The following is a 56942-nucleotide window of genomic DNA, read 5'->3' as shown; positions in this document are numbered from 1 at the left end:
GCGGCCCGCGCCACCGTGACGACCTGCCGCCGGGAGCCCGTGGCGGCGCTCCACAGACCGCACCCGGCGGCCATCGTCACGAACGCGACCGCCAGGACCACCGCGGCGGACGCCCCCGACGCCACTCCGAGTCCGCACGCGATCCACGCCCCCACCGCCGACGGCACCAGGCGCAGGTCCGGAACGGTCGAATCCTGCTGTTCCGCAGCGTCGTCGGCCCCGCCGGGGTCGTCCGTCACGGCACCACCAGGTCCGTCAGCTTCTGCAACCGTGCGGGCCCGATGCCGGTCACCTCGGCCAGCTGGTCCACGCTCGCGAACGGCCCGTTCTCCTCCCGCCACGCGACGATCGCGGCCGCGGTGACCGGCCCGACGCCCGGCAGCCCGTCGAGTTCGGCCTCGGTGGCGGAGTTCAGCGAGATCCGTCCCGGCGCGGTGGCACCGGCGCCCACTGCCGTCGGCGTCCCGCCCGCCGGAGGCGTCCCGCCCGCCGGTGTCCCGCCCGCGGTCAGCACCCCACCGACCGGCGCCGCACCGCCGACCCCCACCACCACCTGCTCCCCGTCGGCGACGGGCCTGGCCCAGTTCAGGGTGAGCATGTCGGCCTCGGGCCGATGTCCCCCGGCCGCGGCCACGGCGTCGGCCACGCGGGAGCCGGCCGGCACGGTGACCAGTCCGGGCCGCATCACGGCGCCGACCACGCTGACGACCATCGACGCGGGCGGGTCGGGCTCGGCGGACGGACTTGCCTCCATGGCCGGTCCCGCCACCGGCGGAAGCGGCGGCACGGCCACCACCTCCGGCGCCTCGCGCATCAGCAGCCCGGCCGTTCCGAGGACCAGGACGGCGCTCACCACGATCAGCACCCGCAGGCCCCGGGAGCCGAGGTCCAGGCGCACCGATCGCGGCCGCGGGGCCGGACGGGCCGGGGGTGCGTCGAGGTCCGCGTCCGGCTCGGGTGAGGTCATGCCCGCGACGGTAGGGTCCACCCCCGACGCGACGGCCTCGACGACGCCGACCCGGGGATAACCCGAGCGCTGGGGATGAACGACTCAGGAACCGCTCAAGACCCGCGCAACACTCGCACCATCGCCTCCGCGACCCGCTCGTGCGACGCCCAACCCCAGTGGATGCCATCGGGATTGGTGGTCCCGGCGCGGAAGTCGTCGATCACCGCGGCCTTGAGATCCACCAGGGAAACACCCGTCGAGCGAGCCCACGCGGTGGTCGCGCGCACGGCGGGTTCCCGGCCCACGTGCACCCGACCGTAGGCGTCGCACTCGTGGACGGACGGCAGGGTCGCCACCATCGGCAGGTCCGGCCGCACCGCGGCCGTCGCACTGCGGATCTGCTCGAGGTAGTCGACGGACAGCGCGGGCGGCAGCGCCACCGGACGCCCGAGCCGCGACAGCCGGGGTTGCGCCCACCCGTATCCGGCGCGCACCGCACGACGCAACGCCGGCGGGCGGACGTAGCGGATCTGTTCGCGCAGGGCGGTCGGCAGCGGCGAGGGCAACGAGTCCATTCCACCGGTCCCCACCACCAGCGCCGCGGCACGCGGAATCGCCGCCCAGACGCGCGGGTCCTGCGTCAGGGCCCACCACGCGTCGCGGCAGGTCCAGCCGATGCGGGCGACCAACTCGACGTCCCACCCCAGCTCGCGCCCGGCCAGCGACGGCCAGATGCGCGGATGGTCGGCGGGCAACCCGCCCTCGGGCCCGTAGTACGAGAGCGAGTCGGCCAGGACCAGCAACACGGGCCGGTCGGTCACAACACGTCCCCGGCGACGGCCGCGGTGGCGTTCCAGATGTCCAGGCGCCAGGGCGGCTCGGAGTGGTAGCGCGACAACTGAACCCAGCTCGCGTTGCCGAGCCCACCGAGCACGGGCCACGACTCCACCGGCAGCGCGAGCAACGACGCCGTCAGCGCCGCGATGGTGCCGCCGTGCGCGACGAGCACCACCGGGTCGGCGGTCCACGCCGCGTCGGTCAGCAACTCGTCGACGAGCGGGCGGGCGCGGGCAGCGACGTCGAGGCGCGATTCACCGCCGGGCGGCCGGAACTCGGAGTCGCTGCGCCAGGTCTCCCGGATACCGGGGGCCGACGCGTCGATGTCGGTGTGCGAGAGCCCTTGCCAATCCCCGAGATGCGTCTCGCGCAGCCGCGCGTCGGTCTCGACCGACACGGCGGCGTGCGTGCCCAGGGCGCGGGCGGTGTCGTGCGCGCGGCGCAGATCGGAGGTGACGATGCGATGCGGGCGCAGGGTCGCCAGTTCCCGCGCCGCGAGGTCGGCCTGCCGGCGTCCCAGGTCGGTGAGGTCGGTGTCGAGGTGACCCTGCATGCGCCCGGTCGCGTTGTACTCGGTCTGGCCGTGCCGGAGCAGCACCAGCCGACGCACCGGAAGCGGAGCACTCACGCCGTCGGGGCGCTTCCGTTCGGCTCGTCGTGGCCCTCGTCGCTGCCGTAGGTGGTGCGCTCCTCGGCGCGGACGCCCTCGATCTCGAGGACGGGGCAGTCCTTCCACAGCCGCTCGAGGGCGTAGAAGTGGCGCTCGTCGTTGTGGAGGACGTGGACGACGACGTCGACGTAGTCGAGCAGCGCCCAGCGGCCCTCGCGGGTGCCCTCGCGACGCACCGGCTGATGACCGGCCTCACGCAGCTTCTCCTCGATGTTCTCGACGATCGCGTTGACCTGGCGCTCGTTGGGTGCGGAGGCGATGACGAAGCAGTCGGTGATGACGAGCTGCTCGGAGACGTCGATGACCATGACGTCGGCGGCCAACTTGTCGTCGGCGGCGCGGGCGGCGACGGTCGCGATCGCGACGGCGTCGGATGTGGCACTCACTGCGGAACTCCCGGGTGTTCGGTGGACGACGGTGCGGCCGGTTCGGAGACGGTGTCTCGTTCCGCGGCCCCCGCCGAGCGATAGAGGTTGCGTTTGGAGATGTATTGCACGACACCGTCGGGCACGAGGTACCAGACGGGTCGCCCCTCTCCGGACCGCCGACGGCACTCCGTCGACGAGATGGCGAGGGCGGGGATCTCGACGAGCGTGAGCACGTCGCGCGGCAGGCGGGCGAGGTAGTCCGCCAGGTGGTCCGCCTCGAGTTCGTAGCCCGGCCGGGACACCCCGACGAAGCGCGCGAGGCCGAACAGTTCCTGCCAGTCCTGCCAGCCGAGAATGCTGCCCAGCGCGTCGGCCCCGGTGATGAAGTAGAGCTCGTCCCCGGGGTGCTGACGCGCGAGGTCGCGCAGCGTGTCGACGGTGTACGTCGGTTTGCCGCGGTCGATGTCGACGCGGCTGACGGAGAACCGCGGGTTCGACGCCGTGGCGACGACGGTCATGAGATACCGGTCCTCCGGCGGACTCACGCTGCGGTCGTTCTTCTGCCACGGCCGACCCGTGGGCACGAAGATCACCTCGTCGAGGTCGAACCGATCCGCCACTTCACTGGCCGCCACGAGGTGGCCGTGGTGGATCGGATCGAACGTGCCGCCCATGACGCCGAGCCGCCGCGGCTCGGATGCGGACGGCCCGTCCGACGGGTTCGGCGCTGGGTGCACGAGCGTCGACTCTACGTGGCCGGGAGCAGGCGTCCGACCACGTCCGCCAACTGCGACGCCGACCGGCACTCGTGCATGGGGATCACCCGGCGGTAGACCTCGGCCGCCGAATCGCCCGTCCCCCACTGGGCCCGCGGCTCCGGGTTGAGCCAGTGCGCGTGCCGGGCGACGGCGACCGCACGGGCGAGGGACTCGACCCGAGGGTCCCGGAAGTTGGTGCGCGCGTCGCCCAGGACGAGCAGCGACGACCGCGGCGTCACGACGGACAGATGTCGCATCGCGAACGACTCGAACGAGTGCCCGTAGTCGGAATGCCCGTCGTAGGAGACGAGGTCGGCCTCGGCGATCATGCGGCTCACCGCGTCGGTCACCCCCGCCGAGGCCGGCCCGGAGAAGAACCGGGTGACCTCGTCGACGGTGTCGACGAACGCGAACACCCGGACGCGCGAGAACTGCTCCCGCAGCGTGTGCACCAGCGACAACGTGAACTGACTGAAACCGGCGACGGACCCGGACACGTCGCAGAGGACGACCAGGTCGGGCCGGGCGCGGCGCGGCGCCTTGGTCACCAGCGTCACCGGCACCCCACCGGTCGACATGGACCGTCGCAGCGTGCGTCGCAGGTCGATCGACCCGGCGCGGGACCGGCGACGACGCACGGCCAGCCGTCCGGCGAGGATGCGGGCGAGCGGGACCATCTGGCGTCGCAACGCGGCGAGTTCCGCTTCCGACGCGCGGAGGAAGTCGACGTCCTCGGCGGCGCGGGGTACGCCGTACGACGCCACCCGCTCCCGGCCGAGCACCTCGGCCGTCCGGCGTCGGACCTCCTTCTCGATCATCGATCGGAACTCCGCGACCCGCACGGCGGCGGTGCGGCGGACGAGTTCGCTCTCGAAGTCGCCGGACGTGGGTGCGCCGGGGTCGCGGCTGCGGCCGCGAAGCCCTTCGACTATGCGGGCGAGCAGCGTGTCCGGGGCGACCTCGCGGAGCGTCTGGTACTCGGAGAACGAGTCGCCGCGTGCGGTCGAGTACTTACCGTACGTCTCGACGACGTCGCCGACCAGGCGTCGCACCTCGGCCATCGCCTCGTCGGACCCGTCCGCGAGCAGGTCGGCCAGCACGTGCTTGAGGGCGTCGAGGTCGACGCTGCCGTCGTCGCGTCGCGGCGGCGTGACGACGGCGTCCTCGTCGGCCGTGCGGGCCCCGATCGCGGCGGGGAACCACAGGTCGAAGAGGGCGTCGAACGCCGGCCGGTGCGACGGCCGCCGCACCAGGGAGCAGGCCAGTCCTTCGCGGACGGCCTCGCGGTCGAGCAGATCGAGCACCGAGAGCACGGCGCCGGCGTCGACCGTCTCGGACGGGCCGACCGCGATGCCGCGGCGGCGCAGGGCCTCGACGAAGCCGACCAGGTGCGCCGGAATCCCGGCGACGTCGGCGGCGGCCGTCATCAGCCCAGGCGCAGTTCGGCGACGGCCCGCTCGGTGTCGGAGCGGTGCTTGAGCACCACGCCCAACGTCGACTTCACGACGGCGTCGTCGACCGAGTCGGCGCCCAGCGCGAGCAACGTCCGACCCCAGTCGATGGTCTCGGCAACCGACGGCACCTTCTGCAGCTGCATGTCCCGGAGCACCTGGACGATGCGGACGATCTGCTCGGCCATCGCGTCGGGCAGCTCGGGGACGCGGCTCGCCAGGATGCGGCGTTCGAGTGCGGCGTCCGGGAAGTCGAGGTGGAGGAACAGGCACCGGCGCTTGAGCGCCTCGGTGAGCTCGCGGGTCGCGTTGGAGGTGAGGACGGTGAACGGCCGGCGGGTCGCGGTGACGGTGCCGAGCTCGGGAACGGTGACGGCGAAGTCGCTGAGCACCTCGAGCAGCAGACCCTCGATCTCGACGTCCGCCTTGTCGGTCTCGTCGATCAGCAGGACCGTCGGGTCGCTGCGGCGGATCGCGGTCAGCAGCGGCCGCGGCAGCAGGAACTCCTCGGAGAACACGTCGTGCCGCGTGGCGTCCCAGCCCGAGCCCTGGTCGGCCTGGATGCGCAGGATCTGCTTGGCGTGGTTCCACTCGTAGAGCGCGCGGGCCTCGTCGACGCCCTCGTAGCACTGCAGCCGCACCAGTTCCGCGCCGGTGGCCTGCGCGACGGCCCGCGCCAGCTCGGTCTTGCCGACACCCGCCGGCCCCTCGACCAGCAGCGGCTTGCCCAGCCGATCGGCCAGGAAGACCGCGGTGGCCGTGGCCTTGTCGGCGAGGTAGCCGGTGGTCGCGAGCCGGGCGACGACGTCGTCGACGTCGGTGAAGACGGGGACGATGTTCGCGGTACCGGCGGGGGTCTGGAGCGCAGGGGTCACGAGGAGCCTTCGGGTGAGTGGCGAGTCGGGGTCAGGCCGGGCGGACGTGTCCGTCGCCCCACACGATCCACTTGGACGAGGTGAGCTCGCGGAGTCCCATCGGGCCGCGGGCGTGGAGCTTCTGCGTGGAGATGCCGATCTCGGCGCCGAAGCCGAACTGCTCGCCGTCGGTGAAGGCGGTCGAGGCGTTGACCATGACGGCGGCGGCGTCGACGCGCGCGGTGAAGGTCCGGGCGGCCGCGACGTCGCGCGCGACGATGGCCTCGGTGTGGCCGGTGCCGTAGCGGTCGATGTGCCCGATCGCCCCGTCCACCCCGTCCACCACGGCGAGCGCGATGTCGTGCGAGAGGTACTCCTGTTCCCAGTCCGCGTCGGTGGCCGGGATCAGGCCGGGCAGATCGCCGTGCACGCGCACGTCGTGCGCCTGCAGCGCCGCCGTCAGCCGCGGCACCGCCGTCTCGGCGACCGCGCGGTCGATCAGGACGGTCTCGGCGGCGTTGCACACGCTGACGCGACGGGTCTTGGCGTTGAGGACGATGCGCTCGGCGACGTCGAGGTCCGCCGAGGCGTCGACGTACACGTGGCAGTTGCCGACGCCGGTCTCGATGGTCGGCACCGTCGCGTCCCGCACGACGGCGGCGATGAGGCCCGCTCCCCCGCGCGGCACGACGACGTCGACCAGCCCGCGCGCCCGGATGAGGTGCGTGACGGTCGCGCGGTCCTCCGACGAGAGCAACTGCACGGCGTCGGCGGGCAGGCCCTCCGCGGCGAGCGACGCCCGCAGCACGTCGACCAGCGCCGCGTTGGTGCGCGCGGCGGACGACGAGCCGCGCAGCAGCACGGCGTTGCCGGACTTCAGCGTGAGACCGAAGGCGTCGACCGTGACGTTGGGCCGCGCCTCGTAGATCATCCCGACGACGCCCAGGGGCACGCTCACCCGACGGGTCTCGAGTCCGTTGGGCAGGGTGGTGCCCTCCAGGGTCACGCCGACCGGGTCCGGCAGACCGGCCACCTGCCGCAGACCGGAGGCGATGCCGTCGATCCGGTCGGGCGTCAGACGCAGCCGATCGAGCACCGAGTCCGGGGTGCCGTCCGCCGCGGCGGTCACGACGTCCTCGGCGTTGGCCGTGAGCACGGTGTCCGCCGCGGCGAGCAGGGCGTCGGCCGCGGCGTGGAGCGCCCGGTCCTTGTCCGCCGTGGTGGTCTGCGCGAGGACGCGCGCCGCGAGCCGGGCGCGTCGGGCCGCGGCGTGGACGGCCTCCCCGAGAGAGACGGATGCGGGAGAGACAGCGGTCACGAACCCAGGGTAAACGCCGGGAATAGTTCGCCGCCGAGCCGGTTGGCCACGAACGAGAGAGGGAGTCGAGACGAGGAGTGAATCGATGAGCGTGCTGTTCGAGCCCCTGACCCTGCGGGAGCTGACCGTCCCCAACCGCATCTGGATGTCGCCGATGTGCCAGTACTCGGCCGACGCGGACGGGCCGCAGGTCGGGGCGATGAACGCCTGGCACCGGACGCATCTGATCTCGCGCGCGGTCGGCGGCGCCGGGCTGATCGTGACCGAGGCGACGTCGGTGTCGCCCGAGGGGCGGATCAGCCCGTGGGACCTGGGTCTGTGGACCGACGAGCAGGAGCGGGCGCTCACCGACGTGGTCGCCGAGATCGTCGCGCACGGCAGCGTGCCGGCCGTCCAGCTCGCACACGCCGGCCGCAAGGCGTCCACCGACGCCCCGTGGCGCGGCGGCAAGCCCCTGCCGGCGGAGAACCCGCTGCACTGGGAGACGCTCGGCCCCAGCGCCGTCCCGTTCGGGCACTACCCGGCGCCGCGGGAGATGTCCGTCGAGGACATCGACACCGTCGTCGACGATTTCCGGGCGGCGGCGACGCGTGCTCTCCGGGCGGGCGTCGAGATCGTCGAGATCCACGCCGCGCACGGGTACCTGCTGCACCAGTTCCTCTCCCCCGCGAGCAACCTCCGCACCGACGAGTACGGCGGCAGCTGCGACGGCCGGGCCCGATTCCTCCTGCGCGTGGTCGACGCCGTGCGCGAGGTCTGGCCGGCCGAGCGCCCCGTCTTCGTGCGCGTCAGCGCGACCGACTGGACCGGCGAGGACCGCGGCGTCGACTCCGACGCCTGGACCGCCGACCAGACGGTGCTGCTCACCGAGCGGCTGCAGGATCACGGGGTCGACCTGATCGACGTCTCCACCGGCGGCAACGTCGCCAAGGCCGACATTCCGGTCGCTCCCGGCTATCAGGTGCCGTTCGCGCGGCGGATCCAGAGCGAGACCACCGTGCCCGCCGCGGCCGTCGGGCTGATCGACGAGGCCAAGCAGGCCGAGGACGTCGTCGCCTCGGGGGACGCCGTCGCCGTCCTGCTCGGCCGCGCGCTGCTGCGCGACCCGTACTGGCCGCGTCGGGCGGCGCAGGAACTCGGCGTGGAGATGACCCCGGCGACGCCGCCGCAGTACGAGCGGGCCTACTGATCTCGCACGGGACGTGATCGAGTCCAGATGACCGCCGCGACGAGCTCGAGAGCGAGCCGTCGCGGCGCGGGGTCGTCGGGTTCGATCATGGCCTGGGCCATGGCCCCGTCGTAGGCGGCGACGACGCTGCGGCCCATGGTGTCTTCGTCGACGGCAAGTTCTCGACCGAATGCGGCCAGGACGCGCTCGATCATGGGCAGCAGCGCGTGCCGCATGGTCGCGCGGTGCTCGACGATGACGCGGGCGACCTCCGGTCGACGGGCGGCGTAGGCCGAGAACTCCGCGGTGAGGACGTGCCAGGACACGTCCGCGGTGAGCCCGGCGAGGCCGTCGGCGACGGTGTCCGTGAATGCGCGATCCCCCGACGGCGCGGGGGCCGCGGGGGGCGCGTCGACGTGCACGTCCTCCACCGCCGCGCGGAGTCGCTCGACCAGCGCGTTCGCCTGCCGCTGCCAGAGGGCGAGGAAGACCTCGTCCATCGAGGAGAAGTTCGAGTAGAAGGCGCCGCGGGTGAAGCCGGCGCGCTCGCAGATCCGTTCCGGGGTGGATCGGCCGAACCCTCGCTCGGCGAACTCGGCCAGGGCGCCGTCCAGCACGCGTTCGCGCGTCGCGGCGCGGCTGCGTTTCGGCCGGGCTGTCTCGGTGCTCACAGGGGGTCGGTCCTTGTCGGTCGCAGGTTCGATGCACTACTGTATCGAACCGTCACTCGATACAGAAGTGCATCGAGTACACGCCACCGACTCCGCCGAGAGGGACCTGCCATGTCCACCGAGACCGCACCGCGTCCGTCGGCGTTCCGCCGACCCCTCACCTGGGCGATCCCCGTCGTCGTCGTCTCGCTCCTGATGTCCCTGCTCGCCGCGCTCTACCTCGGCGGCGTCGCGGACCCGCAGAAGAACCTGCACCACTTCCCCCTTGCGCTCGTGCAGAACGACGAGGGCGACGTCCTGCCGAACGGACAGCAGGCCAATCTCGGCGCGTCCATCGCCGACGGCATCGAGAAGGGCCTCGACCCCGATCGGTTCGACCTCCGCGTGGTCGGCATCGCGCAGGCGCAGGAGATGCTGGCGAACGGCGACGTCTACGCCGCCGTGACGATTCCCAGCGACTTCACCAAGCGCGTCACCGTGCTCGCCGAGGCCGCCGCGGTTCCGGGCGACGTCGAGAAGCCGATCGTCACCGTCAGCACCAACCCCCGCGCCGGCACGCTCGGGTCGACGCTCGCGAGCACCGTCGCCGACCGTGCGCTCGCCGAGGCGAATTCGACGGTCGGGTCGCAGCTCGTCGACCAGGTCACCGCCGGTCTGCCCGAGGGAACCGCCCTGACCGGCACCGCCGCACTCACCCTCGCGCAGCCCATCGACGTCGTCGTCGCGCCGTACGACCCCCTGCCGGGCGGCACCGGGCTCGGCCTGTCCGCGTTCTACTACGCCCTGCTGCTCGTCCTCGCCGGCTTCACCGGCGCCACCATCGCCAACGCACTCGTCGACGGGGCCATCGGCTACCTCCCGCTCGAGTACGGACCGTTCTTCCGACAGAAGCCGGCGGTCCCGGTGAGCCGTCTGCGCACGCTGGTCGCGAAGTGGCTGACCATGGTCGCCGTCGGCGCCGTCGTCTCCGCGCTGTACCTCGCCATCGCCGCCGCCCTGGGCATGCCCACGCCGAACGCGCTGCTGCTGTGGCTCTACGGCGCCCTCGCGATCAGCGCGGTCGGTGTCACGGCCATGTCCGTGGTCGCCGTCTTCGGCACCCCGGGGCTGGTGATCAACCTCGTCCTCTTCGTCATCCTCGGACTCCCGTCGGCGGGCGCCACCATCCCCATCGAGGCCACCCCGCGGCTGTTCGGATTCCTCGCCACGTTCGAGCCGATGCACCAGGTCTACCTGGCGGTCCGCGCCGTCCTGTACTTCGACGGCCGGTGGTCGGCCGGGTTCGCGCACGGCCTGACTATGACGCTGATCGGTCTGGCACTCGGCCTCGTCGTCGGCGCGGCGGTCGCGGCGCTGTACGACCGTCGAGGGCGTCGTCGGGCGGTCACCGCGCCGTCCGCGCGAGACGAGGCTGTCGGCGCCGACGGTTAGTGTCGGCGTCGTGGCCCCTCCGGAACCCCCGCGCATCACCGTCGTCGGCAGCATCAACATGGACGTCTCGGCGCGGACGCCGTCGCTGCCCGCCCCCGGCGAGACGGTCGCGGGCACCGAACTGGTCCTCGGCCGCGGCGGCAAGGGCGCCAATCAAGCCGTCGCCGCGGCGCGGGCCGGCGGGGACGTCCGGTTCGTCGGCGCGGTCGGGGACGACGCCTTCGCTCCCGAGCTGCGGGCGAGTCTGCAGGCCGACGGCATCGACACCGACACCCTGCGCACGACGCCCGGCGCCAGCGGCGTCGCCGTGGTCACCGTGGACGACGCCGCCGAGAACACCATCGTCGTCGTCGCCGGGGCCAACGACTCCCTTTCCGAGCTGGGCGCGGACGACGTCGCGGCGATCGAGGGCGCCGACGTCCTGTTGCTGCAACTGGAGATTCCGGTGCCCACCGTCGTCGCCGCGGCCGAGGCCGCGCGCCGCGGCGCTACCACCGTCTTCCTCAACCCGTCTCCGGTCCGGCCGGTGCCCGACGCGCTCCTCGACGTCGTCGACGTGCTGGTGGTCAACGAGAGCGAGCATCGAGCGCTCGGTGACGCCGTCGAGCGCGCCCCGCACGTCGTCACCACCCTGGGCGCGCGCGGTGCCCGGCATCGCGGACCCGACGGCGTCGTCACCGAGGTCCCCGCACCGCGCGTGCAGGCGATCGACACCACCGGCGCCGGCGACGCGTTCACCGGCGCGCTCGCCGTCGCCTGGCGGGACGGGCCCGTGGCCGCGGTGCGCCGCGCCGTCGTCGGCGGTGCGCTCGCGACCACCCGAGCGGGCATCGCGGCCCCGACCGCGGCCGAGATCGACCACGCCGCTCAGGATTTCGCGTGAGTACGCGCGAGCGCGCGCAGGAACTGCTCGCCGATCTGGCCGGCCCGTCGGCGGTGCTGCGCGACGATCAGTGGACGGCCATCGAGGCACTCGTGGTGCACAAACGCCGCGCGCTGGTGGTCCAACGCACCGGCTGGGGCAAGTCCGCCGTCTACTTCATCGCCGCGCGGTTGCTGCGCGAGCAGGGCCTGGGGCCGACGGTCATCGTCTCGCCGCTGCTGGCGCTCATGCGCAACCAGGTCGCGGCGGCGGAGCGCGCCGGGGTCACGGCCGCCACCATCAACTCCGGCAATGTCACCGAGTGGGACAACGTGCACGCGCGCGTCGCGGCCGGGGAGCTCGACGTGCTCCTCGTCAGCCCGGAGCGATTGAACAACCCCGACTTCCGCGATCAGGTGCTGCCCTCGCTGTCCGCCGACGCCGGCCTCGTGGTGGTCGACGAGGCGCACTGCGTCTCCGATTGGGGCCACGACTTCCGGCCGGACTACCGCCGCATCCGCTCGCTGGTCGCCGAACTGCGCGACGGCGTCCCCGTGCTCGCCACCACCGCCACGGCCAACGATCGGGTGGTCGCCGACGTCGCCGCGCAGTTGGGGGTGGGCGGGGCCGACACCGAGGTGCTGCGCGGCGGTCTCGGCCGGGAATCCCTCCACCTCTCGGTGGTGCGCATCCCCGATCCCACCGCCCGCCTCGCGTGGCTGGCCGACCGTCTCGAGTCGCTGCCGGGATCGGGCATCGTGTATTCGCTGACCGTCGCGGGCGCGACCGATCTCGCGGCTCTGCTGGCCGAGCGGGGCGTCGCGGTGGCCGCGTACACCGGTCAGACCGACCCGACGGAACGCGAAGCGGCGGAACAGGATCTGCTGCAGAACCGCGTCAAGGCGCTGGTGGCCACGTCGGCGCTCGGCATGGGGTTCGACAAGCCGGACCTCGGGTTCGTGGTGCACGTCGGCGCCCCGTCCTCCCCCATCTCGTACTACCAGCAGGTCGGCCGCGCCGGCCGCGCCACCGACCGCGCGGAGGTCGTCCTCCTGCCGGGCCCGGAGGACCGCGAGATCTGGAGCTACTTCGCCTCGGTGGCGTTCCCGCGCGAGCACGTGGTGCGCCGCGTCCTGGAGGTGCTCGACACCGAGCGACCGCAGTCCACCCCCGCCCTCGAACCGCTCGTGGAACTCGGCCGCACCCGCCTCGAGATGGTCCTCAAGGTGCTCGACGTCGACGGCGCCGTCCGCCGGGTCAAGGGCGGCTGGCTCTCCACGGGTGCGGAGTGGGTGTACGACCGCGAACGGTACGAGCGCCTCGACGCCGCCCGCGCCGCCGAGCAGCAGGCGATGCTCGACTACCAGACCACCGACGAGTGCCGCATGGCCTTCCTGCGCCGGCAACTGGACGACCCGTCGCTCACCGGCGACGCCGACGCCGATCGCTGCGGGAAGTGCGACAACTGCACCGGCACCCACCTCTCCGCCGAGGTGGACGCCGACGCCGTCGACCGGACCCGGACGCGGCTCGACCGCCCCGGTCTCGACCTCGCGCCGCGCAAGCAGTGGCCCACCGGGTTGGCCAAGGTCGGCGTGACGCTGTCGGGTCGGATCACCGACGGCCCCGAGCCCGGACGCGTCCTCGGTCGGCTGACCGACCCGGTCTGGGGCCCACGGTTGCGCGCCCTCGTCGACGGCGACGACGGCCCGGCGCCCGACGCGCTCGAGCAGGCCTGCATCGCGGTACTCGCGGGGTGGACCTGGGCGGAGCGGCCCACCGGCGTGGTGGTGATGGAGACGTCCCGGCCCGGGCTGATGGAGGACCTCGGTGCCCGCCTCGCGCGGATCGGTCGACTCGCGCCACTGGGCACCCTGCGGCGCCGCCCGGACGCCCGGCCGGCGTCCGGTGCCAATTCCGCGTTCCGGGTGGCGAGTCTGGTCGACGCCTTCGACGCGCCGGATCTCACCGCGCACGACGGACCGATCCTGCTCGTCGATCTGCTGACCGACACCGGGTGGACCACCACGCTGGCCGCCCGGGCCCTGCGCCGGGCCGGGGCCGACGCCGTCCTCCCCTTCGTGCTGGCAGCGCGGGCGTGACGGACCGCGCGCCGCTGCGGTGGCCGAACCTTCGCCTGCTCTGGACGTTCGTCCGGCCGCATCGGCGCATGTTCGTCGGCGGACTGCTCCTCGGGCTGCTGGCCACCGGCTCGTCCCTCGCGACTCCCCTGGTGACCAAGCGGCTGCTCGACTCGTTCGGGGTGCCCGGCGCCACCGCGTCCGCGGTGACGGTGCTGGTGATCCTGCTCCTGGTGGGCATCGTCGTCGGGTTCGCCCAGCGCCTGTTGCTCGGCACCATGGCCGAGCGGGTGGTCCTGGAAGCCCGGTCGTCGATGGTGCATCGATTCTTCGGCGCCACCGTGCCGGCCGTCACCGCGCGCCCGGCGGGCGAGATGCTCACCCGCGTCACGTCCGACACCGTGCTGCTGCGCGAGGCGTCGTCGTGGGCGCTCGTGGAGATCGTCAACGGCACCATCGCGATCGTCGGTGTCGTGATCCTCATGGCCACACTGGATCTCCCTCTGCTCGGCACCGCACTGCTCGGCATCGCCGGAATCGGCGTCGCAGCCGGCCTGCTGATGCCGAAAGTGGCAGCGGCGCAACGCGACGCGCAGGCGGCGATGGGACGCCTGGGCGGCATGCTCGAGGGCGCGCTGCGCGCGGTCCGCACCGTCAAGGCCAGCCGAGCGGAGGACCGCGAGGGTGAGCGCATCGTCGACGAGGCACGGGTGTCGGCGTCGTTCGGCATCCGGTCCGTCCGGCTCGAGGCGTGGGCGTGGACCATCACCGGCAGCGGCATCCAGCTGACGATCATCGCCGTGCTGGGCGTCGGTGCGTACCGGGTGTCGTCCGGCGCGCTCGCGGTGTCGTCCTTGGTCGCGTTTCTCCTCTACGCGTTCCAGCTGGTCGGTCCCGTCGCCCAGCTGACGCTGTACGTCGCGCAACTGCAACGCGGCGTCGCGGCCGCGACCCGCATCCGTGAGATCCAGGTGATGGAGCCCGAGGCCGCCGCGCCCGCGATCGTCGCCGCCCTGCCGGCTCGTATCGAGCACGCGCCGTCCGCTCTGGATCTGCGGGCGGTGACCGCCGGATACGGGGACGACCGGTCGGCCGTGCACGGAGTCGACCTCACCGTCGCCGCCCGCGGACACACCGCGCTGGTCGGACCGTCCGGCGCCGGCAAGACCACCCTGTTCTCGCTGATCCTGCGGTTCCTCGAACCCCGAGACGGCGAGCTGCGCCTCGGCGGAGTTCCCTACCCGACGCTGTCCCACCGGCAGATCCGGGAACGCGTCGGCTACGTCGAGCAGGCCACTCCCACCCTGCCGGGCACCATCGCGCAGAATCTCCGCCTCACCCACCCCGACGCCTCCGACGACGAACTGTGGGCCGCGCTGCGGCGGGTGCGGCTGGCCGAGAAGATGGCGTCGCTCCCCGACGGGCTCGACACCGAACTCCGTGACACCGCCGTGTCGGGTGGGGAACGGCAGCGCATCGCCCTCGCCCGCGCGATCGTGCGTCCACCCGACATCCTGTTGCTCGACGAGGCCACGGCCCAGGTCGACGGCATCACCGAGGCCGCCATCCACGAGGTCATCCGCGATCTGTCGGCTCGCGGCGCGGTGGTCACCATCGCGCACCGCCTCTCGACGGTCATCGACGCCGACACCATCGTCGTGCTCGAGCGCGGGCGCGTCCGCGCGCAGGGAACGCACCCGGCGTTGCTGGCCGGCGACACGCTGTACCGCGACCTCGTGGAGGCGCTGCGAATCGCGACGTAGGGCTCAGACGGCCGCGAGGGCCGAATCCCCGCCCGTGACGGCGGCGACCACTCGACGCCCGATGTCCTCGCCGCTCTCGGACGGGTCCAGATCGACCGGCCGCACGATCACCCCCGACGACGCCAACTGCCCGGCCAGTTGCTCCGCGAGTCGATCGAGCAGCGCCGCCGCGAGGGACGCGCCGTCGAGACCCGCGGTGACGGCCGCACGGTGCGGCACCAGGATGACGCCGGAGTGCTGGCACACCATGTGCCGGGCGGCGGCGCGGGCGGTGATGAAGTGCGAGCGCAGCGCGCCGAGGACGGGCCCCTCGAGCTCGGCGAGTTCGGTGTGGTCGACCCGGTCGTGGTGCTCCCCGAACGGGGTGGGACCCACCAGGTCCACCGAGATGTCGATGCTGCCCGAACACGCCGCCACGACGTCGACGTACTCGTCGACGTCGACCTCGTCGAGGACGTCGATCACCTGGGCCTCCGCGTGACCGCCGAGATCGGTGATGCGTCGGACGACGGTGTCGAGGCGGCTCCGGGAGCGGCCCGCGAGGTGGACCCGCGCGCCGCCGCGGGCGAGCGCCAGGGCCACGGCACTGCCGACGACCCCGCCCGCCCCGTAGACCACCGCGTTGGCGCCGGACAGCAGCACGTCGCCTCCTCGTCCCGGTGGTGGATCCGCAGGTGTCACGACCACGCGTGCGGTGGTCCTCCGGTGCGGTGGTCCTACGGTACTGAGACGACGTCCTCGTCGTCAGCGCTTTCGGCAGCGTCGCCCCGCTGGTCCCGCGATTCCCGCGCATCAGCGGCGTCCTCGTCCCCGGCCCCGTCGACCGTCCGCTCGCCGTTCCGACGACCGAGGGCGGTGGCGACGGCCAGCGTCACCGCGGCGGCGAGGAGGGACACGAGCGTCGGCAGGCCGGGACCCGCGACGGCGTCGGTGAGGGCACGCACGATCTGACCGACGGGGGTGAAGTCGGCGATCCGGGTGAGCACACCGTCGGTGCCGCGCAGCGCAGCGCCGCCGAGGATCACCTGGACCAGGCCGAGCACCGCGAGCGCCGCGGCCCCGGCCACGGCGCCGAGGGCGAACCGCACGGCGCGGCAGGCCGCGACCACGGCGGCGACCCACAGTCCGACCGTCACCGTGGCGACGGTCGATCCGGCCAGCGATGCGCCGGTGTCGACGAAGGTCAGGGCGAGCACCATGGTGGCGGCCGCACCGACGGCGCCGACCACGGCCGCGCGCGCCCGCGGGACCAGGAATCCGACCAACGCGGCCGCGACCACGGCGAACACCGCGGTCAGGTAGGGCCAGCTCGGGACGGCGGGCCGCACCACGAAGGACGAGCCGGCCGGGTCCACCTCCGTCGACGCCGCGGCGGGCAACGACGAGGACGCCTTGTCGACGTTGGAGCGCAGGGTGGTGAACATGCCCTGCATCGGGCCGACACCCTCGCGCAGTCGCGTGGTGCCGTCGACGAGCAGGACGCCGCCGTCGTCGAGTTGCACCAGACCGTCGCGCAGCTGTGCCGAACCGTCGGTGGCTCGGACGATGCCGTCCACGAACGGCGACGACGGGTCCGACAGCTGGTACGACACCTGGCGCGCCCCGTCTCGCAGGCGCTCGAGATCGGTGAGCACCCCACCGTTCAGTCCCTGGGTGCGCAGCAGATCGAGCACCGTTCGCAGCTGATCGGCCGTGGCCGCCGCCGCCGGATCGGTGGAGGTGGCGAGCGAGTCGAGCGTCTGCTGGACGATGACCTCGATCTGCCCCTGGGCCGCGCCCACTCCGGTCAGCGCGCCGACGACGCGATCGACGCCGCCGCTCACCTGCGTCGAGCCGTCCCCGAGTTGCCACAGCCCCTGCCGCAGCTGGGTCATCCCGTCGGCCAGTTGTTCGCCACCGTCGCGGGCCTGCCCCAACCCGTCGGCCAGCCGGTGCGCCCCGTCGTCGAGCTCGACGCTGCCGTCGGTCAGTTCCGTCATGCCGCCGGTGAGGATCTGCAGCGGGAGCGCGGTGTTGCCGAGCGCCCCGCGGGTCGCGGCGAGGGGGTCGGTGGACTGCGACGCCGTCGCCACTCGGGTCGGTCCGGTGGTGGCCGCGTCGTCGGACGTGGTCGCCGCGACGACCCCCGCGGCGAGGGTGGGCACCAGCAGCGCCAGCAGCAGTCCGGCCGCGGCCCGACGAGGGCGGCCCGACCGCGCCGGAACCAGGCGGGACAGCGACGACGGCACGCGCATCATGGCCGGACGATAACGAGAAATGGCAGGAAACGGTGGGTGCCATGCCGGTCCGAGGGCCGGCGATTCCCGCGCGCCGTCGACGGGCGGCTGTGAGCACCTTCACACACCGACCGCGTACAGGGGATTGACGGGGGTCTCGCGGTCGGATCGACCGGACGCACCTGACTTACCGGAGCGACCTTGTTACGTTCGATTGCCATATGACGCCCGTGTTACCCAGTGCGACCTCGACCCCGTCCGATCTCCACTCCGAACACGCATTCCGGCCCCCCGACGTCAACGACGGCGTCCGGCTGTGGGAAGTGGCGCGCGATTCCGGCGTTCTCGACGTCAATTCGAGCTACTCGTACCTCCTCTGGTGTCGTGACTTCGCGGCCACGTCCGTCGTCGCCGTGGACCGTCGTGATCGGCCCGTCGGCTTCGTGACGGGGTACCTCCGGCCCGACGCCCCCACCACCGTCTTCGTGTGGCAGGTCGCCGTCGACGCGGCGTACCGCGGCCGAGGACTGGCCGGCGGCATGCTCGACGCGCTTCTCGACCGCGTCGTCCGGGAAGCCGGAGTCACGACGCTCGAGACCACGGTCAGTCCCGACAATCCGGCGTCCATCGCCACCTTCACCGCCCTGGCGCGACGCCGCGGCACCGACATCGTCAGGTCCGACCTGTTCGCCGCGGGGCAGTTCCCCGACGCGCATCAGCCGGAGCACCTGTACACCGTCGGCCCCGTCGCGCCGACCACCCTCGATTCTCAGGAGACCCCGTGAACCAGACCACCCCCACCCCCGACGTGTTCGAGACCCACGAGTCGCAGGTGCGCAGCTACAGCCGTCAGTGGCCCGCCGTGTTCGACACCGCGCAGGGCTCCTGGATCACCGACGAGGACGGCAAGCGCTACCTCGACTTCTTCGCCGGCGCCGGCGCGTTGAACTACGGCCACAACAATCCGGTGCTGAAGCAGGCACTGGTGGACTACATCCTGCGCGACGGCATCACCCACGGCCTGGACATGTCCACCGTGGCGAAGCGTGACTTCCTCACCACCTTCACCGAGAAGATCCTGGAGCCGCGCGGCCTGGACTACAAGGTGCAGTTCCCCGGCCCGACGGGGACCAACACCGTCGAGGCGGCCCTCAAGCTCGCCCGCAAGGTCACCGGCCGGTCGTCGGTCATCAACTTCACCAACGCGTTCCACGGCATGACGCTCGGCGCGCTGTCGGTGACCGGCAACTCCATGAAGCGGGCCGGCGCCGGCATCCCGCTGGTGCACGCGACGCCGATGCCCTTCGACAACTACTTCGGCGGCGCCACGGACGACTTCCAGTGGATGGAGCGCGTGCTCGACGATTCCGGCAGCGGCATCAACCGGCCCGCCGCGGTCATCGTCGAGACGATCCAGGGCGAGGGCGGCGTCAACGTCGCGCGCGCCGAGTGGCTGCAGGCTCTCGCCGAACTGCTGAAGCGCCGCGACATCCTGCTCATCGTCGACGACGTGCAGATGGGCGTCGGCCGCACCGGCCAGTTCTTCTCGTTCGAGGAGGCCGGCATCGTGCCGGACATCGTCACGCTGTCGAAGTCGATCGGCGGTTACGGAATGCCGATGGCGCTCACCCTGATTCGTCCGGACCTCGACGTCTGGGGTCCCGGTGAGCACAACGGCACCTTCCGCGGCAACAACCCCGCCTTCGTCACCAGCGCCGCGGCGATCGACCACTACTGGTCCGACGACGCGTTCGAGAAGGAGATCCTGGCGAAGGGCGAGCGCATCCGGACCGCGTTCACCGAGCTGGCCGACCGCTTCGACGGCGTCAGCACCCGAGGCCGCGGCATGGTGCACGGACTCGTCTTCGCCGACGGCGACCTCGCGGGCAAGGTGACCTCCCTCGCCTACGACAAGGGTCTGCTCGCGGAGACGTCCGGACCGTCGGACGAGGTGGTCAAACTGCTGCCGCCGCTGACCATCTCGGAAGCCGACCTCGACCACGGACTGTCGATCCTGCGCGAGGCCACCGAGACCGTCTGCTCCTGACCGTCCGCTCCCGACCACCACGACCGAAAGGATCATCGACATGATCGTGCGCACCACCGACGAGATCACCGGCACCGAGCGGGACATCGCGAGCGAGGACGGCCAGTGGCGGTCCAAGCGCATCGTCCTCGGCGGCGACCGGGTCGGCTTCTCGTTCCACGAGACCACCATCGAGCCGAACACGGTGAACAACTTCCACTACGCCAACCACGTCGAGGCCGTCTGGCTGATCGAGGGCGAGGGCACGCTCACCGACCGCGAGACCGGCGAGACCTACCCGCTCGGGCCCGGCAGCATGTACCTGCTGAACGGTCACGAGCGCCACACCGTCGAGACGACGACCCGGATGCGCATGCTCTGCGTGTTCAACCCGCCCGTCGTCGGCGACGAGCGGCACGACGAGAACGGCGTGTACCCGCTGATCGAGGTGCCCGCCTGACGTCGGTCCGTCCGACCGATCCGACGAGGCCGCGCGTGCGACCTATCCTGGACGAGGTGACCTCCGTTTCCCCGTTCCGGCCGGCGCAGCGCGGTCTCGTGTCGTTGGACGACGTCATGGCGCGCGGACGCGTCGTCGCGCTGACCGGCGCCGGCATGTCGACCGACTCGGGAATCCCGGACTACCGCGGCCCCGATTCCCCGCCCCGCAACCCCATGACGTTCCAGCAGTTCATCGGCGACGACGAGTTCCGTCGGCACTACTGGGCCCGGAACCACGTCGGATGGCGCCACATGGACGCCACCCGGCCCAACGCGGGACACCGCGCGCTGGCCGAACTCGAACGGCGCGGCGTCGTGTCCGGCGTCATCACCCAGAACGTCGACATGCTCCACACCAAGGCCGGCAGCCGCACCGTCATCGACCTCCACGGCGTCTACGGCCGGGTGCGCTGTCTGAGCTGCGAGACGCTGATCTCGCGCGTCGCCCTCGACGAGCGGTTGACGGCCGCCAATCCCGGCTTCGTCGAGTCGGTCGTCGGTGCGGACGGCGTCGAGATCGCGCCCGATGCCGATGCCGAGATCTCCAGCACCGCACACTTCCGCATGGTCGACTGCGACCGGTGCGGCGGGATCCTCAAGCCGGACATCGTCTACTTCGGAGAGAGCGTGCCCAAGCCCCGCGTCCGCGCGGCCTACGACATGGTCGACGACGCGGCGGCGCTGGTGGTGCTCGGCTCGTCCCTGACGGTGATGTCGGGACTGCGCTTCGTCCGGCACGCCGCCAAGCACGACATTCCCGTCGTCATCGTCAACCGCGGCACCACCCGGGGCGACGAGTTCGCCGACGACACGGTGCACGCCGGGTGCTCCGAGGTGCTGACGTCGTACCTGTGACTTGCCGCCGCACCGCGGCGGTATTGAAACGCCGCGCCGCGGCGGTCGCGCTGATCTTCTTCGTCAACGGCGCCGTCCTCGGCAACTGGGGTCCACGCATCCCGGCGATAGCGGGTGATCTCTCCCTCGACGCGGCGACGCTCGGCCTCGCGTTGGCCGGCATGGGCACGGGCGGGCTCCTGGCCACTCCGCTGGCGGCGCTGGCCATCCGTGCCCGGGGCAGCCGGGTGACCACCCTGGCCTCGGCCACCCTGCTGTCCGTGGCAATCGTCCTCCCCGCCCTGGCCGGCACCTGGTGGTCCCTCGGCCTCGCGTTGATGGTCCTCGGCGCCGCCGACGCCGTGATGGACGTGGCGATGAACGCGCAGGGCGTCCTGGTCGAGAACCGTCGTGGCCGGTCGATTCTGAACCGTCTGCACGCCGGATGGAGTGCAGGCGCCGTGACGGGTGGCCTGATCGGCGCCGGTGCCGCGGCGCTCGCCGTGCCCGTCGAGGTCCACTTCGCCGTGGTCGCCGCCGTCCTGCTCGCACTCACCGTCGTCACCGCGCGACACCTCGAGCCGGACGCCGGACGGCGCGGCCTTGACAGCGCGGCACCACCGGAGCGATCCGGCTCACGGCGTGGCTCGGTCGCCCGTCGTCGGTCGGGCCCGGCCGCGGCTCTGGCCCTGCTCGGTGCGCTCGTGTTCGTCTCCTCGCTCGTCGAGGACCTCCCCCAGTCCTGGGGCGCGCTGTACGCGACCGACCTCGGGGCGACACCCGGACCCGCGGGACTCACCGTGGTCGCGTTCTCGACGGCGATGTTCGTCGGACGCCTCGTCGGCGACGCCGTGGTGGATCGAGTGGGACGCCATCGCGTTCTGATCGGCGGGGCCGTGGCCATCGCGCTGGCCTTCCTCGCCGCACCGTGGGTCACCTCCCCCACCGTCGCGGTGGTGATGTTCGCGGTGGCCGGCCTCGGCGCCGCTCCGATCTTCCCGGCGGTGTTCGGCATGGCCGGTCGGCTCCCCGGCATCGCGGCGGGCACGGCGCTGTCGGTGGTCTCGCTGGTGGCCCGCATCGGCATCCTCGTGGCCCCGATCGGGTTCGGCACCCTCGCCGGGCAGCTCGGATACGGCTGGGCGTTGTGGTCCATGGTGGCGGCCGGTCTTGCCGTCGCCGCCCTGGCCACCGTGCTGCGAGCGCGCACGTCAGCTCACGCGCCGCAGGGGTAGCGGTTGCGCCGGGGGTCTCGACCGGTAGGTGTGGCCGGTGGGGGTGCGGAACTCGACGGTGTGCACGTCGGTGCCCTCGGTGTCGTCGGTTCGGGTGGTGGCCCAGCCGTCACCTTGCTTGGCCAGGTTGCAGGCGGCGCAGAGTCCGAGGCCGTTGTCGGCGGTGGTGGGTCCGCCGTTCTCGTGCGGGGTGATGTGGTCGTGGTGGCGGATCGGGGCGTCGCACCAGGGGGTGCGGCAGGTGCGGTCGCGCAGGTCGATCAGCCGGGCCAGGCCGGTGGGGAGGCACCGGGCGACGGACTCGACGGCGGTGAGGTGTCCGTCGGTGGGTCGGGCGTAGAGCTTCCGCAGCGTCACCGCGGTGTCGGAGTCCACGGCGTCGTGAATCCACTGTCGTGCTGCCGCGGCGGGGATCGGCCCGTACCCGGGCACCTCGGCGGGGATATCGCTGCCGCCGAGGAGACTCTGGTCGGAGATCACGACCTGCACCGCCACCGGCGGGCTCAGGGGGTGGGCGAGTCCGATGGTCCGCTCGACGAGCAGGTCGGCCATGATCTGATCGCGGGTGCGGCCGTCGGCGTCGCCGGTGGCGATGAGGGTGTCGGCGTCCCGGCGCAGGGTGGCCCAGACGCAGACGGCGCGGTCCATCGGCAGCAGCGCGCCGAGGTGACCCATGAAGTCCGGCGCAGGTCGGACGGTGACGCGACGGTGCCGGGCGGCGCGGGCTTTGCGGCGGGCGACGGCGGCGGCGTCGAGTTCGGCGGCCAGGCGTGCGGCCATCGCCGCGACGGTGCTGTCGCCCTTGCCGGTGAGGACGGTGGGGTCGGCGCAGAGCCGTTCGTCGACGATCCGGCGGTCGTCGGCGGTCAGGCAGGCGGTTTCGCGCACCAGGATCGTCGCTCGCCATTCGGAGAGGTCCCCGCAGCGCAGTTGCCCCAACGTGTGGGGCATGTCGGCGGTGAGGGCTCGGGCGAGGCCGAGGTGGGTGGTGCCGCGGTGTGGTGAGTCCTTCCGGGCGAGCCCGATCTGGGTGGCGATGCCGGTGTTCCAGCGGGCGGCGGGTCGCCCGGCGTCGCGCCGCCCGCGTCGGATGGTGTCGGCCACCTTGTTGGTGAGGACTGCTTGCGCCCCCGCGCCGGCGGCTTTCAGCTCCTCGAGCGCGGTGATGGTCTCGACCGCGAGCGTTGCAGAGGCCCCGTCGGCCCCGTCGTCGTCGGCCTCCGTACTGCTCACCGCGATGGCGGCGATGCGTGTCAGGAATCGTCGAATGTCGTTCGGCGACAACCCGTCACCGCATGATTCGTCGTCCACGTGAATCCCCCCGATCTCGTGTCACCGACACCATGACACAGGGGTCCGACAAGAAAATCCGGACCGATGCCGCAGCTTCCGGTCAGACCGCCACGAGGTCGTCGGCGTGGACGACGGGCCGCCGCGCGTCGGGCGCCAGGTCCGACGTCGACTTCCCGAGCATTCCGGCCAACTCGGACGAGTCGTACGCCACCACGCCACGTGCCACCGGGGTGCCGTCGTCGGCATGCAGGGACACGACGTCGCCGGCGTCGAAAGACCCTGTCACGGAGGTGATTCCGGCGGACAGCAAGGAGCGCCGTCGTCCCACGACCGCCTCGACCGCACCGGCGTCGAGCGTCAGCCCGCCACTGGTGTCGGCGGCGTGCCGCACCCAGAATCGTCGCGCGGACAGCCGCGTCGGCCGCGCCGCGAACACCGTGCCGGTGGGCCCACCGGCCAGGGCCGAGGCGGCATCGGACGCCGCGGCGAGCAACACGGGAACTCCGGCGTCGGCCGCGAGCCGCGCCGCGGACAGCTTGGAGGCCATGCCGCCGGTGCCGAGTGCGCCACCGGAACCCGCGACCACGCCGTCGAGATCCTCCGGTCCGTCGACCTCCGGGATCAGCCGCGCGGCGGGATCCTTGCGGGGATCACCGTCGTACAGACCGTCGACGTCGGACAGCAGAACCAGCGCATCGGCTCCGACGAGGTGGGCGACCAGCGCCGCCAGCCGATCGTTGTCGCCGAAGCGGATCTCGGTGGTGGCCACGGTGTCGTTCTCGTTGACCACGGCCACCGCGCCGAGCGAGCGCAACCGGTCGAGCGTCCGCTGCGCGTTGCGGTGGTTGGCACGACGCGCGATGTCCTCGGCCGTCAGCAGGACCTGCCCGACGGTTCGACCGTGGCGGGCGAACGACGTGCCCCACGCGTGCGCCAACGCCAACTGACCCACGCTCGCCGCGGCCTGCTTGGTCGCCAGGTCCTGCGGGCGTCGTCGCAACCCGAGCGGAGCCATGCCCGCCCCGATCGCACCCGAGGAGACGACCACGACGTCCGAGCCGCGACGCATTCGCGCCTCGATGGCGTCGGCCAGGGCGTCGAGACGCGCGACGTCGAGTCCCTCGGCCATCGAGGTCAGTGCCGACGATCCGATCTTGACCACCACGGACCGTGCGGCCGCGATGGTCTCCCGCGTTCCGGTCACTGCTCGTCGGTGTCGAGCCCTCGGCGGACCCGACGCGCGTGCTTGCGCTCGGCCGCACCGATGCGGTCCACCTGGTCGATACGCGAGTCGGTACCGCGACCGGTGAGCGTGACCTCGACGCCCGCGGGAGTCTGCGGTTCCCAGTCGAAGCTGACGTCGCCGATGGTGACGGGGGCGCCGGGCTGCGCACCCTGCTTGACCAGCTCGTCCTCGACCCCGAGCCGCGCGAGGCGGTCCGCGAGGTAGCCCACGGCCTCGTCGTTGTCGAACGCGGTCTGCTTGACCCACCGCTCGGGTCGCTCGCCGCGCACGATGAAGCCGCCCGGCTCGTCGGGATCGGCGATGACGCTGAAGCCCGCGCGATCCGTCGCGACCGGCCGGATGACCTGACGACGCGGGGCCGCCTTCGGGTGGTCGCGACGATACTGGGCCACCAGCTCCGCCAGGGCGAAAGTCAACGGCCGCAACCCTTCTCGGCTGACGGCCGAGATGGTGAACACCGGCCAGCCCTTGGCCTCGAAATCGGGGCGCACCATCTCCGCGAGCTCCGCGGCCTCGGGCACGTCGACCTTGTTCAGCACCACGATGCGGGGCCGATCCGCCAGATCGCCCAGGCTCGCATCGCCCGACAGCGCCGGCACGTACGCCGCCAACTCGGCTTCGAGTGCCTCGACGTCCGAGACGGGGTCGCGGCCCGGGTCGAGGGTGGCGCAGTCGACCACGTGGGCCAGCACGGCGCAGCGCTCGAGGTGACGCAGGAAGTCGAGACCGAGCCCCTTGCCCTGGCTCGCACCCGGAATCAAACCCGGCACGTCGGCGACGGTGAACGTGGTCTCGCCGCTGGACACCACGCCGAGGTTCGGCACGAGCGTCGTGAAGGGGTAGTCCGCGATCTTCGGCTTGGCCGCCGAGAGCACCGACACGAGCGAGGACTTCCCGGCGCTGGGGAACCCGACCAGGCCGACGTCCGCGACGGACTTCAGCTCGAGAACCAGATCGCGTTCCTCGCCGTCCTCGCCGAGCAGCGCGAAGCCGGGCGCCTTGCGGGCGCGGGACGCGAGCGCCGCGTTCCCCAGGCCACCGCGGCCGCCGGCGGCCGCCTCGAACCGGGTGCCCTCACCGATCATGTCGGCGAGAATGCGGCCGTCCTTGTCCAGCACGACAGTGCCGTCGGGCACGCGCAGGATCAGGTCCTCGCCGATGGCCCCGTCGCGGTTGCTGCCGGCGCCCTGCGTGCCGTTGCCGCCCTTCGCGTACGGGTGGAAGTGGAAGTCGAGGAGGGTGTGCACGCCGGAGTCGACGACGAGCACGACGTTGCCGCCGCGCCCACCGTTACCGCCGTCGGGGCCGCCGAGGGGCTTGAACTTCTCCCGATGCACGGACGAGCATCCGTTGCCGCCCTTTCCTGCACTGACGTGCAGAGTGACGCGGTCGACGAAGCGCGACATGGGAGAGGTCCTTCCGAGCGGGTGACGCGAGTGGTGACTGGTGGGGAAAAGCCGACAGGGGCGGTCGGAGAGCACAAGCCCTCCGAGCCGCCCCTGTCGGGAACGTGTCGGTCAGCGAGAAGCACGGCTTCCCGCGGTGCCGCAGGAGGATCAGACCTCTGCGGCGGCCGGAACGATGTTGACGGTCTTGCGGCCACGCTTGGTGCCGAACAGGACCGAGCCCGCAGCGAGGGCGAAGAGGGTGTCGTCGCCGCCACGGCCGACGTTCACGCCGGGGTGGAAGTGGGTGCCGCGCTGACGGACCAGGATCTCGCCCGCGTTGACGTCCTGGCCGCCGAAGCGCTTGACGCCGAGTCGCTGAGCGTTGGAATCGCGACCGTTGCGTGAGCTGGACGCGCCCTTCTTGTGTGCCATGAGAAACCCTCCCGGGGTCGGTGAAGAGATCGAGAACGTCGGACGACGTCAGTTGATGCCGGTGACCTTCAGGACGGTCAGCTTCTGCCGGTGTCCCTGCCGCTTGTGGTAGCCGGTCTTGTTCTTGAACTTGTGGATGCGGATCTTCGGGCCCTTGGTGTGCTCGACGATCTCACCGGCCACCGACACCTTGGCCAGCTTGTCGGCCTCGGTGGTCAGCTCGGCGCCGTCGACGACGAGAACCGGGTCAAGCGAGACGGCCGTGCCGGGCTCTCCCTCGATCTTCTCGACCTTGACGAGGTCACCCACTGCGACCTTGTACTGCTTTCCGCCGGTCTTGACGATCGCGTACGTTGCCATCGGACGGCTACCCCTTGCTTGTCGAACGTGCTCGCTCCCCGTGCGGGGGCGACTGGTCTCTCGGTGCGAGACGGCCTCCGGCGAACCGGGGCCTCTCGCATCGAGTGATGATCTGCTGGTCGGCACAGCGGGCGGGACCCACCCGAGAGGTGGGCACGACACGACCGCGTCGCCGACAGCGACCGTCCAAGATTACGGGAGAGCGTCGTGCCGGGTCAAACCGGTGACGCCCTACCCCTCGTGCCTACTCCTCCACCGGCGGGCCGGCGGGGCGACCTGCGGCGCGACGTCGTGGACGACGCACCGGCGTGGCCGCCGAGGCGGACGCCGCTCCCCCGGTGGTGACCGACGCGTCGGTCCCGGGCTGCGCATCCGGGGTCTCGGATTTCGCGGTCTCGGACTCCGGGGTCCCGGAACTCGGGGTCCCGGAACTCGGGGTCCCGGAGTTCGGGGATGCCGGAGCATCCGAGCTCTCCGACGCCGACCCGTTCGACGACGGGCTCTCCGACGCGCTCTGAGCCGGAACGACGATCACCGTCCCGGCCGACTCCCCGGCCGGGGCGGACGCCGCCCGTGCGACCCGACGAGCGCGACGCGGGCGGGTCGCCGGCGGGGTGGGCTCGGCCGGTGCGTCCGGCTGGGTCGATGCTGCCGGTGCGTCCGGCTGGGCCGGCGGGGTCGATGCTGCCGGTGTGTCGGATGCGGGTTCGGACTCGGCCACCGTGTCCACCGTGCTCGCCGCACGCACCGCCTCGACGGCCGCCTCGGCGTCGGCGACGGGGTCACCCGTCTCGGCGACCGGATCGCCCGCCACCTCGGCGTCCGCCTGATGGTGGGCCGCCATCGCGAGGGCGACGGGATGCGGCTGACGCGGGGCGACCTTCGCCTCCGACGTGCCCGACGTGCCCGACGTGCCCGACGTGACCGACGCAGCGGATTCCGAGGCGCCGCCGGACTCGGCGTCGCCCGTGGTCTCGATCTCGGTGTCGGCCGACTTGTCGCGATCGCCGGACCGGCCGCCGCGCTTGCGTCGGGACCCGCCCTGCTGGTCGCCGCGCGCACCACGGCCGTCGTCCTTGGCCGCCTCGACGGGGAACTGGTGCACGACGATGCCGCGGCCGTGGCAGTGCTCGCAGGTGGTGGAGAACGCCTCGATCAAGCCGGTGCCCATGCGCTTGCGCGTCATCTGGACCAGGCCGAGCGAGGTCACCTCGGACACCTGATGGCGCGTGCGATCGCGGCCGAGCGCCTCGGTGAGTCGACGGAGCACCAGGTCACGGTTGGATTCGAGGACCATGTCGATGAAGTCGACGACGATCATGCCGCCGATGTCCCGTAGACGCATCTGGCGGACGACCTCCTCGGCCGCCTCCAGGTTGTTCCGCGTGACCGTCTCCTCGAGGTTGCCGCCCTCGCCGGTGAACTTGCCCGTGTTGACGTCGACCACGGTCATGGCCTCGGTGCGGTCGATCACGAGGGTGCCGCCGGACGGCAGCCACACCTTGCGGTCCAGCGCCTTGGCCAGCTGCTCGTCGATGCGGTACGCGGCGAACACGTCGACGTCCTTGGACGTCGACTCGTAGCGCGTCACCTTCGGCAGCATGTCCGGAGCCACGGCCTCGATGTAGCTCTGCACGGTCGACCACGCGCGCTCGCCCTCGATGACCAGGCCCGAGAAGTCCTCGTTGAACAGGTCGCGAACCACCTTGACCAGGAGGTCCGGCTCCTCGTACAGCGTGACGGGCGAGGACCCCTTGCTCGACTCGGCCTTCGACGACCGTTCCTGGATGGTCGCCCACTGCGCCTGCAGTCGGGTGACGTCACGTTCGAGCTCCTCGGCGCTGACACCCTCGGAGGCGGTGCGGATGATCACGCCGGCGTCCGCGGGCACGATGTCGCGGAGAATGTCCTTGAGTCGCTTGCGCTCGTTGTCGGGCAGCTTGCGGCTGATGCCCGTCGACGACCCGCCCGGTACGTACACCAGGAACCGGCCCGCCAGCGAGATCTGCGTGGTCAGGCGAGCGCCCTTGTGCCCGACGGGGTCCTTGGAGACCTGCACCAGCACCTGGTCGCCGGACTTCAGCGCCTGCTCGATCTTGCGGCTGTTGCCGCCGAGACCCGCGGCGTCCCAGTCCACCTCGCCGGCGTAGAGCACGCCGTTGCGACCCTTGCCGATGTCGATGAACGCCGCCTCCATGGAGGGCAGCACGTTCTGCACGCGGCCGAGGTAGATGTTGCCGACGATCGAGCCCGACGACGTGCTGGTGACGAAGTGCTCCACCAGGACACCGTCCTCGAGCACCCCCACCTGCGTCAGGTCCGGGTGACCGGCGAGCGACTTCTCCCGCACGACCATCGTGCGGTCCACCGATTCCCGACGCGCGAGGAACTCGGATTCGGTGAGGATCGGCGGACGACGCCGTCCGGCGTCCCGACCGTCCCGACGACGCTGCCGCTTGGCCTCGAGGCGCGTCGAGCCCGTGATGCCCTGGACCTCGTCCTTCTTGGCACGCTGACGCGGCTCGCGCTCGTGGACGACCGTGTTCGGGGGATCGTCCTCGCTGGTGGTGTCGTCACCGTCACCGCCGCCGCTCTTGCGACGACGTCGACGGCGTCGGCGTCGGCTCGCGGACTCGCCGCCGGTGTCCTCGCCGTCGCCGGACTCGTCGGTCCCGTCGGCGGCCTCGTCGGACTCGGTCGCGGCCTCCGCGGCCGAGGTGTCCGGAGTGCCGGTGGCCTGCTCCGACTCGCCGTCGGAATCGGTGCCGGTCGAGTCGCCCGACGACTCGTCCGCGGACCGGGCGTTCCGCTGCCCGCCGCGCCGGCTGCGACGACGACCGGACCGCTTGGGTGCATCGGAGTCGTTCTCGTCGGCGGTACTCGCGTCGGCGGTGTTCTCGTCGGTGTCCTCGTCGGTGTTCCGGTCGACGGTGTTCTCGTCGGAGTCCGTCCTGTCGGCGGAGTCCGCGGTCGCGCTGCCGTCGGTGTCGTTCTCGTCGGAGCCGGTCGCGTCCTCGGTCGAGTCGCCCGCGTCTCCGCGTCCACGGCCACGTCCGCGACGGCCCCGACGACGGCGGCGTGAGCCGCTCCCGGACTCGGAGTCGTCGTCCGCGGTGTCGTTCCGGTCCGCGTCGTCGGACCCCGTGGGTTCCTGCTGTGCGGTGTCCTGCTGCGCGGTGTCCTGCCGTGCTGCGTCCTGCCGTGCGGTGTCCTGCTGTGTGGCGTCGTCCGTGGCCTCCGGCTCCGCGGCGGGTGCCGCCGGTGCGGCCTTCCGCGTGGACGCGCGACGACGCCGGGGCGCCTCGGGCGCGGGTTCGGGCTGGAGGAAGAGCGGGACGTCGGCGGGCGCCGGCGCGGCGGTCTCGGCGGCGGACTCCTCCGGCGCGGCGGTGTCGGGCGCCGAGGTGAAGAGATCGGGCTCCGTGGGCGATGCGGGGCTCTCGTCGGCGGTGGAGCCGACGGCCTGCTCCTCGGCGACCGCATCCAACGCCTCGGGCGCGGCAGCGGTACCGAGCGCCTCGGGCGCGTCGCTACCGAGCGCGGTGGCGACGGTCTCGGCGTCCTCACGCACGACGCTGGACTGGACGCTGCGGACGTCCTTGCCCATCTCGGCGAGTTGGGCGACGACCTGCTTGCTGGTCACTCCCAGCAGCTTGGCCAGGGCATGAACGCGGATGCGCTCGGGGAAAGTTCTGGGCGGCTCGTGATCGGCCACGTGTTCTCCTCGGGGCCCCGGGCGCGGTCGTCGCGAACGGTCGGCCCCTGGTGGGGGCTTCGTCCGTCGACACGACACGCGGCCACGCGGGTGCCTTGGTCTGTTCGCGGAACCCGGGCGGGTTCGACGAGGTCGGGTCGCATCTCGGCCCGCCGCCGACCGGAACGGTCGCCGACGAGTACCGCGAATGCCTGGGCGGATGGCCGGTCCGAGCGCCTCGTCCTCAGCGTCGGCGTCGATGCCGCGCCCCGAGGGCACGACGACCGACGCACGGTCCGCGATGACGGGCACCGGGTGCCGTGGATGTCATCCGGTCGCCTGCGCGTGGTGCGCGCCGCAACCTCCGTCAGTATCCCACACGGATGCGTTCACCCATGCCACCCGGCGCTCGGAACGGCGCGACCGCGTGGCCGGCCGGTCCGAGCGGGGGGCATCAGCGCAGTTCGGGGAACCAGATCGCGATCTCGCGCGCGGCCGACTCGGGCGAGTCCGATCCGTGCACCAGGTTCTGCTGGCCGTCGAGGGCGAGGTCGGCCCGGATGGTGCCGGGCACGGCCTTGGCCACCGGATCGGTCCCGCCGGCGATCTGACGGAACGCGGCGATGGCGCGAGGGCCCTCGAGCACGGCGGCGACGAGCGGGCCGGAGGTGATGAACTCGAGGAGCTCGGGGAAGAAGGACTTCTCGGCGTGCTCGGCGTAGTGCTGCGTCGCGTCCTCCTCGGACACGGTGAGCATCTTCAGAGCGACGATGTCCAGGCCCTTGCGTTCGACCCGGCCGAGGATCTCTCCGACGAACTTGCGGGCGACGCCGTCGGGCTTGATCAGTACGAGAGTGCGTTCGGTCACGCGGCAGAGCCTAGCGTCCCTGTTGTTCGCGCTGACTGGGCAGTCGGCCCTCCGCGATGCGCTTGCGCAGATCCCGTCGCAGATAGATCAGGTACGCCCACACGCAGGAGAAGAGCAGCCCCACGATCGCGATGGAGGGGTGGGCCAGGAACCCGACGATCACCAGCACCTGCAGCGCGACGTCGAACTGCAACGCCCACGGACGGCCCTGCAGCCCGGCGCCGAGCAGCATCACCACGCCGAGGCCGACGATGTAGATACCGCTGATCCAGGACAGGCCACCGCCGACGGTCGCCACCACGGGAAGCGCCAGGAAGACCACGATGGCCTCGAGCACCAGCGTGCCGGCGCAGACGCCGCGGAAACCCTTCCACGGGTCGCGGGCGGGAGCGGGGACGGTCCCGTCCCCGTCGGGTGGGGTGGTGGTCATGCGGGGTCCTTCCCGAACAGGGTGCGGGCGGCTCCGGCGGTGACCACGGAACCGGTGACGACGACGCCCGCGCCGGACACGGCCTCGCCCTCGTCGGCGACGTCCTCGGCGATGCCGATGGCGATCTCGAGCGCGTCGGGGAGGGTCTCGGCGACGACGACGCGCTCGTCCCCGAACTTGGCGACGGCCGCGTCGGCGAGGGCGTCGACCTCGAGTCCGCGGGGTGATCCGTTGGTGGTCACCACGATCTCGTCGAAGACCGGTTCGAGAGCGGTGAGGATGCCGTCGACGTCCTTGTCCTTCATGACCGCGACGACGCCGACGAGCTTGCGGAAGTCGAACTCCTCGCCCAACGTCGCGGCGAGCGCCGCGGCGCCGTGCGGGTTGTGGGCCGCGTCGACGAAGACGGTGGGAGCGTTACGCACGCGCTCGAGACGACCCGGGTTGACGACGGTCGCGAAACCCTCGCGCACGGTGTCGAGGTCCAGGCCGTGGTCGGCGCCCGCGCCGAAGAACGCCTCGACCGCCGCGAGGGCGACGGACGCGTTCCGGGCCTGATGGGCACCGTGCAACGGCAGGAAGATGTCGTCGTAGACCCCGCCGAGTCCACGGAGCTCGAGCTGCTGGCCGCCGACGGCGACGCGGCGCGAGAGCACGACGAACTCGGACCCGGCCCGCGCGACGGCGGCGTCGGACTCGACGGCCCGGCGCAGGATCACCTCCATGGCCTCGGGCTGCTGCTCGTCGACGATCACGACGGTGTCGACGGGGTCGAGCCGCTCGGGCGCGCGCTTGACGATGCCCGCCTTCTCCCCCGCGATGGACGCGAGATCGTCGCCGAGGTACTCGGTGTGGTCCATGCCGACCGGGGTGATCACGGCGACCTGCGCGTCGACGACGTTGGTGGCGTCCCACGTGCCGCCGAGTCCGACCTCGACCACGGCGACGTCGACCGGCGCCTCCGCGAACGCGGCGAACGCCATCGCGGTGACCACCTCGAACTTGCTCATCGCCGGTCCCCCGGCGGCCTGGCTGCGCTCGTCGATCATCTCGACGTACGGCAGGACGTCGCGGTAGGTGTCGACGTACTGACGGGGCGTGAGCGGCACCCCGTCGATCGCGATCCGCTCGGTCGCCAGCTGCAGGTGCGGGCTGGTGGTGCGGCCGGTGCGGCGATGGAACGCGCGCAGCAACGACTCGATCATGCGGGTGACCGACGTCTTGCCGTTGGTGCCCGCCACGTGGATGGACGGGTAGCTCGCCTGCGGCGACCCGAGCAGATCCATCAGGGCCCGGATGCGGGTGAGCGACGGCTCGATGGTGGTCTCGCCCCACCGGCGGTCGAGCTCCGACTCCACCAGGGTGAACTCGGCCAGATCCACCGGGGACGGTGCCGCGGCACCGTCGGCGCCGTCGACCGGGCCCGTCACGCGGAGCCCAGATCGTCGAGACGCTTGGTGAGCCGCTCGACCTCGTCGCGCGCCAACTGCTGGCGGGCGGTGATCTTCTGCACGACGGCCTCGGGCGCCTTGGCCACGAACGCCTCGTTGCCGAGCTTCGCCGTGGTGGTCTCGAGTTCCTTGCGCGCGGCCGCCAGGTCCTTCTCCGCGCGCTTGATCTCGGCGGCGACGTCGACGGTTCCGGAGGTGTCGACGGCCACCGTCACGGTCGCCCGTGACAGGCGCACCTCGATGGACGCCGATTCGGTGAACCCGCAGTCGGGGCCGTCGGGATCGGTCAGGAACGCCAGCGCCTCCACTGCGGGGACGAGCGCCGTCAGCTCGGCGTCGTCGATGCCCACGAGACGGGCGGGCACCCGCTGCTTGGGCTTGACGCCCTGATCGCTGCGGAAGCGCCGCACCTCGGTGATGAGCTTCTGGGCGTCGGCGACGCGCTGCTGCGCCACCGGATCGGCGCCCACGCCGGTCTCCTTGGGCCAGTCCGCGACGACGACGGACTCCCCGCCGGTGAGGGCGGTCCACAACGTCTCGGTGACGAACGGGATGACCGGATGCAGCAGGCGCAGAACGGAATCGAGCACGGAGCCGAGCACCAGCCGGGTCGCGGCCGCCCGGTCCTCGGTGTCGCCCCCGTCCCCGGTCGGCGCCGAGAACTGCACCTTGGCCAGTTCGAGGTACCAGTCGCAGACCTCGTCCCACACGAAGTGGTAGAGCGCCTCGCACGCCTTGCCGAACTCGTAGCGGTCCAGGGCGTCGTCCACCTCGGCGCGCACGGTCGCGAGCCGGTCGAGGATCCAGCGGTCGGCGTCGGTGAGCGTGTCCCGTGCGGGCAGCTCCCCCACCGTCGCACCGTTCATGAGCGCGAACCTGGTGGCGTTGAACAGCTTGGTGGCGAAGTTGCGGGACGACTGTGCGTTGTCCTCGCCGACGGACAGGTCACCGCCGGGGTGCGCGCCGCGGGCGAGCGTGAAGCGCAGGGCGTCGGCGCCGAACCGGTCCACCCAGTCGAGCGGGTCGATGCCGTTGCCCTTGGACTTGCTCATCTTCCGGCCGTGCTCGTCGCGCACGAGCCCGTGCAGGAACACGTCTCGGAACGGCACGGGACCGGGCACCGAGTCGGCGATCGCGGTGCCGAACATCATCATTCGCGCCACCCAGAAGAACAGGATGTCGTAACCGGTGACCAGGACGGAGGTCGGATAGAACTTCTCGAGGTCCGGGGTCCGCTCCGGCCATCCCATCGTCGAGAACGGCCACAGACCCGACGAGAACCACGTGTCGAGCACGTCGGGATCCTGCGTCCAACCCTCGGGCGGCGTCTCGTCCGGACCGAGGCAGACGGTCTCGCCGTCCGGGCCGTACCAGATGGGAATGCGGTGGCCCCACCACAATTGGCGCGAGATGCACCAGTCGTGCATGTCGTCGACCCACGAGAACCAGCGCGGCTCCTGGCTGGTCGGGTGGATGGTGGTCTCGCCCGAGCGCACGGCGTCGCCGGCCGCGGCGGCGAGGGAGGACACGTCCACCCACCACTGCAGGGACAGACGCGGCTCGATGGGTTCACCGCTGCGCTCGGAGTGCCCGACGCTGTGCGTGTAGGGCCGCTTCTCGGCGACGACGCGACCCTGCTCGGCCAGCGCCTCGCGGACCTTCACGCGGGCCTCGAAGCGGTCGAGACCGTCGAACGGCGTTCCCGTGCCGGTGATGCGGCCCTCGGTGTCCATGATCGACGGCATGGGCAGCGAGTGCCGCACGCCCATCTCGAAGTCGTTGGGATCGTGCGCGGGGGTGATCTTCACCGCGCCCGTACCGAACTCGGGGTCGACGTAGTCGTCGGCGATGACCGGGATCTCGCGGTCCAGGAACGGATGCGGGAGCGTGGTGCCGACGAGGTCGCGGTACCGCTCGTCGTCCGGATGCACGGCCACGGCGGTGTCACCGAGCATCGTCTCCACGCGGGTGGTGGCGACGACGACGTGCGGCTCGTCGTCGTTCAGTGAGCCGTAGCGCAGCGAGACCAACTCGCCGTCGACGTCCTCGTACTTGACCTCGATGTCGGAGATGGCAGTCTGCAGCACGGGCGACCAGTTGACCAGCCGCTCGGCGCGGTAGATCAGGCCACGATCGTGCAGTTCCTTGAACATGGTCTGCACGGCACGCGAGAGGCCCTCGTCCATGGTGAACCGCTCACGGCTCCAGTCGACGCCGTCGCCGAGTCGGCGCATCTGCTCGCCGATGGTGCCGCCGGACTCACGCTTCCACTGCCAGACGCGATCGATGAACGCCTCCCGGCCCAGCTCGTCGCGCGTGGTGCCCTCGGCGGCGAGCTGCTTCTCCACCAGCGACTGCGTGGCGATGCCGGCGTGGTCCATGCCGGGCAGCCACAGCACCTCGTAGCCCTGCATCCGCTTGCGTCGAGACAGTACGTCCATCAGCGTGTGGTCGAGGGCATGACCCATGTGCAGGCTGCCCGTGACGTTGGGCGGCGGCAGCACGATGGAGTACCCGGGCCGGGCGCTGTCCGGATCGGCGGTGAAGTATCCGGCGTCGACCCAGCCCTGGTAGAGGTCGGCCTCGACGTCGCCGGGGTTCCACGCCTTCGGCAGGCGGTCGGCGGGAGTCGGGTCGGGAGCAGTCGACGCAGTATCGGTCACTCGGGCGATTCTAGTTCTCGTCCGATGCGCCGGTTCTGCCCGGTCGCGCGCCCAGCGCCGCGGGCATGGGCAGCTCGCGGCCCAGCACGTGCGTCGAGAGGAAGGCCAGCACCGCGCCGTACCAGACGGCGATGTGGGGTGGCGTCAGGATCCAGTGGTTCTCGTCCGGGAAGTACAGGAAACGGTGCACCGTCTCGCCGTTCGCGTCCGCGGGCGACGCCGACTCGGACAGCAGCTCCCACCACAGCCGCAGCGATTCGCCGATCGGAACCCGGAAGTCCTTGTCGCCGTGCGTGATCAGCATGGGTGTGACGATCTCGGACACCGACAGGTGCGGCGAGTTCTCGAAGGCCATCTCGGGCGTCATCTCGTGGGCCCAGTACGACGCCTCGTCGGTGGTCGGTCCGAACTGGTCGAGCGCCCACAACCCGGCGTGGGAGACGATGGCGCGGAAGCGGTCCGTGTGCCCCGCCATCCAGTTGGCCATGTAGCCGCCGAACGAGCCGCCCATCATGGCGGTGCGGGTGCTGTCGATGTCCGGCCGGTCGGCCACCGCGTCGGTGATCGTGGTGAGGTCGGTGTAGACCTCGGCGCCCCAGCGGCCCCAGCCGCGTTGGACGAACGCCTGCCCGTACCCGGTGGACAGGGCGGGATCCGGCATGAGCACCGCGTAGCCGGCGGCGACGAGCATCCAGGGATTCCACCGCCAGGACCACGTGTTCCAACTGCCCAGCGGACCGCCGTGGACCCACAGCACCAACGGCGCCTGCCAGTCCGGCGAGGTCCCCTCCGGCAGCGCGAGCCAAGCCCGTACCCGGGTGCCGTCCGCGACGCGGACGTCGACGTCCTCGAGGGTGCCGGGCAGCGACGGCAGCGGCGCGGGGGCGTTCAGCACGGTCACCGCGCCGTCCGCCAGCGAGATGCGCACGGGGTGCGGCGGGGCCAGGTACGACGCCCGCAGCGCGAACACCACGTCCCCGGCCGACGCGACCTGCAGGTCCGTGAACGCGCCCTCGTCGGTGAGGCGCGTCGCCGACGTGCGGTCGACGCGGAAGATCGGCGCGTGACCGTGGTCGTCGGCCGTGGCCAGCAGCGCGGACGAGTCGGTGGTCCACGTCAGTGCGGTGGGCCACCGATCCCAGTCCCCACCCCAGCGTTCGCTGAGGCCGGTGGCGAGGTCGAGCACCTGCGCGGTGACGCGCGGCGCCGCGTCCGGTTCCGGATGCTCCTCGCGGAGGTAGGCGACGCGGGTGCCGTCCGGCGAGATCCGAGGGGACGACTGGTCCGCGTGCGGGTCGTCGACGAGGGTCTCGGCAGCCCCGGCGCCGCCCCGCAGATCGAGACGGACCAGAACGTGGCGGGTCACGCCGTCGGCCCCGGGGACGCGACGCGTCGCGACGACGGTCGCGCCGTCCGGCGAGACGTCGACTCCGGTGTCGCGGTAGACGCCCCCGCCGGACGGACCGGCGGCGTCGGGCGTCACGGAGGTGAAGACGCCGTCGGGCCCGCCGATCCCGCCGCCGCTCACCACGTCGAACAGGTGCGTGACCGCCGGGCCGAGATCCGCGTCCCAGTGCCGCATCGGGTAGCCGGCGTGCAGGATCGCGGTGACACCCTTCTCTCGCAGCGCCCGCACCTGCTCGTCGCGCTCGGGGTCACCGAGTACCGGGCCGGTGGCCACGATGCGGTCCGAGCCGACGGCGCAGCACACGGTGTCCACCCCGCCGGCCCGGTACGCGATCCGCTGCGGCTCACCGCCGCGGAAATCCAACGCCCACAGCGCTTTCGGTGCCGAGTCCGTGGTGTCGGCCGCGCGGCGGAACAGCAACCGGCCGTCGGCCGCGAACACCGGATGCGACGCCGACGCGCCGCGAGTCAATCGCCGCGCGGGTTCCGTACCCGCCGGGTCGATCGACCACAGCGCGGTGTCGAATCGCGTGCGGTCCTCCGACAGCGTCGACTGGACGGTGACCAGACGCGTGCCGTCCGGCGACAGCGCCAGTCCCGCCGTGCGCGGGGTGTCGAGGTAGGTCTCGGGATCGGCGAACGGGTGCGCGGCAACCATGCTCGTGAACCTAGACGCTCACCCCGACACCGCGGGGATCGGAACCCCCGGGCGGTCAGCGCACCAGCGGTGCCAGGCGGCCGGGAATCTGGTCGAGCGCGAAGGGCAGCGAGAGCACGGTGCTCCAGGCCATCGCCTCGGCGGCCTCGTCCTCGAGGACGATCACCCGGCCGTCCTGCACGACCGGCAACTGCTGGTAGACCGGCGTCGCGGCGAGCTCGGCGCGCAGCTTGTCCCCGAAGCCCCCGCCCGCGTACCAGACCAGCAGGTCGACGTCGGCGAGGGAGAGCTGTTCGGTGCTGATGGCGGCGAAGTTGGCGTCCCCCACCTGCGCGGCCACCGGCGGGTTCACGAAGCCGAGGTCGTTGAGGAACCGCACCTTCGGGTCCTGCGCGCCGTAGACGCCGAACTGTCCGGGCCCCTGCAGAGCGCCGACCAGCACCGTCTTCCCGGCGAACGCCGGGTTGGCGGTGACCACCGAGGCGAACTTCTCCTCGACGTCGGCGATCTGTGTGTCGGCCTCGGCGGACTTGCCGACGGCGGCGCCGAGCAGGCGTGTCTGGTCGCGCCACGAGATGCCGAAGTCGGCGACTCCCGGCGGCGCGGTGACCGTGGGGGCGAGGGCGGAGAGCTGGTCGTACTCGCCCTGTGTGACGCCCGCGTACGTGCCGACGATCAGGTCCGGGCCGACCGCGGCGACCTTCTCCACGTCGATCCCCTCGGCGGCCGTCCCGACGATCTCCGGCGTGGCTCCGCCCAGCAAGGACTGCGCCCACGGCCAGGTCGCCCCCGGGTAGTCGCCGTACCAGTCGAAGACCCCGGCGGGGACCACGCCGAGAGCGAGGAGGGTGTCCTGATCGTTGTAGCCGACGCTGACGACGCGCTGCGGGTCGGCCGGCACGCCGATCTCGCCGTACTTCGTGTCGACGGTCGCGCCGACCTCGTCGGTCGACCCGCCGTCGGAACCCGAGCCGCAGGCGGCGGCGCCGAGCGCGACGAGGGCGCCCGAGGCACCGATGAGGAACGTCCGACGTGAGACACGGGGCGACGAGGCCATGGGCGTGGTGATCCCTTCGAGATCCGGTTGCCGCACACGAGTGCGATGGAGAGGTAAGGCTAACTTGTGTCGGCCCGTGGTGGCGGCGCGACGTGACGGACGTGCGTCTGCGTCACCACGAACGCGGGTCCACTATGGAGACATGACCAGTAGCGCCTGCCGCCCCCACCTGTCGTTCGGACGTTCCTGATGGGCCGCGCGTCGGTTCGTCGCCCGGTGCTGCGTATCCGGGGACCGCACCACTCGTCGAGGCCGGACACGCTGGTGGTCGAGGAGCCGCTCGAGATCCGCGTCGCCGGTCGGGCTCTCGCGGTCACCATGCGCACACCGGGGCACGACGTCGAGCTCGCCCACGGCTTTCTGCTGACGGAAGGCGTCATCGCCGGCCGCGAGGACGTCGCGATCGCGCGGTACTGCGACGGCGTGGACGACGAGGGGCGCAACACCTACAACGTGCTCGACATCGCTCTCGCGGAGGGCGTTCCGGCGCCGGATCCGGGCGTGGAACGCAATTTCTACACGACGTCGTCCTGCGGCGTGTGCGGGAAGGCATCGCTCGACGCGGTGCGTCTGACGTCCCGCCACGCACCGGCCGGGGACCCGGTGACGGTGGACACCGCCGTCCTCACGTCGCTGCCGGACACGCTGCGCGAGCACCAGCGCCTGTTCTCGACCACCGGCGGCCTGCACGCGGCGGCACTCTTCGACGCCGACGGCCGACTGCTCGTCGCGCGGGAGGACGTCGGCCGGCACAACGCCGTCGACAAGGTCGTGGGCTGGGCGGTGTCCGAGGGCCGGGTTCCCCTGACCGGCACCGTCCTCATGGTGAGCGGCCGGGCGTCGTTCGAACTGGCGCAGAAAGCCGTGATGGCCGGGATTCCCGTGCTGGCCGCGGTGTCGGCGCCGTCGTCGCTCGCGGTCGACCTGGCCGACGAGACGGGTCTGACCGTGGTGGGGTTCCTGCGCGGTGACGGGATGAACGTCTACACCCACCCGCACCGGGTCACGATCACGGAGCCGGCTGCACCCGCGGGGAGCGCCGCGCGGTGACGGCACCGACCACCGCGAGCCCGGCGACGACGACCGCCATCGCCAGCACCTGCTGCCGGGCCGCCGCGTCGGTCAGCATGAGCACGGTCAGGCCGGCGAGCAACACCAGGGCGAACCAGCTGAGGTAGGGGAACCCCCACATGCGCACGGGAAGCGGGCCGGCCGCCTCCAACCGGCGCCGGAGGCGGAGTTGCGCGGCCGCGGTCATCGCCCAGATCGCGAGCAGCGACGCGCCGACCGCGTTGAGCAGGAAGGTCAGCAGCCCGTCGAGATCGAGGTAGTTCAGGGCGACCGCGACGAAGCCGAAGAACACCGACACCAGGAGCGCCGCGCGGGGGACGCCGGATGCGGTGACCCGCGCGAGCACGCGGGGGCCGTCGCCGCGATCGGCGAGCGAGAACATCATCCGGCTGGTGGCGTAGATCTGGGCGTTGAACGCACTGAGCAGCGCCAGCACGATGATCGCCTCCATGAAGCCGACCACCCCCGGCAGACTCGCCTGCTGGAGCACCAGCGCGAACGGGCTCTGCGCGGCGGACTCGGCCGGCCCCAGGGAGTTCCACGGCAGGAGCAGGGTGATGACGAGGATCGACCCGAGGTAGAACACGCTGATCCGCCACACGACGCTGCGGACCGCCCGGCCCACCGACCGAGCGGGATCGTCGGACTCGGCCGCGGCGATCGTGACGATCTCGATCCCGCCGAACGCGAACGCCACCACCAGCAGTCCCGCGGCGATACCCGAGACGCCGTTCGGGGCGAAACCGCCGAGCCCGGTGAAGTTGGTCCAGCCCACCGGATCCGACGACGGCAGCAGCCCGAAGATCAGCAGCCCACCGATCACCAGGAAGCCGACGATCACCGCGATCTTCACGGCGGCGAACCAGAACTCGAACTCGCCGAAGTTGGCGACGCGGGCCAGGTTCACCGCGGCGAACACCACCATCGCGACCAATGCAGGAATCCAGGGGTCGACGCCGAACCACCGGCCCATGAACGCGGCGGCGCCGGTCATCTCCGCGCCCATCACCATGATGAGCGTGAACCAGTAGAGCCACCCGATCGCGAAGCCCGCGGTGCGCCCGAACGCCATCTCGGCGTAGGTCGAGAACGATCCCGACGACGGGGACGCTGCCGCCATCTCCCCCAGCATCCGCATGACGAGAACGACCAGCAGCCCGGCCAGCGCGTAGGACAGCAGCACCGCCGGACCGGCGGCGACGATGCCCGCGCCGGTGCCGAGGAAGAGTCCCGCACCGATGGCGGAGCCGAGGCCCATCATCGTCAGGTGGCGGACCTTGAGTCCGGTGGAGAGAGGTGTCTGCTCGGGCGTGCTCATGATGGTGCGAACGCTAGCGCCGATCGGGATGTGACCTGCGCCGGGGTCGGGTCGTGCGGCCCGGGGTTCCCGCGCTGCCGATGTGCTCGCGCGCCGGCAACAGCCAGCGCGCGAACCGACTCGCAGCGCGGGAACGGAGGGGACGGGTCAGCGCACGATCAGGTCGGCTTGGGTGGCCGCGCGGACCTCGTCGACGGTGACGCCGGGGGCGGTCTCGACCAGCACCAGCCCCTCGGGCGTCACGTCGAGCACGGCGAGGTCGGTGACGATGCGGTGGACGCAGGCCGCGCCGGTGAGCGGAAGGGTGCACTCCCGCATGATCTTCGGGCTGCCGTTCTTCGAGACGTGATCCATCATCACGATCACCCGCCGGGCTCCGTGGACCAGGTCCATCGCGCCACCCATGCCCTTGACCATCGAGCCGGGGATCATCCAGTTGGCCAGGTTGCCCTGCGCGTCGACCTGCATCGCGCCGAGCACCGCCACGTCCACGGCGCCGCCGCGGATCATGCCGAAGGACTGCGCGGAGTCGAAGAACGACGCGCCGGGCAGCACCGTGATGGTCTCCTTGCCGGCGTTGACCAGTTCCGGGTCGACGTCGTCCTCGGGCGGGTACGGCCCCACCCCCAGCACGCCGTTCTCGGAATGCAGGACCACCGTCACGTCGTCGGGAATGTGGCCGGGAACCAGCGTCGGCATGCCGATGCCGAGGTTGACGTACTGGCCGTCCTCGAGTTCGGCGGCGACGCGGGCCGCCATCTCATCGCGCGTGAGTGTCATGACCGCACCGTCCGTCGTTCGATTCCTGTGGTGACCGGCCCCACGGGGACCACGCGCTGGACGTGGATGCCGGGGGTGTGGATGTCCTCGGGCCGCAGCTCACCGGGCTCGACGAGGTGCTCGACCTGCGCGATGGTGATGCGGCCGGACTCGGCGGCCGGTGGGTTGAAGTTGCGCGCGCTGGCGCGGTAGACCAGGTTGCCCATCCGGTCGCCCTTCCACGCGTGGACCAGCGCGAAGTCGGCGACGATGCCGCGTTCCATCACGTACGTGACGCCGTCGAACTCGCGGGTCTCCTTCGGCTGCGACGCCAGGGCCACGCCGCCGTCGGCGTCGTAACGCTGGGGCAGTCCACCGTCGGCGACCTGCGTGCCGACGCCCGCCGGGGTGAAGAAGGCGGGGATGCCCGCGCCGCCCGCGCGCAGACGCTCGGCGAGCGTCCCCTGCGCCGTCAGTTCCACCTCGAGTTCGCCGGCGAGGTACTGCCGCGCGAACTCCTTGTTGGACCCCACGTACGAGCTGATCGTGCGCCGGATGCGCCCGGCCTCGAGCAGGATGCCGAGGCCCGTGCCGTCGGTACCGCAGTTGTTGCTCACCGTCTCGAGATCCCGCGCGCCCTGCTCGAGCACCGCGGCGATGAGCACGTTCGGCACTCCGACGAGCCCGAACCCGCCGACGGCGATCGACGCCCCGTCCGGGATGTCCGCGACTGCGTCGGGTGCCGACGCGACCACCTTGTTCATCATGTCCACCACTGTAGCGCGGTGTACGCTAGTCGGACAAGAGTCCGCGATGCGGACATACACACCAGCCACACAAGCCACGACCCAGGAGCGCCCGATGACCGTCCCGCTCGCCCACGACCTCACCCCGGCCCCGAGGCCCGACGCGCCCACCGTCGTCCTCCTCGGCTCGCTCGGTTCGGACCGCTCCATGTGGGACGCGCAGGTCGCCGCCCTCGCCGATGTCGCGTCGGTGCTCACGGTCGACGTCCGCGGCCACGGCGGCAGCCCGGTCACCGACACCGACACCGACACCGGGGCACCCGACGGCGTGACGGTCGACCACCTCGCCGCCGACGTGACGGCCCTGCTCGACGACCTCGGCCTCGGTCGCGTACGCGTGGTCGGCCTGTCCCTCGGCGGTGCGGTCGCGCAGACCCTCGCCGCGCAGCATCCGGATCGAATCGCGTCCCTCACGGTCCTCTGCTCCGCTGCCCGATTCGGCGAGCCAGACGCGTGGACCACCCGCGCGGACACCGTGCGCCGTGACGGCGTCGCGTCGATCGCCGGCTCCATCGTCGAGCGCTGGTTCACCGCCGAGTACGCCGCGGCGCATCCCGACGTGGTCGACCGCTGCGTCGCCATGGTCTCCGCGGTCCCCGACGAGGGATACGCCGTGTGTTGTGAGGCCCTGTCGCGCTTCGACTCTCGGCCGCTGCTCGGCACGATCACCGCTCCCACGCTGGTGATCGCCGGTGACCGGGACCCGGCCACGCCACCGGAATCGCTGGCGGTGATCGCCGACGGCATCGCGGGTGCCCGACTGGAAGTCCTCTCCCCCGCAGCGCATCTCGCCGCGATCGAACGTGCGGCCGAGGTGTCCGCCCTCGTCCGCGCCCACGTCACGGCGCACTCGTGACCGAGCCGCGTGCCACCTCGCCGGATCACGTGCAGTCGCTCGCGCGCGGACTCGCCGTGATTCGCTGCTTCGACGCCGCCCACCCGCAGCGCACCCTCGCGGACGTCGCCCGGGCGACCGAGCTGAGCCGGCCGACCGCCCGCAGGTTCCTGCTCACCCTCGTCGAGCTCGGCTACGTCCGCACCGACGGCGCCACGTTCGCGCTGACCCCAGCGGTGCTGGAACTCGGCTACTCGTACCTGTCGTCGCTCGGGCTGCCCGAGGTCGCGCTCCCCCACCTCGAGGCCCTGTCCGCGGAGGTCGGCGAATCGTCCTCGGTGTCGGTGCTCGACGGCGACGACGTCGTGTACGTCGCGCGAGTTCCGGTGCGGCGCATCATGACCGTCGCGATCACCATCGGGACCCGCTTCCCCGCCTACGTCACGTCGATGGGTCGCGTGTTGCTCGCCGCCCTCCCGGACGACGAGCTCGACGCCTACCTCCGCCGGACCGACTTCACCGATCTCACGGGCCGCACCGCGGTCACACCGGAGTCGCTGCGCGACCGCATTCTCGCGGCGCGGTCCGACGGCATCGTCGTGGTCGACCAGGAACTCGAGGTCGGCCTGCGCTCGCTTGCCGCCCCCGTCCACGGGCCCGACGGCGCCGTCGTCGCCGCCCTCAACATCAGCACCCCGGCCGCCCGCTACACCGACGAGGACCTGCACTCCGTTCTCGTTCCGGCGCTGCGCCGCACCGCCGCCGCCATCGACGCCGATCTCACCCGAGTCGGCGTGACCACCCAGCCCTGACCACCCGGAGGACCCCATGCCCGACGCCGTCGTCTGCACCCCGCTGCGCACCCCCGTGGGCCGCTTCGGCGGAACGCTGAAGGACGTCACCGCCCCCACGCTCGCCACCACCGTCGTCGCCGAGATCCTCACCCGCACCGGCCTGTCCGGGTCGGACGTCGACGACGTGATCCTCGGCCAGGGCTCGCCCAACGGCGAGGCTCCCGCGATCGGCCGCGTCGCGGCCCTCGACGCCGGCCTCGGCATCGGCGTCCCCGGCCGCCAGGTGGACCGCCGCTGCGGCTCCGGACTGCAGGCGGTGCTCGACGCCGCCATGCAGGTGCAGTCCGGCGCGAGCGAGATCGTGCTCGCCGGCGGAGTGGAGTCGATGTCGCAGACCGAGTTCTACTCGACGGGGATGCGGTGGGGGGTCCGCGGCGACGCGCTCGCCCTGCACGACCGCCTCGCCCGCGCCCGAGTCACCGCCGGCGGCACCGCATTCCCCGTCCCCGGCGGCATGATCGAGACCGCCGAGAACCTGCGCGCGCAGTACGGCATCTCCCGCACCGACCAGGATGCGCTCGCCGTGCAGTCGCACCACCGCGCCGTCGCGGCGCAGGACAACGGGGTCTTCGCCGAGGAGATCGTGCCCGTCACCGTGCCGAACCGCCGCGGAGACGTCGTCGTCGACCGGGACGAGCACCCCCGCGCCGACACCACCACCGAGTCCCTCGCCCGACTGCGCCCCCTCCGCGGCGCGATCGACCCCGAAGCGACGGTCACCGCCGGCAACGCCAGCGGCCAGAACGACGGCGCCGCGCTCTGCGTGGTCACCACCCCGGAGAAGGCCGCCGCGCTCGGGCTCGAGCCGATGGTGCGCCTCGCGGGCTGGGCGGTGTCCGGTGTCGCCCCCGCCACGATGGGGATCGGACCGGTGTCCGCCACCGCCGCCGTTCTGGGCCGCCTGGGTCTGACCCTCGCCGACATGGACGTGGTCGAGCTGAACGAGGCCTTCGCCGCGCAGGTGCTCGCCGTCCTGCGCGAGTGGGAGATCGATGCCGACGACCCGCGGCTCAATCGCCACGGGTCGGGCATCTCCCTCGGACACCCCGTCGGTGCGACGGGAGCCCGCATTCTCACCACGCTGGCGCGGGAGATGGTCCGCACCGACGCACGCTACGGTCTCGAGACCATGTGCATCGGCGGCGGTCAGGGCCTCGCGGCGGTCTTCGAACGCGTCTGACCGGCCGCAGCCGGGTCCACCGGTCCCGCCGTGCGCCGCGGCACCGTCAGGGTGACCGCGGCGCCCACCAGGGCGACACCGGCGAAAAGGTGGAACGCCGTCGCCGACGACACCCCCGCCCCGAGCAGCAGCCCGCCGACCAGCGGACCGCCGATACCGCCGAGTCGTCCGAAGCCGGCGCACCACGCCACACCGGCCGCCCGAGAGGACGTCGGGTAGTAGCCGGAGACGAACCCGTAGATCAGGACCTGCGTGCCGATGGCGCCGATCCCGGCACCCGCCACCGCGACCAGCAGGACGCCCAGCGGCGCACCGGACGTGAGGACCACCAGGGCGAGCGCGGCCAGACAGAACGTGGCCGCGACCACTCGCTGCGGACCGGTGCGGTCGGCCACCCGCGACGCGATCAGACCGCCGACGATGGCGCCGCCGTTGAGCACCAGCAGGAAGGACAGCGAGCCTTTGGCGTTGTACCCCGCCTCCGACATGATCTGCGGCAGCCAGGTGTTGAGGCCGTAGGTGAGCAGCAGTCCGCAAAAGCTCATCGACCCGAGGAGAAGGGTCGGGCGACGGAGCGGACGGCGGGCGAGCGCCGCGAAGCCCACCCGATCGCCGGGTGCGGACACCTCGGCGTCGGGCACGGGAATGCCGGTCGACGCGCAGACGGCGCGCGCGTCGTCGACGCGTCCGCGAGCCAGCAACCACCGCGGGGACTCGGGCATCCGCAGGATCGCCAGCGGCAGCAGCGTCACCAACGGCAGCGCGCCGAGCCAGAACAGTCCCCGCCACCCGACGGCGTCCTCGGCCACGATCGCCGCGAGGGACGCCAGCACGCCGCCCGCCGGGATGCCGCTGTAGACGATGGCGTTGAACAGGTTTCGGCGATCGGCCGGCGCGAACTCCGCGATCATGGCGCCCACGCTCGCCACCAGGGCGCCCACGCCGATGCCGGTCAGGAACCGCAGGGCGCCGAAGGTTCCGACGGACGGGGCCAGCGCGGTCGCACCCATCCCCACCGAGAACCACACGATGGCGGTGAGCATGGTGCGGCGACGGCCCATGCGGTCGCCCACGGCGCCGGCGAGCAGCGCGCCGACCATCACTCCGATCAAGGCGTAGGACCCGAGTGCCCCCGCCGTGGCGGGGTCGATCGCCCCGAGGGCCGTGGGGTCGGCCAGCAGGGTCGGCAGCACGGCGCCGTAGACCACGAGGTCGTAGCCGTCGAACACGATGGCGGCCGTCGCGAGAGCGACGATCCAGAGAACGCTGCGGCGGTGGCGATTGCTCGCCCAACCGTCCGTGCGGGACACGGCGACCGCGACGCGGCCGTCGTCGGCGGAGGTGGTCATGGGGATCCTGACGTCGAAGGGGGACGTCCTGTGCCGACGAGCGGCCGGGACGGGGTAGATCACGATCGTCACCCGCCATGACGTGGATCACACCGGATGATCACCCAGTGCCGACCCGGGCACCGTTCGGACGCCGGAGCGGCCCAATCGACTTCGCGGCGTGCGTCATTCGCTCCCGGCCGACCGAGCGGCGAGCTCGGCGCGCGAGCGGATCCCCAGTTTCGCGTAGACCCGGGTGAGGTGGAACTGCACCGTCTTCACCGACAGGAACAGCTCCGCCGCCACCTCCCGATTCGACATGCCCGTCGCGACCAGCGACGCCACCGCGTCCTCCTGCGGCGTCAGCGCATCGTGCGGCCGGTCCTTCAGCACGGCCCGCATTCCCCCCGCCTTGAGCTCCCGTTCGCACCGCGCCACATAGGTGTTCGCGCCCAGCGCGAGGTACGCGTCCCGCGCGGCGGAGATCACCACGTCGGCCTCCCGCCGCTTGCCGGCACGCCGCAGCGTCTGGCCGTACGCGAACTGCACGCGGGCCCGGTCGTACACCAGCGGGAGATCCGCCAGTGCCGTGACGGCGGACTCGAACGAGTCCCGTGCGGCGTCGAGATCGCCACGCGCACCGAGCAATCGGCCCCGTGCGTACGCCAGCCGGGCACCGGCCGACCGGTGCCCGCGCAGACGCACTCGTTCCTCGTGGGCGCGGAGGAAGGCGTCCGCCTCGTCCAGCCGCCCCTCGACGACGAGCGCGTTGGCGAACACGTCCGGCCACGGCCAGAACCCCGGTTCGGAGATGTCACCGCGCGCCCAGTCCTCGGTCAGCGGAGCGAGGATGCGCAGCACCGCGGCGTAGTCCGCCCGCGCCTCCGCGACCGCCGCGCGCGCGAGGAGCGCCGGGACGCGCATGATCTCGTAGTCGCGGACCCCCGCGTCACCCGCCCGCGCGCTCTCGTCGGCCGCGTCCCAGTCCCCGCGCAGCGCGTGCACCTGCGTCACCGTCCAGCGCAACAGCGGAACGATCAGATCGGACCCCGACCGGTCGGCGAGGTCGAGACCCGCCGCCGCGACCCGCAGCGCGGCGTTCCAGTCGCCGGTCGCGACGTGGCAGCGCGCGAGCCACCCGTGGGCCCACAACGAGATGCGCGTCGATCCGCCCAGGAAGTCCGTCGGGAGTGCGGATTCGAGTTCGGCGCGCGCCGCGTCCGGGCGATCGGTGGCCAGGTGCAGCCATCCCGCCCCCATCTGCACCCGCTGCCCCATGGCGCCGGACTCGACGTGGGCGAGCAGATCGTCGTAACTCGCCAGTGCCTCCGCGGTGCGGCCGGTCGACCCCAGGCCGAGCCCACGAATGGTGCGGGCCTCCACCGCCGTTGCGTCGGTCGCCCCGACCAGGTCGACGGCGCGGTCGGCCCACGTCACCAGGTCCGCCCCGCGGCACCGCGCCAGATTGTGCAGGACCTCGCGGTGGCAGATCGTGGCGGCCGTGCGCGGATCGTGCTTCTGCCGCACCGAGGTCCACGCCCGGTGCAGCCGCGCCTCCGCGTCCTGTGGCCGTCCCCGCAGGATGGCGAGGTACCCCAGGACGGCGTTCTTCGCCGGGGTGTCGCGAAAGCTCTCGATCTCCGCGCTCCAGCCCGCCGCGGTGGGCACGTCGCCGGCGCCGATCGCGGCGTCCACCGCACGCACCAGCCGGGCGTCCCGCTCGGCGGCATCGGTGCTGGCGCGCGACGAGAGTGCGTAGAGCCGTGCGGCCGTGGCCCATTCGCCCCGCGTCGCGCGCTCGGCGGCGACCTCGTCGAGCCGATCGGACACGGCCGGGTCCGGGACGGCACGGGATTCGACCAGATGCGCCAGGGCGTCGGCCCGGTCCTCCACCGTCGTCGCGGCGACCCGGTGCAGACGGGCGCGCTCGTCCTCGCCGAGCATCGCGAGGATCGCCGCGCGCACCACCGCATCGGTGGTGTCGACGGTGACGGCGGTGGCCGAGCGGTTCACCGCGAGCAGGTCGGCCCGCTCCGCCGCGTCGAGGGCGGACCACGGATCGTCCAGTGCCGCGACGGCACACACCGTGGGCAACGGTGTCCGGTCACCGAGCACGGCGGCCGCCGTCACCAGCGCACGCACCGACGCTCCCCCGTCGGACACCGCGTCCCGCACGCGTCGACGGTCCGCGGCCGGAGCCGGGAGAACGGGCCGATTGATGCGCCAGGCGTCGGGTGGCAGCTCGTCGAGGAGGGCCGCGACGACGCCGGGTCGGCCGCTCGCGTGACGCGTGAGGTGCTGGGCCGCCCTGTGGGACAGCGTGATTCCGCGTTCGGCCGCCATGTCGGCGACGTCCTGCACCGAGGCACGCGAGAGGGCCACCTCGACGTCGGCCGACCGGGCGAGCACGTCGTGGGACGCGGACGACCCACCGTCGCCGGAGTGCACTCCGCACACCATCGACACTGCCCCGTCGCGGTGGTGGCGGATCGCCGTCGTCATCGCGCGCAGGGAGTCCGGATCGGCGTGGTGCGCGTCGTCGATCACCACGACCGTCGGACCGGTGCGCCCCGACGTCACCGGGTCCGGCAGACCCAGCAGGCCGAGCACGCCTCCGGGTGACGTCGTCTCCCACGGGACGGCGCGGACATGCCGGACCTCGACGGGCCCAGTCCGCGCCAGGTCCGCGGCGACGCGGGCGAGCGCCGTGGACAGGCCCGCCCCCCGCGGGCCCCGGACCACCACGATGCACCCGCGCTCGGCGGTGCCGGCGAGGAGGGCGATCGCGTCGTCGCGGCCGCCCGTCGGTCGGGTGGGGCTCACGCGGTCACGGTAACCGTGCTGCGCCGCTCCCCGCGGCGATCCGGGCCGCACGGTCACCGTCAGCCCGGGTCGCCGCCGGCCACCGGCAGGACCGTGCCCGTGATGTACGACGCCTCGTCCGACGCCAGGAAGCAGATCGCCGCCGCCTGCTCGTCGAGGGTGCCGTACCGGCCCATCAGCGACGAGGACGTCGTCTGATCGACCAGATCCTGGTACCACTGCCGCTCGCGATCGTCGGCCGGTCCCGGTCCGCGCGGAATGCGCCGCGGCGGGGCGTCCGTGCCGCCGGGTGCCGTCGCGACCACGCGGACACCGTGAGGTGCCGCTTCGAGGGCGAGGGCCGACGTGATGGCGTTGACGCCACCCTTGGCCGCCGCGTACGGCACCCGGTGGATTCCGCGCGTCGCGACGGACGAGACGTTGACGATGGTCCCGCCTCCGCCGGCGATCATGTGCGGCAACACCGCTCGGCACGACCAGAGCGTCGGGAACAGCGAGCGCCGGATCTCCTTCTCGATCTGATCGGCCGGGTACTCCTGGAACGGCTTGGCCCAGATGGTGCCGCCGACCACGTGGACGGCCACGTCGATGCGGCCGTGTCGGTCCATCGCCGCGGACGCGAGAGCCTCGGCGCCCTCCATCGTCTCGAGGTCGGCCAGCACCGCGGTGACGGGTCCGCCGGACCCGCCCTGCGCGGACAATTCGTCGGCCACCGAGTCGACGAGTTCGGACCGGTCCGCGAGCACCAGGGTCCCGCCCTCGGCCGCGATCCGCCGGGCCACCCACTCGCCGATCCCCTGCGCGGCGCCGGTGACCGTCACGACCTTGCCCGCGAACCGGCCCGGGCTCACGAACTTCGGGCGCTTCGCGGCCAGTGTGTCCGCCATCGCGCGCTTCATCGTGGCCTTCGACCGGTCGGCGTGGTCGGCGATCAGCGTCCGCGCGCGCTCGCGGTCGGCGGCCTCGATGGCGTCGACGATGTCGAGGTGGTCCTGGGCGCACCGCGGGTCGCACCACGTCGCCCCGCGCAGGACCTCGGCCATCGCCGCCTTCACGCCGAGCGCGGTGTACGCCTGCAGGAGGTGGTCGTTGCCGGTCGCGGTGAACAGATAGTCGTGGAAGGCGGCGTTGGTGTCGGTGTAGGCCGCCGCGTCGACGAAACGGTCCCCGTCGACGTAGCGGGTGGTCGCCTCGGCCAGCAGCCGGTATCCGGCTATCTGCTGGGACGACAGTCGGCCGACGACGAGCTCCAGCGCGCCGAGCTCGAGCGCGCGTCGCGCCTCGAAGACCGCATCCGACTCGTGCACCGACGGGTGTTCCTCGCCGATCTCGTAGGGCGGGGCGGTCGACGTCGGTGCCGCCGGGCGTGGGGCGGTGAGTGGCGCGAGGTCACCCGACGCGGGCCGGATCGCCTGCCCGACGATCGTGGCCGCGACGTCGTCGGCGTCGCCGCGCACGTCCCGGTCCGGATCGTCGGTCACCACGCCGTCGCCGCCGGCGGACGGCAGCATCTGCTGCCCCGCCACCGCTCGGGCCGTCGCGAGGTCGTCGCGGAACTCGACCGTCGTGCTCGAGGTTCCGCCCGATGTCGTCGCACGGGAGGCGAAGACCTCTTGGCCGCACAGCCGCCGGACGGGGTCGTCGGACACCGGCACGTCGGGCGCGTCGGCCGCGCGCCCCGGGACGTCGGGCACCGGAACATCGGGCACGGAGACGGCGGGCACCGGGGCGTCGGGAACGTCGGGCGCCGAGACGGGCTGCGGAGGCGCCGCGGCGTCGGACGACGGCGCGAACTTCTCGTAGTAGAACCCGGTCGGTTCGACGCCCCGCTCGGCGAAGTGCGTGCGCACCGCCTCGACCATCGGCGGCGGGCCGCACAGGTAGACCGCGACGTCGCCGCCGTGGAGGTGCTCGTCCTCGATCAGCCCGGTCACGTAGCCCGTGTGCGGGGCGGCGGACGCCGGATCGGACACGCAGTAGTCCCACGTGAAGTTCGGCAAGGACGTCTCGAGGTCCCGCAGGACGTCGAGGCAGACGACGTCGTCGTCGGTGCTGGCGCCGTAGACCAGGTGCACGCGTCGGACGCTGCCGTTCTCCCGCAGCGTCCGCAGGATCGCGAGAACCGGCGCCAGCCCCGTCCCGCCGGCGAGCAGCAGAGCCGGCCGCTCGGCCTCACGCAGGAAGAAGCTGCCGTGCGGGCCGGTGAAGGAGACGGTGTCGCCCACCTGCGCGCGGGACAGCCAGGACGACATCAGCCCGCCGTCGATCAGCTTGATCAGGAACTCGAGCTCGGACGATCCCTGGACGCAGCTGAAGGAGTAGGACCGCGTGCCGACCTCCCGGTCGGACCCCGCCTCCGGCCCCGGCACCGAGATGTTGACGTACTGCCCCGGGAGGAAGGCCAACTCGTCGCCCGCCGGCGCGGCCACCGCCAGCCGCACGGTGGTGGGCGACAGACGGTCCACGGCCGTCACGGTGGTCGTGTACGTCGCGGCGCGGGTCTTGGCCACCGCCGAGGTGCTCGCGATCTGCAGCACCAGGTCCGACTGCGGCGTCATGCTGCACGGCAGGCAGTACCCGTCCGCCGCCTCGGCGTCCGACAACGCGTCGTCCAGATAGGTGCCGCCGTCGAAATCGCCGGACTCGCACACGGCCTTGCAGGTACCGCAGGCCCCGTCGCGGCAGTCGAGAGGGATGTTGATGCGCGACCGGTAGGCCGCGTCCGCCACCGTCTGCCCGTCCGAACAGGTGATGAAGCGGGTGACGCCGTCCTCGAAGGACAGCGCGACACGGTGACTCATGAGTTCTCCTCTCGTGCCGTCAGAAGTGATAGATGTCCACCACGTGGTGGATGTAGTCGTTCTTCAGCACCACCGTCTTGCGGCGGATCAACGGGGAGTCGCCGGAGAAGTCGATGGTGTAGAAGGACGTGCCGTAGTACGGATCGACCGTCTTGTAGCGGAAGTACATGGTGTGCCAGTTGAAGCGCACGTCCACCAGATCGCCTCGGCGCGCGATGACCTCGACGTTCGAGATGTTGTGGCTGGTGCGCGGTTCCGGGATCGAGGTCGCGCTCGAGCGCTCGGTGCGGATGCGGAACACGCGGTCCTCGAGGCCGCCCTTGTTCTCGTAGTAGACCAACGAGATGTCGGTCTGCGGGTCCTCGGTGAGTCGGTCGTCGTCACCCCAGGAGGGCATCCAGTACTCGACGTCGTCGGCGTAGCAGGTGAGCCACAGCTCGAACTCACGGTCGTCGAGGTACCGCGCCTCTCGGTAGAGGAACTGCTCGATGTCGTTCTGCGTCACCGTCTTTCCGGTGGTCACGGAGGGACGGCTGTCGGTCGAGGTGGTCACGTCACTGTCCTTCGGTGGTGCGGTCGAGTGCGGCGAGGAGCGTGGACCGCCAGTAGCCGTGTTGCACGGCGAACAGGCCCTCGTCCTCGTTCTTCACGCCGGCGGAGACGACGCCGTCCATGCCCAGCGCCTCGGCGACGGGGTCCGGCCCGGTGAGCCAGTGCTCGGCGCCACGGCTCATGTCGTTCCACCGGGCTGCCGTCGCCTGGAAGGTCAGCTGGCAGGAGCGGAACTCCTCGAGGTCGTCGGGGGTCGCCATGCCCGAGGCGTTGAAGAAGTCCTCGTACTGCCGGATGCGATGGGCACGGGCTTCCTTGCTCTCGCCCTTGGGCGCGATGCAGTAGATGGTCACCTCGGTCTTGTCCGGCGCGATGGGCCGGAAGTGCCGGATTTGCGTCGAGAACTGGTCCATGAGATAGACGTTCGGGTACAGGCACAGGTTGCGCGAACCCTTCACCATGAACTCGCCCTTGGCGTCGCCGTGCGTCTTCTTCAGCTCGTCCAGGCTGTCCCACAGCGGGCGGTCCTGCGGGTTGGCCGCCCACGTCCACAGGCACAGATGCCCGTTCGGGTAGGACCAGTAGCCGCCGCCCGACTTGCCCCACCCGCCGGCGTCGAGCGCCTTGGTGGTGTTGGCCGACTCCCCGTTGTTCCGACGCGAGGTGGTGGCCGCGTAGTTCCAGTGGACGGCGGAGACGTGGTATCCGTCGGCACCGTTCTCCGCCTGCACCTTCCAGTTGCCGTCGAAGGTGTAGGTGGACGACCCGCGCAGCACCTCGAGCCCGTCCGGCGACTGGTCGACGAGCATGTCGATGACCTTCGTGGTGTCACCGAGGTGCTCCTCGAGCGAGGTCACGTCCGGGTTCAGACTGCCGAACAGGAAGCCGCGGTAGTTCCCGAACTTCGCGACGCGGGTAAGGTTGTGCGACCCGTCGACGTCGAAGGTCGCCGGGTAGCCGGCTCCCTCGGGGTCCTTGACCTTGAGCAGCGTGCCGTCGTTGCGGAACGTCCAGCCGTGGAACGGGCAGGTGAGGGTGGTGCGGTTGTCGGTCTTGCGGCGACACAACATCGCACCGCGGTGCGCGCAGGCGTTGATGAGGCAGTGCAGCTCGCCGTCCTTGTCACGGGTGATGACGACGGGCTGGCGGCCCATGTGGACGGTGAAGTAATCACCCGGGTTCGGCAGCTGCGACTCGTGCGCGAGATAGATCCAGTTGCCCTCGAAGATGTGCGTCATCTCGAGTTCGAAGATCTGCTCGTCGGTGAAGATGGATCGATCGGCGCGGAAGACGCCGGCGGCCTCGTCGTCGACGACGGCGCCGTCGACGCGTGCTCGCACGTTGTCCAGGATGTCGGTCATCGTCAGGCCCTTCGGGTCGATGCGGGGAATGGACCCAGCCTGACGACAGGTGGCCGAGGTCACACCAGGGCTTTTCCCGGATCCGGCCCGGACGTCTATTCATCGCCAGCAGCGATCAATCGGCGACGATCATGTCTTTGTGTCCGAAGGATGGTCGGACCTACTGTGGTACCGGTCACCGGCTCGGGCGAGACGCCGGAGTGGGTGACACTCCCCCGTCGAAAGCGAGAACCGCCATGGAGCTGCGCCACCTGCGCCACTTCGTCGCCGTAGCCGAGACGCGCCACTTCGGCCAGGCGGCCAAGCGGCTCTTCCTCGCCCAGCCGGCGCTGTCGCAGTCGGTCCGTCAGCTCGAGGCCGAACTGGGTGTGACCCTGCTGGCCCGCACCACCCGCCAGGTGACCCCCACGCCGGCCGGGGCCTACTTCCACCGCGAGGCCGTGCGCATCCTGGCGGCGCTCGACGACGCCGTCGACGGCGTCCGCCGGATCGACGACGGACACTCCGGGCTCGTCCGCATCGGCTTCACCGGCACCGCAGCGTTCGATCGCCTGCCCGCGATCGCCCGGGCCGTCGGCCGCCGGCTGCCCGGCATCGCGCTCGAGATCCACGGCGACCTGCTCACCCCCGCTCAGGTGGAAGGGCTGCGGGCGGACCGGTTGGACCTCGCCGTCCTGCGTCCGCCGGTGGCAGGTCACGATCTCGTGGTCCGCACCCTCGCCACCGAGTCGCTGGTGCTCGCCCTCCCGGCCGACCACCGCCTCGCCGACGAGCCCTCCCTCGAAGTGCTCGACGTCGCGCACGACGGGTTAGTGATGTACGCGGACTCGCATTCCGCCGTCAACGACGTCGTCGTGCGCAGTTGTCGCACAGCGGGATTCGCGCCGAAGCGTGCGCACGACGCGCCCGACACGTCCGTCCTGCTCGCCCTCGTCTCCGCCGGACTGGGCGTGGCCATGGTGCCCGAGTCCGTCCGGTCGATGAAGCTCGACGGCGTGGTGTTCCGTGACGTCGCCGGAGCCGAGACCATCGACCTCGCGCTGGCGTACTCCCGCGACGCGCCCGCCGCGGTGCACGCGCTCGTCCGCGCCCTCGAGGATGCCGGAATCCTCCCGACCGACGCCGTCGACGCCGGCCGCACCTCCCCCGAGCACCTCCTCACCACCGAAGGACTGTCGTGAAAATCGTTGCCGTCGAGGCGATTCCCTATCGCATCCTCTACCGCAAACCGCTGCGCTTCGCCAGCGGCGAAATCCACGCCGCGACGCACGTGCTGGTCCGCGTCCACACCGACGACGGCGTCGTCGGCATCGCCGACGCCCCGCCCCGCCCCTTCACCTACGGCGAGACCCAGCAGGGCGTCGTCGCGGTGATCGAGACCGTCTTCGCGCCCGCGGTGATCGGACTGACGCTGCACGACCGCGAGGTGGTGCACGGACGGCTGTCGCGGACGGTGGGCAACCCGGTCGCGAAAGCCGCTCTGGACATGGCGATCTGGGATGCGCTCGGTCGTACCCTTGACACCTCGGTCACCGAACTGCTCGGCGGCTGGACCGACCGCATGCGGGTGAGCCACATGCTGGGGTTCGACACCCCCGCCGCGATGGTCGACGAGGCGAACCGGATGCGCGCCGACCACGGCATCGAGACGTTCAAGGTGAAGGTCGGGCGCCGGCCGGTGTCCCTGGACACCGCCGTCGTCCGGGCGCTCCGCGAGGGCCTCGGCGACGACGTCGAGCTCTACGTCGACGGCAACCGCGGCTGGACCGCCTCGGAATCCGCCCGCGCGATGGCGGAGATGGCCGACCTGAATCTGTCTCTCGCGGAGGAACTCTGCCCCGCCGACGACGTTCTCGGACGCCGCTGGCTGGTGTCCCAACTCGCCGTTCCGTTCGTCGCCGACGAATCGGCGGTCACCCCCGCCGAGGTGACGCGCGAGATCCTCGGCGGCTCGGCCACCGCGGTCAGCATCAAGACCGCACGCTCCGGCTTCACCGGCGGACGGCGCACCCACCACCTGTGCGAAGGGTTGGGCGTCGAGGTCGTGATGGGCAACCAGATCGACGGCCAGCTCGGCTCGGCCTGCACCGTGGCGTTCGGCGCCGCGTTCGACACCACCTCCCGCCGCGCCGGCGAACTCTCCAACTTCCTCGACATGTCCGACGACCTGCTCACCGAGCCGCTGACCATCACGGGCGGCGAGCTGCAGGTACCGCCCGGCCCCGGCCTCGGCGTGCAGATCGACGACGACAAGCTCGCGCACTACCGCACCGACACCGTCACGTCGCGAGACGGGGGTTCGGAGGGCCGGGGG

At 72.0% G+C, this 56942-nt stretch carries 47 protein-coding genes and 1 pseudogene; 16 read left to right on the top strand and 32 right to left on the bottom strand.

The window, feature by feature from the left end; genetic code table 11:
• The 9 genes and pseudogenes from HQ603_RS16075 to HQ603_RS16035 form a co-directional block, all read right to left on the bottom strand.
• Positions 1–239, bottom strand: a pseudogene (locus HQ603_RS16075) (hypothetical protein); the annotation flags it as partial.
• The gene (locus HQ603_RS16070) at positions 236–967 is read right to left on the bottom strand and encodes a ComEA family DNA-binding protein (protein ID WP_222685781.1); all 732 of its coding nucleotides are present in this window, start codon (positions 965–967) and stop codon (positions 236–238) included. The gene HQ603_RS16070 and the pseudogene HQ603_RS16075, both read right to left, overlap by 4 nt.
• Positions 968–1062: 95 nt before the next feature.
• Entirely contained in the window at positions 1063–1770 is a 708-nt protein-coding gene (gene octT, locus HQ603_RS16065) for a diglucosylglycerate octanoyltransferase (protein WP_222685779.1), read from the bottom strand.
• A complete protein-coding gene (locus HQ603_RS16060) occupies positions 1767–2414 on the bottom strand; it encodes a histidine phosphatase family protein (protein WP_222685778.1) in 648 nt (215 codons plus the stop codon). The genes octT and HQ603_RS16060 overlap by 4 nt, the downstream gene beginning before the upstream one ends.
• Entirely contained in the window at positions 2411–2842 is a 432-nt protein-coding gene (gene rsfS, locus HQ603_RS16055) for a ribosome silencing factor (protein ID WP_222685776.1), read from the bottom strand. The genes HQ603_RS16060 and rsfS overlap by 4 nt, the downstream gene beginning before the upstream one ends.
• Positions 2839–3561: a nicotinate-nucleotide adenylyltransferase gene (nadD, locus tag HQ603_RS16050; protein ID WP_308126573.1), complete on the bottom strand. Its 723-nt coding sequence runs from the start codon at positions 3559–3561 to the stop codon at positions 2839–2841. The genes rsfS and nadD overlap by 4 nt, the downstream gene beginning before the upstream one ends.
• Positions 3562–3572: 11 nt before the next feature.
• Entirely contained in the window at positions 3573–5009 is a 1437-nt protein-coding gene (locus HQ603_RS16045) for a vWA domain-containing protein (protein ID WP_222685774.1), read from the bottom strand.
• On the bottom strand, positions 5009–5908 hold the full coding sequence (locus HQ603_RS16040; RefSeq protein WP_308126572.1) for an AAA family ATPase: 900 nt from the start codon (positions 5906–5908) through the stop codon (positions 5009–5011). The genes HQ603_RS16045 and HQ603_RS16040 overlap by 1 nt, the downstream gene beginning before the upstream one ends.
• Positions 5909–5939: 31 nt before the next feature.
• Complete coding sequence (locus tag HQ603_RS16035) at positions 5940–7205, bottom strand: glutamate-5-semialdehyde dehydrogenase (RefSeq protein WP_308126571.1); 1266 nt, start codon at positions 7203–7205, stop codon at positions 5940–5942.
• An 85-nt stretch (positions 7206–7290) separates the two neighbouring features.
• Here HQ603_RS16035 and HQ603_RS16030 point away from each other — a divergent pair, with 85 nt between their 5' ends.
• Positions 7291–8394 (top strand): NADH:flavin oxidoreductase/NADH oxidase, encoded by a 1104-nt coding sequence (locus HQ603_RS16030; RefSeq protein WP_222685770.1) that lies wholly within the window; start codon positions 7291–7293, stop codon positions 8392–8394.
• On the opposite strand, the gene HQ603_RS16025 is transcribed toward HQ603_RS16030, so the two are convergent.
• Positions 8388–9044 (bottom strand): TetR/AcrR family transcriptional regulator, encoded by a 657-nt coding sequence (locus HQ603_RS16025; RefSeq protein ID WP_222685768.1) that lies wholly within the window; start codon positions 9042–9044, stop codon positions 8388–8390. The genes HQ603_RS16030 and HQ603_RS16025 overlap by 7 nt on opposite strands.
• 111 nt (positions 9045–9155) lie before the next feature.
• Between HQ603_RS16025 and HQ603_RS16020 the strand changes: the two genes are divergently transcribed.
• Genes HQ603_RS16020 through HQ603_RS16005 form a run of 4 tightly spaced genes read left to right on the top strand, consistent with a single transcriptional unit; the run spans position 9156 to position 15181 of the window.
• A complete protein-coding gene (locus HQ603_RS16020) occupies positions 9156–10475 on the top strand; it encodes a DUF3533 domain-containing protein (RefSeq protein WP_222685766.1) in 1320 nt (439 codons plus the stop codon).
• Between the two features lie 58 nt (positions 10476–10533).
• Complete coding sequence (locus HQ603_RS16015) at positions 10534–11358, top strand: PfkB family carbohydrate kinase (RefSeq protein ID WP_371831066.1); 825 nt, start codon at positions 10534–10536, stop codon at positions 11356–11358.
• Positions 11355–13439 (top strand): RecQ family ATP-dependent DNA helicase, encoded by a 2085-nt coding sequence (locus tag HQ603_RS16010; protein WP_222685764.1) that lies wholly within the window; start codon positions 11355–11357, stop codon positions 13437–13439. The genes HQ603_RS16015 and HQ603_RS16010 overlap by 4 nt, the downstream gene beginning before the upstream one ends.
• Positions 13436–15181: an ABC transporter ATP-binding protein gene (locus HQ603_RS16005; RefSeq protein WP_308126570.1), complete on the top strand. Its 1746-nt coding sequence runs from the start codon at positions 13436–13438 to the stop codon at positions 15179–15181. Before HQ603_RS16010 ends, HQ603_RS16005 begins: the two co-directional genes overlap by 4 nt.
• A 3-nt stretch (positions 15182–15184) precedes the next feature.
• Here the strand turns inward: HQ603_RS16005 and HQ603_RS16000 are convergent, their stop codons facing one another.
• Together HQ603_RS16000 and HQ603_RS15995 are read right to left on the bottom strand one after the other, a co-directional pair.
• A complete protein-coding gene (locus tag HQ603_RS16000; protein WP_222685763.1) occupies positions 15185–15823 on the bottom strand; it encodes an SDR family NAD(P)-dependent oxidoreductase in 639 nt (212 codons plus the stop codon).
• A 74-nt stretch (positions 15824–15897) separates the two neighbouring features.
• Positions 15898–17418: a hypothetical protein gene (locus tag HQ603_RS15995; protein WP_222685762.1), complete on the bottom strand. Its 1521-nt coding sequence runs from the start codon at positions 17416–17418 to the stop codon at positions 15898–15900.
• Between the two features lie 200 nt (positions 17419–17618).
• Here HQ603_RS15995 and ectA point away from each other — a divergent pair, with 200 nt between their 5' ends.
• The 5 genes from ectA to HQ603_RS15970 all read left to right on the top strand — a co-directional run bounded on the left by ectA (position 17619) and on the right by HQ603_RS15970 (position 21993).
• The gene (gene ectA / locus HQ603_RS15990) at positions 17619–18182 is read left to right on the top strand and encodes a diaminobutyrate acetyltransferase (RefSeq protein WP_222685759.1); all 564 of its coding nucleotides are present in this window, start codon (positions 17619–17621) and stop codon (positions 18180–18182) included.
• Positions 18179–19444, top strand: a complete 1266-nt coding sequence (gene ectB, locus HQ603_RS15985; RefSeq protein ID WP_222685757.1) for a diaminobutyrate--2-oxoglutarate transaminase — start codon at positions 18179–18181, stop codon at positions 19442–19444. The genes ectA and ectB overlap by 4 nt, the downstream gene beginning before the upstream one ends.
• Before the next feature lie 40 nt (positions 19445–19484).
• Entirely contained in the window at positions 19485–19883 is a 399-nt protein-coding gene (locus HQ603_RS15980) for an ectoine synthase (RefSeq protein WP_068100146.1), read from the top strand.
• Positions 19884–19999: 116 nt separating this feature from the next.
• Entirely contained in the window at positions 20000–20779 is a 780-nt protein-coding gene (locus HQ603_RS15975; RefSeq protein WP_222685789.1) for a Sir2 family NAD-dependent protein deacetylase, read from the top strand.
• Positions 20776–21993, top strand: coding sequence for an MFS transporter (locus tag HQ603_RS15970; RefSeq protein ID WP_222685755.1), 1218 nt, complete (start codon positions 20776–20778; stop codon positions 21991–21993). Before HQ603_RS15975 ends, HQ603_RS15970 begins: the two co-directional genes overlap by 4 nt.
• On the opposite strand, the gene HQ603_RS15965 is transcribed toward HQ603_RS15970, so the two are convergent.
• From HQ603_RS15965 to HQ603_RS15910, 12 genes are all read right to left on the bottom strand, one after another.
• Positions 21970–23304, bottom strand: coding sequence for an HNH endonuclease (locus tag HQ603_RS15965; protein ID WP_308126569.1), 1335 nt, complete (start codon positions 23302–23304; stop codon positions 21970–21972). The two genes, HQ603_RS15970 and HQ603_RS15965, sit on opposite strands and share 24 nt — an antisense overlap.
• An 82-nt stretch (positions 23305–23386) precedes the next feature.
• Positions 23387–24490, bottom strand: coding sequence for a glutamate 5-kinase (proB, locus tag HQ603_RS15960; protein WP_222685753.1), 1104 nt, complete (start codon positions 24488–24490; stop codon positions 23387–23389).
• Complete coding sequence (gene obgE / locus HQ603_RS15955; protein ID WP_222685750.1) at positions 24487–25938, bottom strand: GTPase ObgE; 1452 nt, start codon at positions 25936–25938, stop codon at positions 24487–24489. The genes proB and obgE overlap by 4 nt, the downstream gene beginning before the upstream one ends.
• 150 nt (positions 25939–26088) lie before the next feature.
• Complete coding sequence (gene rpmA, locus HQ603_RS15950; RefSeq protein WP_068100135.1) at positions 26089–26352, bottom strand: 50S ribosomal protein L27; 264 nt, start codon at positions 26350–26352, stop codon at positions 26089–26091.
• Between the two features lie 48 nt (positions 26353–26400).
• Positions 26401–26712: a 50S ribosomal protein L21 gene (gene rplU / locus HQ603_RS15945; protein ID WP_222685749.1), complete on the bottom strand. Its 312-nt coding sequence runs from the start codon at positions 26710–26712 to the stop codon at positions 26401–26403.
• Positions 26713–26956: 244 nt separating this feature from the next.
• On the bottom strand, positions 26957–30427 hold the full coding sequence (locus HQ603_RS15940) for a translation initiation factor IF-2 N-terminal domain-containing protein (RefSeq protein ID WP_308126568.1): 3471 nt from the start codon (positions 30425–30427) through the stop codon (positions 26957–26959).
• A 433-nt stretch (positions 30428–30860) separates the two neighbouring features.
• Positions 30861–31274, bottom strand: coding sequence for a nucleoside-diphosphate kinase (gene ndk, locus HQ603_RS15935; RefSeq protein WP_222685747.1), 414 nt, complete (start codon positions 31272–31274; stop codon positions 30861–30863).
• A gap of 10 nt (positions 31275–31284) precedes the next feature.
• A complete protein-coding gene (locus tag HQ603_RS15930; RefSeq protein ID WP_222685745.1) occupies positions 31285–31704 on the bottom strand; it encodes a DUF4233 domain-containing protein in 420 nt (139 codons plus the stop codon).
• Positions 31701–33134, bottom strand: coding sequence for a bifunctional tetrahydrofolate synthase/dihydrofolate synthase (folC, locus tag HQ603_RS15925; protein ID WP_222685743.1), 1434 nt, complete (start codon positions 33132–33134; stop codon positions 31701–31703). Before folC ends, HQ603_RS15930 begins: the two co-directional genes overlap by 4 nt.
• Complete coding sequence (locus HQ603_RS15920) at positions 33131–35818, bottom strand: valine--tRNA ligase (protein WP_222685742.1); 2688 nt, start codon at positions 35816–35818, stop codon at positions 33131–33133. The genes folC and HQ603_RS15920 overlap by 4 nt, the downstream gene beginning before the upstream one ends.
• A gap of 10 nt (positions 35819–35828) precedes the next feature.
• Entirely contained in the window at positions 35829–37883 is a 2055-nt protein-coding gene (locus tag HQ603_RS15915) for a S9 family peptidase (RefSeq protein WP_222685739.1), read from the bottom strand.
• A gap of 55 nt (positions 37884–37938) precedes the next feature.
• Entirely contained in the window at positions 37939–38940 is a 1002-nt protein-coding gene (locus HQ603_RS15910) for an iron-siderophore ABC transporter substrate-binding protein (RefSeq protein WP_222685737.1), read from the bottom strand.
• A gap of 189 nt (positions 38941–39129) precedes the next feature.
• Between HQ603_RS15910 and fdhD the strand changes: the two genes are divergently transcribed.
• On the top strand, positions 39130–39990 hold the full coding sequence (gene fdhD, locus HQ603_RS15905; RefSeq protein WP_222685735.1) for a formate dehydrogenase accessory sulfurtransferase FdhD: 861 nt from the start codon (positions 39130–39132) through the stop codon (positions 39988–39990).
• On the opposite strand, the gene HQ603_RS15900 is transcribed toward fdhD, so the two are convergent.
• The 3 genes from HQ603_RS15900 to HQ603_RS15890 form a co-directional block, all read right to left on the bottom strand.
• The gene (locus HQ603_RS15900; RefSeq protein ID WP_371831065.1) at positions 39950–41332 is read right to left on the bottom strand and encodes an amino acid permease; all 1383 of its coding nucleotides are present in this window, start codon (positions 41330–41332) and stop codon (positions 39950–39952) included. The two genes, fdhD and HQ603_RS15900, sit on opposite strands and share 41 nt — an antisense overlap.
• A gap of 144 nt (positions 41333–41476) precedes the next feature.
• A complete protein-coding gene (locus tag HQ603_RS15895; RefSeq protein ID WP_222685733.1) occupies positions 41477–42109 on the bottom strand; it encodes a CoA transferase subunit B in 633 nt (210 codons plus the stop codon).
• Positions 42106–42852 (bottom strand): CoA transferase subunit A, encoded by a 747-nt coding sequence (locus HQ603_RS15890; RefSeq protein WP_222685783.1) that lies wholly within the window; start codon positions 42850–42852, stop codon positions 42106–42108. Before HQ603_RS15890 ends, HQ603_RS15895 begins: the two co-directional genes overlap by 4 nt.
• 97 nt (positions 42853–42949) lie before the next feature.
• Here HQ603_RS15890 and pcaD point away from each other — a divergent pair, with 97 nt between their 5' ends.
• The 3 genes from pcaD to HQ603_RS15875 are packed head-to-tail and all read left to right on the top strand — an operon-like array spanning position 42950 to position 45763.
• Positions 42950–43750 (top strand): 3-oxoadipate enol-lactonase, encoded by an 801-nt coding sequence (gene pcaD / locus HQ603_RS15885; protein ID WP_222685732.1) that lies wholly within the window; start codon positions 42950–42952, stop codon positions 43748–43750.
• A complete protein-coding gene (locus HQ603_RS15880) occupies positions 43747–44541 on the top strand; it encodes an IclR family transcriptional regulator domain-containing protein (protein WP_222685730.1) in 795 nt (264 codons plus the stop codon). Before pcaD ends, HQ603_RS15880 begins: the two co-directional genes overlap by 4 nt.
• A 16-nt stretch (positions 44542–44557) precedes the next feature.
• Entirely contained in the window at positions 44558–45763 is a 1206-nt protein-coding gene (locus HQ603_RS15875; protein WP_222685728.1) for an acetyl-CoA C-acetyltransferase, read from the top strand.
• Here the strand turns inward: HQ603_RS15875 and HQ603_RS15870 are convergent.
• From HQ603_RS15870 to benA, 5 genes are all read right to left on the bottom strand, one after another.
• Entirely contained in the window at positions 45730–47112 is a 1383-nt protein-coding gene (locus HQ603_RS15870; RefSeq protein WP_222685727.1) for an MFS transporter, read from the bottom strand. The two genes, HQ603_RS15875 and HQ603_RS15870, sit on opposite strands and share 34 nt — an antisense overlap.
• A 165-nt stretch (positions 47113–47277) precedes the next feature.
• Entirely contained in the window at positions 47278–49914 is a 2637-nt protein-coding gene (locus HQ603_RS19155; RefSeq protein ID WP_222685726.1) for a helix-turn-helix transcriptional regulator, read from the bottom strand.
• Between the two features lie 59 nt (positions 49915–49973).
• Complete coding sequence (gene benC, locus HQ603_RS15860; protein ID WP_222685725.1) at positions 49974–52715, bottom strand: benzoate 1,2-dioxygenase electron transfer component BenC; 2742 nt, start codon at positions 52713–52715, stop codon at positions 49974–49976.
• Between the two features lie 19 nt (positions 52716–52734).
• Positions 52735–53268 (bottom strand): benzoate 1,2-dioxygenase small subunit, encoded by a 534-nt coding sequence (gene benB / locus HQ603_RS15855; RefSeq protein ID WP_222685724.1) that lies wholly within the window; start codon positions 53266–53268, stop codon positions 52735–52737.
• A gap of 1 nt (position 53269) precedes the next feature.
• Positions 53270–54628, bottom strand: a complete 1359-nt coding sequence (gene benA / locus HQ603_RS15850; protein ID WP_222685722.1) for a benzoate 1,2-dioxygenase large subunit — start codon at positions 54626–54628, stop codon at positions 53270–53272.
• A 236-nt stretch (positions 54629–54864) separates the two neighbouring features.
• On the opposite strand from benA, the gene HQ603_RS15845 reads away from it, so the two are divergent.
• Positions 54865–55809, top strand: coding sequence for a LysR family transcriptional regulator (locus HQ603_RS15845; protein WP_222685720.1), 945 nt, complete (start codon positions 54865–54867; stop codon positions 55807–55809).
• Positions 55806–56942: mandelate racemase/muconate lactonizing enzyme family protein (locus tag HQ603_RS15840; protein WP_222685719.1), on the top strand; the 1137-nt coding region annotated here is incomplete at its 3' end. The genes HQ603_RS15845 and HQ603_RS15840, both read left to right, overlap by 4 nt.

This window comes from Rhodococcoides corynebacterioides, assembly GCF_019834675.1.
Lineage (GTDB): Bacteria > Actinomycetota > Actinomycetes > Mycobacteriales > Mycobacteriaceae > Rhodococcoides > Rhodococcoides corynebacterioides_A.
Note: the sequence above shows the minus strand (reverse complement) of the source record. Positions and strands in the feature narration are given on the sequence as shown.

Coding starts and splice junctions, on each gene's coding strand:
- HQ603_RS16015 (WP_371831066.1), top strand. CDS start 10,534: ATGGACGTCTCGGCGCGGACGCCGTCGCTGCCCGCCCCCGGCGAGACG.
- HQ603_RS15975 (WP_222685789.1), top strand. CDS start 20,000: ATGGCGCGCGGACGCGTCGTCGCGCTGACCGGCGCCGGCATGTCGACC.
- HQ603_RS16020 (WP_222685766.1), top strand. CDS start 9,156: ATGTCCACCGAGACCGCACCGCGTCCGTCGGCGTTCCGCCGACCCCTC.
- obgE (WP_222685750.1), bottom strand. CDS start 25,938: ATGTCGCGCTTCGTCGACCGCGTCACTCTGCACGTCAGTGCAGGAAAG.
- HQ603_RS15895 (WP_222685733.1), bottom strand. CDS start 42,109: ATGACACTCACGCGCGATGAGATGGCGGCCCGCGTCGCCGCCGAACTC.
- ectA (WP_222685759.1), top strand. CDS start 17,619: ATGACGCCCGTGTTACCCAGTGCGACCTCGACCCCGTCCGATCTCCAC.
- HQ603_RS15930 (WP_222685745.1), bottom strand. CDS start 31,704: ATGACCACCACCCCACCCGACGGGGACGGGACCGTCCCCGCTCCCGCC.
- fdhD (WP_222685735.1), top strand. CDS start 39,130: ATGGGCCGCGCGTCGGTTCGTCGCCCGGTGCTGCGTATCCGGGGACCG.
- HQ603_RS15995 (WP_222685762.1), bottom strand. CDS start 17,418: ATGATGCGCGTGCCGTCGTCGCTGTCCCGCCTGGTTCCGGCGCGGTCG.
- HQ603_RS16070 (WP_222685781.1), bottom strand. CDS start 967: ATGACCTCACCCGAGCCGGACGCGGACCTCGACGCACCCCCGGCCCGT.
- HQ603_RS15980 (WP_068100146.1), top strand. CDS start 19,485: ATGATCGTGCGCACCACCGACGAGATCACCGGCACCGAGCGGGACATC.
- HQ603_RS15915 (WP_222685739.1), bottom strand. CDS start 37,883: ATGGTTGCCGCGCACCCGTTCGCCGATCCCGAGACCTACCTCGACACC.
- rplU (WP_222685749.1), bottom strand. CDS start 26,712: ATGGCAACGTACGCGATCGTCAAGACCGGCGGAAAGCAGTACAAGGTC.
- HQ603_RS15910 (WP_222685737.1), bottom strand. CDS start 38,940: ATGGCCTCGTCGCCCCGTGTCTCACGTCGGACGTTCCTCATCGGTGCC.
- HQ603_RS15870 (WP_222685727.1), bottom strand. CDS start 47,112: ATGACCACCTCCGCCGACGACGGCCGCGTCGCGGTCGCCGTGTCCCGC.
- benC (WP_222685725.1), bottom strand. CDS start 52,715: ATGAGTCACCGTGTCGCGCTGTCCTTCGAGGACGGCGTCACCCGCTTC.
- HQ603_RS15845 (WP_222685720.1), top strand. CDS start 54,865: ATGGAGCTGCGCCACCTGCGCCACTTCGTCGCCGTAGCCGAGACGCGC.
- HQ603_RS16030 (WP_222685770.1), top strand. CDS start 7,291: ATGAGCGTGCTGTTCGAGCCCCTGACCCTGCGGGAGCTGACCGTCCCC.
- pcaD (WP_222685732.1), top strand. CDS start 42,950: ATGACCGTCCCGCTCGCCCACGACCTCACCCCGGCCCCGAGGCCCGAC.
- HQ603_RS15890 (WP_222685783.1), bottom strand. CDS start 42,852: ATGAACAAGGTGGTCGCGTCGGCACCCGACGCAGTCGCGGACATCCCG.
- HQ603_RS16045 (WP_222685774.1), bottom strand. CDS start 5,009: ATGACGGCCGCCGCCGACGTCGCCGGGATTCCGGCGCACCTGGTCGGC.
- benA (WP_222685722.1), bottom strand. CDS start 54,628: ATGACCGACATCCTGGACAACGTGCGAGCACGCGTCGACGGCGCCGTC.
- rpmA (WP_068100135.1), bottom strand. CDS start 26,352: ATGGCACACAAGAAGGGCGCGTCCAGCTCACGCAACGGTCGCGATTCC.
- HQ603_RS15875 (WP_222685728.1), top strand. CDS start 44,558: ATGCCCGACGCCGTCGTCTGCACCCCGCTGCGCACCCCCGTGGGCCGC.